Origin of the sequence: Streptomyces sp. NPDC051172, assembly GCF_040682555.1 — a bacterium.
Classification (GTDB): domain Bacteria; phylum Actinomycetota; class Actinomycetes; order Streptomycetales; family Streptomycetaceae; genus Streptomyces.
In genome coordinates this window covers 1-55,933 of the sequence record NZ_JBFBBE010000017.1, presented here as the reverse complement: position 1 = coordinate 55,933, position 55,933 = coordinate 1, and the positions used below count along the sequence as shown (strand labels likewise).

Here is a 55,933-nt window from a genome sequence, read left to right as displayed (position 1 = left end):
GTGGGCGTCCGCGGATTCGAACTCCCCTCCCCCGTACGGGAGTCGTCGTCCGGGCTCTCTGCCGGACCGGTCGCCGAGGCAGGCACAGGGAAGGCGTCGGCAAGCAACTCCTTCAGATCCCGCGCCTGGACACCGGCAGCCCGACGAGGCGCACCGCCGCGACTTCCGCCACCCGCCGACGCCGCCCGCCGCGACCGACGGCCGGGCTCTCCTGCGGCCCGCTCGGCATCCTCCCGGGCCTGACGCATCTCCGCCCGTGCGGCGCGCAACGCCTCACGCGCGACATCAGCGGGCCGCGCACCTGCGCGGGGCCCCGCACCCGCAGGGTCGGCTCCCCCGCCCTGAGACCTCACGCCGGCGCCCGGCAGCCCAGACCTCGGCGCCTCACTCGGTGCCTCGCCCTGGCCCTCGGCGGTCGCTGCCGTGTCACCGCCTGGTGTGTCCCTGTGCGCCGTCCCGGCCGCGGCGTCGTCAGGCGGAGGGCCGGGAGCGACTCCGTCCGTGGTGCGGCCTGGAGCACCTCCGCCAACGCCGGCCCGGGGCGGCCCTGCCGCCGGAGCGAGCCCATCCCCGTCCGCTTCCGCACCGGAGGCAACGCCCGAGGCGTCTGCGCCCGAGCCTCCGGCCCCGGCACCGGACACCACCGCGTCCGTGCCCCGACCCCCACCACCGCCGGCGGCCCGCCGTGCAGAGACCGCAGCCCCGACAGACCCGCCCGCGTCGACATGCTCACCCGGCCCCACGCCCGAACCGTCAGCGCCCGAACCCTTCCGCCCCGCGCCGGCCACCGCCCCGTCCGTTACCCCGCCACCACCAGCGCCGGCGCCCCGCCATGACGAGACCGCCGCCCCAGCAGGCCCATCCGCATTCTCATCGGACGGCATCCCCGATGTATCCGCTACGGCGGCCCCCGACAGCGACTCCGCCGAGGCAGGTTCGGCGTCCGTGGTGCGGCCCGCGGTGTCCGCGTCGCGTCTGGCGGAGATCGCTCGGCGCAGTGCCGCGCGGGCGGCGTCGGCGGGCCTTGCCTCGCCGCTCTGCGGGGCCTGCTCCGGCCCCGGGGGCTCCTGTGCCGTGGGCCGCGGGGTCGGCTCCTGGTCCGCATCCTGCCCGGATGCCGGTTCGTGGCTCGCAGCCCTCCCCGGCCCCGGTCCCCCGGGCCCGGGCTTCTCCCGTTGCCGTGCATCCCTCAGTGCCCGGCGGGCCTCGTCGGCCGGGCCCGGGGTCATGTCGGCCTCCGGAGGGTGACCAGGTCGGTGAGTTCGCGGTCGGACAGTTCGGTGAGGGCCGACTCGCCGGAGCCGAGGATCGCGTCGGCCAACGCCCGCTTGGACTCCAGCATTTCGGCGATGCGGTCCTCGACCGTGCCTTCCGTGATGAGGCGGTGGACCTGGACCGGCTGGGTCTGGCCGATGCGATAGGCGCGGTCGGTGGCCTGTTCCTCGACCGCCGGGTTCCACCAGCGGTCGAAGTGGATGACATGGCCCGCACGGGTCAGGTTCAGGCCGGTGCCGGCCGCCTTCAGCGACAGCACCAGGACCGGGGTCGAACCGCTCTGGAAGCGGTCCACCATCCGTTCGCGCTCCGGGACCGGCGTGCCGCCGTGGAGCAGGTCCACCGGGACCGCCCGGGAGGCCAGGTGCGCGGTGATCAGGCGGGCCATCCCCACGTACTGGGTGAACACGAGCGCCGAGCCGTCCTCGGCAAGCAGCGTGTCCAACAGCTCGTCCAGGAGAGCGAGTTTGCCGGAACGCGCGAGCAGCCGTTCGCCCTGGACGGCCTCCTCCTTGAGATACAGCGCGGGGTGGTTGCAGATCTGCTTCAGCGCGCCGAGCAGCTTGAGCACCAGGCCCCGGCGTGCGATCCCGTCCGAGGTCTCGATGGCCAGCATGGACTCCCGTACCACCGCCTCGTAGAGGGCGGCCTGTTCGCGGGTGAGCGGCACCGGATGGTCGGTCTCCGTCTTGGGCGGCAGCTCCGGGACGATGCCGGGATCCGACTTCTTGCGGCGCAACAGGAAGGGTCGGACCAGACGGGCCAGGCGGGTCACCGCCTCCTCGTCCTCGCCGTTCTCCACGGCGCGCGCGTGCCGGGCGCGGAAGGATTTCAGGGGGCCGAGGAGTCCGGGTGTCGTCCAGTCGAGCAGGGCCCAGAGTTCGGAGAGGTTGTTCTCCACGGGTGTGCCGGTGAGCGCCACCCGCGCCGGGGACGGGATGGTGCGCAGGGCCTTCGCCGTCGCCGAGTACGGGTTCTTGACGTGCTGCGCCTCGTCCGCGACGACCATGCCCCAGTGCTGCTCGGCCAGTCGCGGTGCCGTCGTCCGCATCGTGCCGTAGGTGGTGAGGACGAAGCCGTCGGTCAGGTCGTCCAGGGTGCGGTCCGGGCCGTGGAAGCGGCGGACGGGGACGGCGGGCGCGAACCGGGTGATCTCCCGCTGCCAGTTGCCGAGCAGGGAGGCCGGGCAGACGACCAGGGTCGGCTCGCGGCGGGCGCGCTTGAGGTGCAGCGCGATGAGCGTGATCGTCTTGCCGAGCCCCATGTCGTCGGCGAGGCAGCCGCCCAGGCCGAGGGAGGTCATGAGGTCCAGCCAGGCCAGGCCCCGGAGTTGGTAGTCGCGGAGGGTGGCGCGCAGCTCCGGGGGCGGTTCGGCGGGGCGCACCCCGGCCGTCAGACGGTCGCGCAGGGCCGCCAGGGCGCCGACCGGTACCGCCTCGACCGTCTCGCCGTCCACCTCCGCACTGCCGCTGAGCGCGACCGAGAGCGCGTCCACCGGATCGAGCAGGCCCAGTTCGCGTTTGCGGGCCTTGCGGACCAGGGCGGGGTCGACCAGGACCCAGCGGTCCCGCAGCCGCACCACCGGGCGGTGGGCCTCGGCGAGGGCGTCCATCTCGGCCTCGCTGAGCGGGTCGCCGCCGATCGCCAACTGCCAGCGGAACTGCAGGAGTTCCTCACTCTCGAAGAATCCGGTGCCGTCGGTCGCGGAGCCCGGCGCGGGCCGGACCACCGCGGCCGCGCTGAGGTCCTGGGCGAGGTCCCGGGGCCAGTGCACGGCGACCCCGGCGGCCGCGAGCCTCGTTGCCGCCACCCCGAGCAGCTCGCCCAGCTCCTCGTCGTACAGCGGCAGGACGTCGGGCACGTCCTGCTCGGAGAGCCGGTCCAGCGGCGGCCAGATGCGGGCCGCGCGCCGCACGGCGAGGGCCGCGTCCACGCGTGCGCGCGGGCCGAACGCCGCGTCCGCCTCACCCGCCCACAGGGCCGCCGCGTCGGCGATCAGCGTGGGGTCGGCGAGGCTGTGCACCTGGACGATCGCGGCACCCGCGGTGCGCACTCCCTCGTCCCGGTCGAACAGCTCGTACGCCGACAGGTCGAGGCGGAGCGAGATCCGCACGCCCGCGTCCATGCCGGCGGCGACCTCAGCTGCCCAGTCGTGGGCTTCGGGCAGGCGCTGCGGGCGGCGGTCGGCGAAGGGCCTGCCCGAGGCGTGCGGTGCGGCGGGGGTGCGCGGGAGGGTGTCGGCGACCGCGTCCAGGAAGGAGCGCATCAGCGCCTCCGGCTCGGGCAGCCGCAGCGGGCCCGGTCCGGGCAGCGGGACCGCATGGCCCTCGTACGGCAGGGCCGCGGCGACCGACCGGATGTGCGCGATGTCGTCCGGGTCCAGGGGACCGGCCCGCCAGGCGTCGTGCCCGGTGGGCGTCAGGCCGGGCAGCAGGCGTCCGCGCGCGATGAGCCGCAGTGCGTGCAGTGCGGCTGCGCCCCAGCAGGCGGTGGCGGGGTGGGCGGCCGGGTCGCGCCGGGCGCGGACGAGGTGGGGCAGTGCCTCGCCGACCGGGAGGGAGAGCGCGGGGGCGGTCCTGCGCCGTACTCCCGCGCCGTGCGGCCGTACGACCGTGAGCTCGGTGTCCCCGGCGGTCAGTGGGCCGCCCTCCGGGTCCCAGAAGGCGATCCGGCCGTCCCGCGGCAGCGGAGCGGGCAGGAAGACGGCCGCAAGCCGGACGGGTACGGGCTCCCCCGGGCCCTGCTCCCGCTCCCCCGCTCGCGCGGCCACCGCACCCGTGTCGCCCATACGACCTGTCACCTCCCGTCCCGTGAGTCGGATCAGATGTCTTCGACTCTACGGGCGGGGTCTGACAATCGGCTCCGGCGGCCGCGCCGCGGCCCACCGCGTCACGGAACCGTGCGGGAGACGACGTAGAAGAACGGGTTGCGCCTGTTCCCGAGGCTCATCATGACGTACTGGGTGGGCTTGGGTGCCTTCTGCTCGTGGACCAGGCCGTACCAGGGGCCCGGACTGTGGAAGTTCCAGCCGGTGATCTTCTGGTCGCGGGCGCTGATGGTGATGTTGCCCCGCTTCAGATCGGCGCGGGTGACGCCCATGTCGTGGAGGAAGACGTCGAGGTTGCGCAGGGGGGTCTGGAACTGTACGTAGAGGCGACTGGTCTTCCAGTTGTTCGTCTCGTAGCTCGCGACCTTGCCCGAGGGGTGCGGCATCGGCACCTGGTAGAGGCGGCGCTGCACCTGCGACGGCCAGCCCTTGGTCAGACCGGTCGCCGCGTACTTGGCCTCCTTGTCCTTGCCGCTGTCGCGGCTCTGGTTGGCGGAGATCACCAGATAGCCGGCCGGCACGCCGATGAGCAGCACGATGATGAGCAGGGTGAGCGCCCTGCGGCGGATCTTGTGCCGGCGGTCCTCGGCCGGCCGGGGCGGCTCGTGCGGGGGCAGGGTCTGACGCGGCAGCGAGGCGTTCATGCGCTGTCCCGGGCGGAGCGGCGGGTCTCCAGGTACCGCTCGTAGCGCTCGTGCCGCTCGACCCTGCGTCGGTTGGCGCGGCGGAAGCGGCGGGCCACCAGGCGGGCGAGGTCGGCGGCGCCCACCATGCCGGCCTCGGGGCCGAGCTGGGCGCGCGCGATACGGGCCTCGGGGCGGTAGCCGCGGCCGGTGAGCTGACGCTTGAAGGCGTCCCGGGCGGGCCCGATCAGCAGGTCGTCGGCGGCCGAGACGCCACCGCCGATCACGAAGCAGGACGGGTCCAGGGCGGCCGCCAGGTTCGCGATGCCGACGCCGAGCCACTGCCCGATGTCCTGCAGCAGCTCGATGCACATCGCGTCGCCCTCGCGGGCCAGCTCGGTGATCATCGGGCCGGTGATGTCGGCGATGTTGCCCTTGACGTGCTCGATGATCCCGTACGCCACCGGGGAGTCGGCGGCGGCCAGTTCCTTGGCCTCGCGGACCAGCGCGTTGCCCGAGCTGTACTGCTCCCAGCAGCCGCGGTTGCCGCACGGGCAGCGGTGGCCGCCGGGCACGACCTGCATATGACCGAACTCACCCGCGACGCCGTACTTGCCGCGCTTGACCTGGCCGTCCTCCAGGATCGCTCCACCGATGCCGGTGCCCAGCGTGATCATGACGAGGTGGTCCTCGCCACGGCCGGCGCCGAAGCGCCACTCGGCCCAGGCGGCGGAGTTCGCGTCGTTGTCGACCAGGACCGGTACGGCCAGGCGGCCGGCGAGGCGGTCGCGCAGCGGCTCGTTGCGCCAGGACAGGTGGGGGGCGAACAGGATGCGGTTGCGGTCGGCGTCGACCCAGCCGGCCGCGCCGATGCCCACCGCGTGCACGTCGTGCCGGTCGGAGAGGTCCAGGACCAGTTCGACGATGGTGTCCTCGACGACCTTGGGGCTCTTGGACTTGTCCGGGGTCTCCGCGCGGAGCTTCTCCAGGATGTTGCCGTCGGCGTCGACGACGCCCGCCATCACTTTTGTGCCGCCGATGTCGATGCCCACCGTCGGCACACGGGGTGCGGTCAGGTGGGAGCGGCGCTCCCGGGTGCCTACCGTTCTCAGGGCGGGGGCACGGCGGGAACCTATGGGGGCGGTGAAGTTGCCGTAGGTGCTCATCAAGGCCCGATTCTGCCTCACCGTGGGTAAGGGTGCTGTGCGGGGGAGCGCAGCCAGGTGTGCGAGGTGTGCCGGGTGCGAGTTTGTCCTGACATTGCGACGAACCGAGTTCCGCCCTCGCAGATTCTCAGGACCGTACGAGCAGCTGGAACTCGAAGGAGTAACGCGTCGGGCGGTATGTGTGGGTGCCGTATTCGACCGCTCGGCCCGTGTCGTCGAAGGTGACGCGCTGCATGGTGAGCAGTGGGGCGCCCTCGGTCTCGGCGAGGCGGTCTGCCTCGGCGGCCGTGGCGGCGCGGGCGCCGATCGTCTGGCGGGCGCTGTGCAGCGTGATCCCGGCGGCGCGCATCATGCGGTACAGGCCGGTGGCCTCCAGCTGTGCGGTGTCCAGGTCGAGCAGGCCCGGCGGGATGAAGTTGCACAGGTACGCCATGGGCTCACCGTGGGCGAGACGCAGGCGCTCCACGCGGTGGACGTCGCTGTCCTCGGCCACGTTGAGAGCCGCGGCGACCTCGGCGGTCGCCGGGACGACCGTGTTGACGAGCACCTTGGTGGCGGGGCGCTGGCCGGCCGCCTCCAGGTCGTCGTAGAGGCTGGAGAGCTCCAGGGGGCGCTTGACCTGGCTGTGCACGACCTGCGTGCCCACGCCGCGACGGCGGACCAGGAGGCCCTTCTCGACGAGCGACTGGATGGCCTGGCGGACGGTGGGCCGGGACAGGCCGAGCCGGGCGGCCAGCTCGATCTCGTTGCCCAGCAGGCTGCCGGGGGTGAGCGCTCCGTGCTCGATCGCCGCTTCGAGCTGCTGGGACAGCTGGAAGTACAACGGCACCGGAGAGCTCCGGTCCACACTGAGCTGGAGCGACGCGGTCGGGTCCACTTCTGGTTTCGGCACGGGCCGAGCGTAGCTCCACGAGTTGTTGACGGGAAGTTGTGTAGTTCGATTGTCCGGACATACGCATTGACAGCGTACGCACTGAACCCTCACTTTGTTTTCATGCGCATCGGGGTCATCGGTACGGGCCGCATCGGCACCATTCATGCGAACACGCTCAGCCGCAACCGCGACGTGGGGTCGCTGATCCTCACGGATGTGGATCCGGCGCGGGCCCAGGAGCTCGCGCTCCGCCTCGGGGAGACGGCGGCGCCGGGAGTGGACGAGATCTTCAAGTGGGGCGTGGACGCCGTGGTGATCACGACGGCGACGTCGGCCCACGCCGAACTGATCGGTCGGGCAGCACGCTCGGGACTCCCGGTGTTCTGCGAGAAGCCCATAGCACTTGATCTGCCCGGCACCCTGCATGCCATCGGCGAGGTCGAGGCGGCCGGGACGATTCTGCAGATGGGGTTCCAGCGGCGCTTCGACGCGGGCTACACGGGCGCACGCAGCGCGGTGCTCGCGGGTCGGCTCGGGCGGCTGCACACCGTTCGGGCGGTGACGTCCGACCAGGTTCCTCCCGCGCCCGGGTGGCTGCGGCTGTCCGGCGGGCTCTACCGGGACGCTCTGATCCACGACTTCGACGCGCTGCGCTGGGTGACGGGCCACGAGGTCGTCGAGGTGTACGCGGCCGGGTCCGACGCAGGGCCGCCGATGTTCCGGGAGGCGGGTGACGTGGACACGGGGGCCGCGCTGCTCACGCTCGACGACGGCACCCTCGCCACGGCCACGGCGACGCGGCTGAACGGCGCCGGCTACGACGTCCGCATGGAGCTGGCCGGCGAGCTCGACCAGATCGTCGTCGGCCTGGACGACCGTACGCCGATCGCCTCCACGGAGCCGACCGGCCCGCCGGCCGCGGACAAGCCGTGGTCGGGCTTCCTGGAGCGCTTCGGGCCTGCCTACGAGGCCGAGCTGGCCGCGTTCGTCGAGGTGGTCCTCGGCCGGCGGCCCAACCCCTGCGACGGCCGCGAGGCCCTGCAGGCCCTGCGGATCGCCGAGGCCTGCGAGGTCTCCCGACGGGAACGCAGACAGGTGGCACTCGCGGAGATTCCCGGCCGGGCCGAGTCCGCCTTCAGGTGAGCCGCCGTGGCGCGTGGCCCGGCCACCAGCACACCCCGCACATCAGCACGACGGGCGGCCCGCCCACGGCCGGACCAGGGCCGGCGGCCCAACCCCCGCGACCACCGCAAGACCCTGCAAGCACCACGGACCGCCGAAGCGCGCCAGGTCTCCCGACGGGAACACAGACACGTGGCGCCCGCCGAGATTTTGGGCCGCCTACCGTGGCGCAGCCCGGCTACCAGCGCACCGGCAGGCTGCGCACCCCGCGCATCAGCATGCCGGGGAGCCAGTCGCCGGGTGGCCCGTCGAGGGCCAGGCCGGGGGCGCGCTGCAGGAGGGTGCGAATGGCTGTGCGGGCTTCGAGGCGTGCCAGGGGGGCACCGAGGCAGTAGTGGATGCCGTGGCCGAAGGCCAGGTGGCCGCGGGTGTCGCGGTGGATGTCGAAGCGGTCCGGGGTGGGGTAGCGCAGTGCGTCGCGGTCGGCGGCGGAGAGGCCGACCATGACGAAGTCGCCCTTCTCGACCTGGGTGCCGCCGATCTCCAGGGGTTCGGCCGCGAACCGGAACGTGGCGTTCTCCACCGGCCCCTCGTAGCGCAGCGTCTCCTCGACCACGCCGTCGACAAGGCTCAAGTCGGCTCGTAGGGCGGTGAGTTGGTCGGGATGGGTGAGCAGGGCGTGGACTGCGTTACTGATCAGGTTGACCGTCGTCTCGTGCCCGGCGATGAGCAGGATGAAGGCCATGCCACGCAGTTCGCCCGGGGAGAGCCGGTCGCCGTCCTCGGCGGTGGTGCGGATCAGGTCGCTGAGCAGGTCGCCGCTCGGTCCGGACCGCCGCTTGTCCTCGATCAGTTCGGTGAGGTACTCGGCGAGCCGCACGAACGCGTTGTTTTCGAGGTCCGCGTCGGTCGGCGCAACGGCCTCCGACGACATCTTGCGGAACTCGCCACGGTCCAACTCCGGTACGCCGAGCAGCTCACAGATGACGGTGATCGGCAGCGGATACGCCAAGGAGTCCACGAGGTCGGCGCGGTCGTGCGGCAGCATCGCGTCGAGCAGTTCGTCGGTGATCTCCTGGATCCTGGGCCGCAGTTCCTCCACGCGGCGCATGGTGAAGGCCCGCGAGACCAGGCCCCGCAGGCGCGCGTGCTGGGGCGGGTCGGAAGCGAGCAGGTGCTTCCCGATCAGCTCCTCGTCGAGGAACACCATGCCGATCCTGCTGCCGTCCTTGGCCAGCCGCGGGTCGGCGAGCGCCGTGCGCGCCTCCTCGTGGCCGACGACGAGCCACGTCTCGTGGTGCTGGTCGGGAGGTGGCAGCCGGACCCGGTGCACCGGTCCGCGCTCGCGCAGTCGCGCATACACGGAATGGGGATCGTCGCGGAATCCGTCGCCGAACTCCCCCAGGTCGATCAAGTCCGCCATGTTCTCCCCGTCCTGCCCCGTCCCGCGCCGGTTTTCCCCCGGTGCTTCGACAACGCACGGCGGGCGGCATCAGTGCCCGTCCGCCGGACAGATCCTGCGTGGTCGCGCGAAGTCCGCAGCGGCTCGACCGCGCCCTGAAGGAGCGCGGGCCCGTACCGGTTTGCGGCTCCGCCGCGGAGCGCGACAAGCCACGACGGCGACGCAGACGATCGACCGGCGCATTCCGCGGAGCGCTCAGTGCCCGGTCCCCTCCGATTCCTCCAAAAGGCCCGCGTCGTACGCCAACAGGGCGATCTGCACACGGTTGTTGAGGTCGAGCTTGGCCAGGATGCGGGAGACATGGGTCTTGACCGTGGCGACACTCATGAAGAGCGTGGCGGCGATCTCCGCGTTGGACAGGCCGCGGCCGACCGCGACGGCGACCTCGCGTTCGCGGTCGTTGAGGCCGTCGATGCGCACGCGCGCGTGCGTGCGCCTGGTGTCGGCTCCGGAGCCCGCGGCGTGCTCCATCAACTGCCGCGTGACGGTGGGCGACAGCACGGGATCGCCCACCGCGACCCGGCGCACGGCATCGACGATCTCGGCGGGCGGGGTGTCCTTGAGGACGAACCCGGCGGCACCCGCGCGCAGGGCGCGCAGCACCTGTTCGTCGGCGTGGAAGGTGGTGAGGACCACGACCTGCGGAGCGTCCTTGCGGTCCCGCAGCCGCTCGGTGGCCGTGAGGCCGTCCACCGACGGCATCCGGATGTCCATGAGGACCACGTCCGGGCGGGTGCGGTCGACGAGTTCCTCGACCTCGGCGCCGTCGGCGGCCTCGCCGACGATCTCGATGTCCTCGGCGCCGCCCATCATCAGGGACAGCCCGGCCCGCACCAGGGGGTCGTCGTCGACGAGGAGCAGTCTGATCGCAGTCATGGGCCTTACGTAATCACGGTGGGCGGGGCCGCCGCGCCCGGGTCGCGTCATCCCCAGGGCAGCCAGGCCCGCACCCGGAACCCGCCGTCGGGCTCCGGCCCGTGCTCGAGCCGGCCGCCGGTCAGGGTGGCACGTTCCGTCAGCCCGATCAGCCCCTGTCCGGAGCCGGGCACGGCGGGCACCTCCCCCTCCGGGGCGGGATTGCGTACGTCCACGACGAGGCCCTCGCCCGGGGCTCCGGTGACGGAGACGGTGACCTCGGTGCCGGGCGCGTGTTTGCGGGCGTTGGTGAGGGCCTCCTGGGCGATGCGGTACGCGGTGCGGCCGACGGAGGACGGGACGGCGGCGGGGTCGGTGACGCGGCTTGCGAGGGTGACCTTCATGCCGGCCTCCCGGCACTCGGCGACCAGCCCGTCCAGCGCGGCGAGCGTCGGCTGCGGGCGGCCCGCGTCGTCGGGCTCGCCCGCCCGCAGCACGCCGATGATCTCCCGCAGGTCCTGGAGCGCCTCGTGCGCACTCTCGCGGATGACGCCGGCCGCCCGCGCGACCTCCTCCCGGGGTGCGTCGGGCCGGAACTCCAGGGCGCCCGCGTGCACGCTCAGCAGGGTCAGCCGGTGCGCGAGGACGTCGTGCATCTCGCGGGCGATGGCCTCGCGGGCGAGCCGCTGCGCCTGCTCGGCGCGCAGCTTCGCCTCCGTCTCGGCACGCCGGGCGCGGTCGCGCAGGCTCACCATGAGCTGGCGCTTGGACCGTACGAACATGCCCCAGCCGATGACGGTGAGGGTGAGCAGCTCGGCGAACGCGACCGCCCCCGCGTACTGCAGGTCGGGGTCCGGGCGCAGCCAGAAGAACGGCGGGATCAGCGCGAGGGAGATGCCACCGATCCAGGCGACGTACCGGAAGGGCCGGTGCACGGCGAGGGTGAAGACGGCGATCATGCCGGCGCCGCCCGCCGTGTTCGACAGGAGGCCGACGGGGATCATCGCGACGGCGAGGGCGAGCGGTCGGCGGCGGCGCGCCCACACCGCGGCGCAGGACAGCGCACCGAGCAGCTGGTCGACGACGGCGAGGGCGTGCGGGGTGTGCGTGTCGTGGTGCAGGGTGTCCGCGGCCGCCAGACCGATGGCCACGGCGAGCAGGAAGCAGGTGAAGTCGACGACCCAGTCCCGCGCGGTGCGCCGGGGTCGCCCGGACCGCCCGGCGTCGGGGTCGATCTCGTTCAGTAGTGCCGACGGGAACAGCCATCTGCGGCCGATGACCCCCGCGGCCGGTGTCGGCTTGTCATCGCTCACGGTCGACAAATCTACGCAGTGAGCCGCGCCGTCACCCCTCCACACGGAGGATCCACGACCAAAGTCGCACCCTTGGAGACTTTCGGCGCGCGCCGCCGCCGGACGGTGGACTTCCGTCGGGCGCGACTCGCCCCGCGGCCGATGTCCGTGGGGGGTCCGCGGGGCGAGGGTCGGAGCATGAAGCGGCTGCTGGAGGTACTCGGATTCATCGCCCTGGTGCAGGGCGTGCTGGGCCTGGTGCACGAGTTCACCCACTGGCATGTGGGCCTCGTGCAACGGCTCGGCTTCCTCGACGGCTACGGGGTCTACGCGAGCGTCGTCCTGGTGGTGCTGGCGTTCGCGCTGTTCGCCGCCGCGGAGAGCCGGAAGTCCGGATGAGCGCCGACCGGACCTCCGGCGCACCGTTCCCTCGGAACGACCGAGCGGGGGAAGTCGCTCAGCAGCCGAAGTCGATCAGGTTGAACGTGGCGTAGTGGTCCGAGGTGTAGTAGTCCTCCTGGCTCTGCTCACCGGTCACGATGCGGCGAGCGCCGCGCGTGGACGAGCCGGGAGTGATGACCGTGTACTCGTGGTAGTACCCGGAGGACTGGCTCGGCAGGACGCCTTCACGGTTCGAGAAGACGGTGCCGTCCTGCGAGTACGGGAACGGCCCGCCCTGGTTGATCAGGTCGAGGGTGTCGTGCGCCTGCGAGGGCAGGGAGTTGTAGCAGATGCTGCCGACGGAGTCGGCGGCGGCGTCCGCGGTGGTGGCGGTGACGGCGCCGCCCACGAGGAGGGCGGACAGCAGGACGGCTGCGGCGCCGATGCGAGTGGTGCGTGTGGGGGATGTCATGACCTCATGATGACGCGCGTAGACAGTGGCATGTCAATGTCAAGTCCGTGGATTTTCCCGTCAAGTCCGATGAGTTTTCCGCGCGTTAACCTGCGGCCCTGCGCCCCCACGCGGTCCCCACAAGAACCAGCGCACCGCCCGCCACTCCGAGGGCCCCGAGCCTTTCCCCGCCGAGCGCGATGCCGGCCGCGGCGGCCCACAGGGGCTCGGTGCCGAGCAGCAGGCTGACGCGCGACGGGGAGGTCCGGCGCACGGCCCACATCTGCACGAAGAACGCGAACAGCGTGCAGCACACGGACAGGAACAGCAGCCGGGCCCACTCGCGCACCCCGAACCCGGCCGCCGTGTCCCACGGCGTGGCGTCGGCGCCGACGGACAGGACCGCGAACACCGCGACGGCGGCGCCCAGTTGGACCGTCGTGAGCGACAGCGCGTCGGCGCCCCGGACGGCCTTGATACGCGACATGGCGAGGACGTGCACGGTGCGGGCGAGGGCGGCGAGCAGCATCAGCAGGTCACCGAGGGAGGGGCGGGTGAAGCCGCCGCCCTGGGTGAGCAGGACGACGCCGAGCACGGAGAGGCCGGCCGCCGCGAGGAACGCCCGCGGGGGCCGGACGCGCGTGACGGCGGCCTCGGCGAGCGGAGTGAAGATCATGGTGAGGCTGATGATGAGGCCGGCGTTGGTCGCCGAGGTGTGGACGACGCCGTACGTCTCCAGCAGGAAGATCCCGCCGAGGATCAGCCCGAGCAGAGCGGCACCGCGCCACCGGGCGCCGGTGAGGGCGCGCAGGGAGCGCCGCGCGACGACGGCGAGCACCGGCAGGACCACCGCGAAGCGCAGCACCAGGACGGTGAGCACCGTCCGGGCGGTGGTGATGTCCTTGGCGGCGAGATAACTCGCGCCCCACACGACCGCGACGAGCAGCACGGGCAGATCGGTGAGCCAGGCTCTGCGGGGCGCCAGCGGGCGCGGTACGGCGATCGACGACATGGGGGGGGCGGCTCTCCCGGTCTCCGGCGGGTGTGCGGAGACGTCGGCGGCTCCCACGGGGAGCGATCACCGTACCGGCGCGGCTGAGCTCCGGCTAGGGCCTGTCGTTTGGATCAGGTCGGCCATAGCTGACGGTGCTTCCCGGCTGCCCCGAGCGGGGTCTGGTGCGTGCAGCTGCAAGGCGGAGGAGGGAGTCGACGCGAAGCGTCGGCGAGTGACGACAACGCCGCAGATGTGCGTGCCAGACCCCGCGACGCCGGGCTGATCCCAAACGACAGGCTCTAGCTAGGCGTTTTCCGGGAGCTCGTACGAGCCGTAGTCGGGCCGGCCGGCCACGTCGTACGACTGGATGGAGACCCCGGCGGCGGTGACACGGCCGCCCGTGTGGCGGAACTTGGTCGGTACGGCGCCCTCCCTGAAGAGCCGGAGGCCGGTGCCGAGCACCACCGGGAACGTCAGCAGGTGGACGGTGTCGAGGAGGCCGAGGTCCAGCAGGGACTGGACGAGGGCGCCGCTGCCGTGCACCTGGAGCTCGCCGTCGGTGCGCTCCTTGAGGGCGGTGACCTCCTTGGCGAGGTCGCCGCCGATCACCGTCGTGCCGGACCAGGCGGGGTCGCCGAGGGTGGCCGACGGGACGTATTTCGGCAGCGCGTTCAGCTGCGCGGCGATGCGGTTGGCGGGGTCGGTCACCTTCGGCCAGTACGCGGCGAAGATGTCGTACGTACGGCGGCCGAGGAGGAACGCGGCGGGGCGCTCGAAGACCTCGCCGACGAACCGGCCGAAGTCCTCGTCGCCGTACACGAAACTCCAGCCGCCGTGCTCGAAGCCGCCCCGGGTGTCCTCCTGCGGGCCGCCCGGGGCCTGGTAGACGCCGTCGAGGGTGACGAAGATCGTGGAGACGAGCTTGCCCATGGTGGGTGCCTGCTTCCTGGTGTGGGGTCTGCTGTCATCAGCTCAGACCCCACCGGCGCCCGCAACTCATCGGTCGGTCCTGCGGCACCTCGCCGGCGTCCGTCATCCGGCGTTGGTGGAGAACAGGCCGCCCGTCGGGCCCTGCTTGTCGCCGCCCTGGGCCTTCTTCAGGGCGTTCGCCAGGCTCTCGATGGTGAGGGACTGCAGGATCACCCGGCCGTTGCCCTCCAGGGTCGCCAGGGACAGGCCCTCGCCGCCGAAGACGGCGTTCATGATGCCCTGGCGGTTGAGGCCGCCGACGCGCTGGACGCCGTACTGGATGCCCTCCTCGAAGGCGACGACGCAGCCCGTGTCGACCTCGATGCGGCCGCCGAAGTCGGCCGGGTTCAGGTCGATGAAGTTGCCGGCGCCCGCGATGATCACCGTGCCGTACCCGGTGAACTTCTCCAGGACGAAGCCCTCGCCGCCGCTCATGCCGGTGCGGCCGCCCTGGAAGGCGATGCCGAAGTCGACGGTGGACTCGGCGGCCACGAAGGCGTCCTTCTCGGCGAACCACGCGCGTGTGCCGTCCAGTTCCAGCGCGCGCATCTCGCCCGGGAGCACGCCCGCGAAGCCGACGGTGCCCTCGCCGCCCTGCGCGCTGAAGTACTGGAACGCCATCGACTCGCCCGCGAGCATGCGCTGGCCGACCTGCATGGCCGTGCCCATGGCCTGGCGCAGCATGCCGCCCATGCCGCCGCCTGAGCCGCCCTGGGACTGCCCGCCGTTGTTCGACGGACCGGAGAGGCGGGTCTCCATGGTCACGTTTGTCGTCTTGAACAGGAACTTCCCCGCCTCGCAGTAGACGGTCTGGCCGGGGCTCAGGTTGACGACCGCCATCTGCATGGCGTTGCCGACGATCTCTTGCTGAAGTGTCACGTGGGGGGAACGTCGAGGGTGGAGGAAAGAGTTCCGGCCACTTGATCCGGTCACTCCGTCCAGTCACCCCGTCCCGACACTCGATCTCGGTGTCCGTTCGCCGCCAGCACCATGGTGCAGTCGGCGCTGGGATGGGCCCATGACAACGACTTACGGAACTCTCGACGGCAAGGTGGCCCTGATCACCGGCGGCAGCCGCGGCATCGGTGCGGCGACGGCGCTGCGGCTCGCCCGGGACGGTGCGGACGTGGCCGTGACGTATGTGAACGGCAAGGAGGCGGCCGCGGACGTCGTACGGCGGATCGAGGCGCTCGGGCGGCGGGCGGTGGCCCTGCGGGCGGATGCCGCGGATGCGGAGGAGGCGGTGGGGGCGGTGGAGCGCTCCACCGAGGCGCTGGGTGGGCTGGACGTGCTCGTGAACAACGCGGGCGTGGGTGTGCTGGGGCCGTTGGACGGTCTGGCGCTCGCCGATGTCGACCGGGTGCTCGCCGTGAACGTCCGGGGGGTGTTTCTGACCTCGCAGGCGGCGGCCGCGCGGATGTCGTCCGGGGGACGGATCATCACGATCGGTACGTGTATGACTCAGCGGGTGCCGGGGGCCGGTGGGACGTTGTACGCCACGAGCAAGGCGGCGCTGGTGGGGCTGACGAAGGCGCTCGCGCGGGAGTTGGGTGGGCGGGGGATCGCGGCGAACATCGTGCATCCCGGGCCGATCGACACCGATATGAATCCGGCGGACGGGCCGTATGCAGCGGATCAGGCCGCGATGACTGCGATCGGTCGCTACGGGACGGCGGAGGAGGTGGCGGGGATGGTGGCGTACCTGGCGGGAGCCGAGTACGTCACCGGGGCGGAGTTCGCGGTGGACGGCGGGTTCGCGGCGTGACGCCGTCGAAGGTTTTCGCGCCCGCCGCCCCTACCCGTCCCGTCCCGGGGGCCGGCCCCCGGACCCCCGTTCCTCAAACGCCGGAGGGGTTGAATCCGGAGCGGGGGTCCGGGGCCGGAGCCCCCAGCGTGTGTCAGCCGCCCAGTTCCTGGTGACGGGCCGCCAGCGCCGTGGCACCGGCTTCCGTCAGGGAGCCGTACAGCCGCAGGCGCGAGATGCCGCCGTCCGGGAAGATGTCCACGCGCGCGTGGGTGCCGACCGCCGGGTTCGGCAGGACGAAGCGGTGGTTGGTGTCGGGCTGCAGGCGGGTGCGCGGCAGGATCTCGCGCCAGTCGCCGTCCTCGCCGTCCTGCACCGACACCGAGGCCCAGCCCGCGCTGTTCCCCTTCAGATACGCCGTGTCGATCTCGATCGCACGGATCTGGGACTGGGCCGCCAGACGGTAGCGGATCCAGTCGTTGCCCTGGTCGCGGCGGCGGCGCGTCTCCCAGCCGTCGTCCATCTTGCGGGAGCGGCCCGGCTGGATGGTGTTCGTGGCCGGGGAGTAGAAGAGGTTGGAGGCGTCCTCGGCCTGGCCGCCGTTCTCCAGCGCGACGACGTCGAAGGTGCCCAGGGTCGCCAGCCACTCCGGGTCCGGGACGACCTCGCCGTACACGCGCAGGCGCGCGATGCCGCCGTCGGGGTGCTGGTTGACCCGCAGGTGCGTGAAGCGCTGCTCGGCCGAGACGGAGAAACCATTCGCCGCGTGGCCGCCCACCGGGGTGCGCGGGACGAGGACCGTCCACTTCACGTCGTCGCCCAGGAGCTCCTCCGGGGACGGGGAGCCGGGTACCGAGGTGCCCTCGACCGAGACCGCCTGCGGGTAGTTGCCGCGGAAGTGGGCCGTGTCGATCACGATCCCCCGTACGACGCCCGGGGCTCCCAGCCTGACCAGCGCCCAGTCGTGGTCCTCGGCCGTGGGCCACGGGTGGTCGGCCGAGGCGCCACGGCGGCGACGCGTCTCCCAGCCGTCCATGATCTTGCCCTTGTGCCCGAAGTGCTCGGGGTCGAACTCGGCCCGCTCGGGCACCAGCAGGTTCTCGCGCTGGGCGAAGAACTCGTCGTTGGCGGCGATCACGCCGGCCCCGAGGCGCCGGTCGGCGAGGTTGGCGTACTGGGTGAAGGGGAAGTCGGCGGTGCGGTAGTCGGCGTACGGGTCACCGCCTCCGTACGGGTTCGCGTCGCCGGTGAAACTGGCCAAACGGGATGGATGCTGCGCCGTCACGGTGATCAGATCGTCCTTTCGGGGTCGGCCGCTGCGGGTGCGGGAGGGTCGTTCAGTGGTCGCGGGTGAGCAGCTGCCCCTTCGGCTCGGTGAACTCGCCGTCCGCGACGATGCGTTCGCCGCGCAGCCAGGTCGACCTCACGACGCCGTACAGGGTCTTGCCCGCGTACGCCGTCACGCGGTTGCGGTGCTGGAGGGCCGCCGGGTCCACGGTGAACGTCTCGTCGGGTGCGAGGACCGCGAAGTCGGCGTCGCGGCCGGCCTCGATGGCGCCCTTGCGGCTGTCCAGGCCCACCAGTTCCGCCGTGCGCGAGGACATCCAGCGGACCACGTCCTCCAGGCCGTGTCCGCGCCTGCGCGCCTCCGTCCACACCGCCGCCAGGCTCAGCTGGAGGCCGGAGATGCCGCCCCAGGCGGTCGCGAAGTCGTCCGTCTTGAGGTCGGCCGTGGACGGGGAGTGGTCGGTGACCACGCAGTCGATGGTGCCGTCCGCCAGCGCCTGCCACAGCAGGTCCTGGTTGGCGGCCTCGCGAATGGGCGGGCAGCACTTGAACTCGCTTGCCCCGTCCGGGACTTCCTCGGCCGTCAACGTCAGATAGTGGGGGCAGGTCTCGACCGTGATGTGCACGCCCTCGGCCTTCGCCTCGGCGATCAGCGGCAGCGCGTCGCTCGAGGACAGGTGCAGGACGTGCACGCGCGCGCCCAGCCGTTTCGCCTGGCTGATGAGCTGGGCGATCGCTGTGTCCTCGGCGTCGCGCGGGCGGGAGGCGAGGAAGTCGGCGTACTTGGGGCCGCCGTGCTGCGGGGCCGCGTCCAGGTGGTGCGGATCCTCGGCGTGCACGATCAGCAGGCCGCCGAAGGAGGCGATCTCGGCCAGGGACTGGGCCAGCTGGTCGTGGTCGAGGTGCGGGAACTCGTCCACCCCGGACGGCGACAGGAACGCCTTGAAGCCGAAGACGCCCAACTCGTGCAGCGGGCGCAGGTCCTTGACGTTGTCGGGCAGGGCGCCGCCCCAGAAGCCGACGTCGATGTGCGCCTTGTCGGCGGCGACGTCCTGCTTCGTACGGAGGTTGTCGACCGTCGTGGTCGGCGGGAGGGAGTTGAGCGGCATGTCGACGAGGGTGGTGATGCCGCCGGCCGCCGCCGCGCGGGTGGCGGTCCAGAAGCCCTCCCACTCGGTGCGGCCGGGGTCGTTGACGTGCACGTGCGTGTCGACCAGGCCGGGCAGCAGGACGTCGTCGCCGAAGTCCTCCAGGCGGGCGCCCGCGGGCACGGCGGCCTCGTACGGGAGCACGGCCGTGATCCTGCCGCCGGCGACCGTGACCGTGGCGGGACGCGTCCCCTCGGGTGTGATGACGCGCGTCGAGCGCAGCACCAGTTCTGTGTCGGACACCCGGACCCCTCTCAGCCGCCGCGATTTACTTCCACGTAACGGAATTCAACTTTCTGTTGAAGGAGTCTTCACTCCCGCTTCCTCGCCGTCAAGGGCACACTTCTCCACAGTGCATCCGCTGCGCCCACTCTGGACGTTTCCACAAAGCGGAATTACAATTCCGACAAGCAGAACGTAGCTATGCACAAGCAGGGAGTCAACCGACCGGCGGGTAGGCTTCTGCCCTTCCCGCCGGTCCCGAAAGGAACGCGCCGTGCCGACGTCCAGCGCCAGCGACGCCCCCGCAGTAGACGCCGCCGCCAAGTCCAACGGCGGTGGCGTCCAGTCCCTCGAGCGCGCCTTCGATCTGCTGGAACGGATGGCGGACGCGGGCGGCGAGGTCGGGCTCAGCGAGCTCTCCGCGAGCAGCGGACTGCCGCTGCCCACCATTCACCGGCTGATGCGCACGCTCGTTGCCTGCGGATACGTCCGCCAGCAGGCCAACCGCCGGTATGCGCTCGGGCCGCGCCTGATCCGTCTCGGCGAGTCCGCCGCCCGGCTGCTCGGCACCTGGGCGCGCCCCTATCTGGCCCGCCTGGTGGAGGAGACCGGCGAGACGGCGAACATGGCACTGCTCGACGGCGACGAGATCGTCTACGTGGCCCAGGTGCCGTCCAAGCACTCGATGCGGATGTTCACCGAGGTCGGACGCCGGGTGCTCCCGCACTCCACGGGCGTCGGCAAGGCGCTGCTCGCGAACACCCCGGACGACGAGGTGCGCGCCCTGCTCTCCCGTACCGGCATGCCCGCCGCGACGGACAGGACGATCACCACGCCGGAGGGCTTCCTGGCCGCCCTTGAGGACGTGCGCCGGGACGGCTACGCGGTCGACGACAACGAGCAGGAGATGGGGGTGCGCTGCCTCGCCGTCTCCGTGCCGAACTCCCCCACCGCGGCCGCCATTTCGATCTCGGGCCCGGCGGGCCGGGTCACGGAGGCGGCGACGGACAAGATCGTGCCGGTGCTGCAGCAGGTGGCGGTGGAGCTGTCGGAGGCACTTGCGAGCTCGGGGCCCGTCGCCCAGCACTGAGCGGCCCGGACCGGCGGCTCAGCGGCGCGGTGGTTCCCCGAACAGGTCCACCGCGCTGCGTACGTCCGACAAGCCCCTGGCCAGCGCGCTCACGGACCCGATCGCGCCGGCGATCAGCAGCAGCGACCGGCGCAGTCGGGGGATTTCGGGGGAGCCGTCGATCGTCATCGCGGCGAGGGCGGCGAGTTCGTCCTCGGCTATGCCGCGGTCGGGGAACTCGGCGGGGTGCGCGGCGAGTTCGCGGCGCAGCCGGGACACCGCGGTCCGCAGTTCCGCCACTCTCGGATCCTCGTCGCTGCCGGTCACTGGCCTCTGCCCCAAGCTCCGCAACACAGCTCTCCCCCTCGCACGCGCGCGTGCGCAGTCTCCTCGTGCTCCCAGTGCAGCCCCGTGGCGGTGGTCGGGCGCCGGGGGACGCGGGTCAGTAAACGCCACCCGATGCCCCGTGCGCCACTGCGCGGACCGAAATTCAGCCCCTGGAAACCGGGCACTCGCCCCGGCGTCAGGTATGCAGGACGCATGACGGAGAACCAACAGCAGGTGGCCGGGCTGGTCCTCGCCGCCGGCGGCGGCCGGCGGCTCGGCGGGCGCCCCAAGGCGCTGCTTCAGCACCATGGACGGCCGCTCGTCGAGCACGCGGTCGGCGTGCTGCGCGCGGCCGGCTGCACCCGCGTCCACGTGGTCCTGGGGGCGCGGGCCGACGCCGTACGGGAGCGGGCCGAGCTGGAGGGATGCGTGCTCGTGGAGAACCCGGAGTGGGAACAGGGCATGGGCACCTCACTGCGGGCCGGGCTGGACTCGCTCGCCGGGACGGGGGCCCGGGCCGCACTCGTCTCGCTCGTCGACCAGCCGGGGATCGGCCCGGAGGCGGCAGGGCGGGTACTGGCCGGGTACCGGGACGAGAGCTCCCTCGTGTCGGCCGCCTACGACGGTGTACGCGGCCATCCCGTCCTCTTCGGCAGCGCACACTGGGCGGGCATCGCCGAGACCGCGACCGGGGACCGCGGGGCCCGCGCCTACCTCAGGGCGCACGAGCCGGCGATCACGCTCGTCGAGTGCGGGGACGTGGCGCGGCCGTACGACATCGACACCGAAGCCGATCTGGTCCACCTCGAGTGAATCTTGAACCTTGAGTGACCGGGGTGGCACCGAGCGCCACCTTCCCTCGACCCGGAGAATCTCGATATCAACAAACCATTGAACTTCCACAATGAGGAAACTAGTATCCACTGTTCAGAAGCGCCCTGCCGCTCCAAGGGCGCCGCTAGCCGTACCCGGTTCGACTGGCACCCGGTGCCACCGCTGAAGGAAGTGACAGCTCATGTCCGCACCAGCGCCGTCCCCGCTGGCCATCGTCGACGCCGAGCCGCTGCCGCGGCAGGAGGAGGTCCTCACGGAGGCGGCCCTGGCCTTCGTGGCCGAGCTGCACCGGCGGTTCACGCCCCGGCGTGACGAACTCCTCGCCCGCCGCGCGGAGCGCCGCGCCGAGATCGCCCGCACCTCCACGCTCGACTTCCTGCCGGAGACGGCCGCGATCCGTGCGGACGACTCCTGGAAGGTCGCCCCCTCCCCCGCCGCCCTGAACGACCGCCGGGTGGAGATCACCGGCCCCACCGACCGCAAGATGACCATCAACGCCCTCAACTCGGGCGCCAAGGTCTGGCTCGCGGACTTCGAGGACGCCTCCGCGCCGACCTGGGAGAACGTGGTCCTCGGTCAGGTCAACCTGGCCGACGCCTACACCCGCAACATCGACTTCACCGACCCGGCGAGCGGCAAGTCGTACGCCCTGCGCCCGAACGAGGAGCTGGCGACGGTCGTCATGCGCCCGCGCGGCTGGCACCTGAACGAGCGCCACCTCGTCGACGCCGACGGCAAGCAGGTCCCGGGCGCCTTCGTCGACTTCGGTCTGTACTTCTTCCACAACGCCCGGCGTCTGCTCGACCTCGGCAAGGGCCCGTACTTCTACCTCCCGAAGACCGAGTCGCACCTCGAAGCCCGCCTGTGGAACGAGGTGTTCGTCTTCGCGCAGGACTACGTCGGCATCCCGCAGGGCACCATCCGCGCGACCGTGCTGATCGAGACGATCACGGCGGCGTACGAGATGGAGGAGATCCTCTACGAACTGCGCGACCACGCCTCGGGGTTGAACGCGGGCCGCTGGGACTACCTGTTCTCCATCGTGAAGAACTTCCGTGACGGCGGCGCCAGGTTCGTCCTGCCGGACCGCAACGCGGTCACGATGACGGCCCCGTTCATGCGGGCGTACACCGAACTCCTCGTCCGCACCTGCCACAAGCGCGGGGCGCACGCGATCGGCGGCATGGCCGCGTTCATCCCCTCGCGCCGGGACGCCGAGGTCAACAAGGTCGCCTTCGAGAAGGTCCGCGCCGACAAGGACCGTGAGGCGGGCGACGGCTTCGACGGCTCCTGGGTCGCCCACCCGGACCTGGTCCCGATCGCCATGGAGTCCTTCGACAAGGTGCTCGGCGACCGGCCCAACCAGAAGGACCGGCTGCGCGAAGACGTCCACGTCGAGGCCGCCGACCTGATCGCCGTCGACTCCCTCGACGCGAAGCCGACGTACAACGGCCTGGTCAACGCCGTGCAGGTCGGCATCCGTTACATCGAGGCCTGGCTGCGCGGCCTCGGCGCGGTCGCCATCTTCAACCTCATGGAGGACGCGGCCACCGCCGAGATCTCCCGCTCGCAGATCTGGCAGTGGATCAACGCGGGCGTCGAGTTCGAGAACGGTGAGAAGGCCACCCCGGAGCTGGCCCGCAAGGTCGCCGCCGAGGAGCTGTCCAACATCCGTCAGGAGATCGGCGAGGAGGCCTTCGCGGCCGGTCACTGGCAGCAGGCCCATGACCTGCTGCTGCAGGTCTCCCTCGACGAGAACTACGCGGACTTCCTCACGCTGCCCGCGTACGAGCAGCTCAAGGGCTGACCTACTCCTGCGAGACCTTGTCCGAGTGGCCCAGGGACCTTCCCGGGGCCACTCGGTCGCGTACGGCCTGCTTCACGGCCGTCGGCTCCGGGAAGCCCTGTTCGCGGCGGTCCCAGACCACCTCGCCGTCGACCCGGACGACGAAGACGCCGCCGGTGCCGGGCTTGAGCGACAGCTCGCCCAGTTCCGCCTCGAAGGTGGTGAGCAGCTCCTGTGCCAGCCAGGCCGCGCGGGGCAGCCAGCGGCACTGGGTGCAGTACTCGATCTGTACTACCGGTCCGACGGGGTTCATCCGAGGTGCACCGACCAATCCTGTTCCGCCGCCGGTTTGCCGTGCAGGTCGGGGACCCGCTTCAGCCAGTTCGGACGGCCTTGTTGTGTACGCGCCGTCCGCAGGGCCTCCTCGGCGGCGAGTTCCTCCCGGGTGGGGAAGTCGGTGGGGAGCCACTGCGCGGTGGTCTGCACGCGCGCGTGGAGGTAGTCCACGTACGCGGCCCGGATGTCGTCGGGGGTCGCGAAGCCCTCTTCTCCGGCCAGCCAGGCGTCGGGGACCTCCGCGGCGATGTCCCGCAGCAGCTCCCGTGTCACCTTCGGCGCCAGCTCCGCGTCGGCCGCCTGTACGTCGGGGGCGTAGTTGCCGAGGGCGTGGTGCCGGAAGTCGTACGCCTTGGTGGGGTCCGAGCTGTCCCAGCGGTGGTGGAAGACGAGAGCCGCCCCGTGGTCGATCAGCCACAGGCGCGGTGGCACGATACCGAGCGTCGGCCAGACCATCAGGTTCGAGCTGTGGACCGTGCGGTCCACGTTCACGGTCAGCGCGTCGAGCCAGACGATCCGGCCCGCTTCCAGCGGACCGACCGGGAACGACTTCGCGACCTCCGGGGTGAAGTCCCGCGCGCCGGGCAGGTAGTCCATGCCGAGGTTGATCCCCGCGCTGGCGCTGTGGAGCTCCCGTACCTCCTGGTGGGGCTCGCCGTCGGCGATCGCCGGGTCGAAGTGCACCAGCACCAGTTCGGGGAAGCGCAGCCCGAGCGCACGGGCCAGCTCACCGACGATCACCTCGGCGACCAGCGCCTTGCGCCCCTGCGCGGACCCGGTGAACTTCACCACGTACGTCCCCAGGTCGTCGGCCTCGACGACTCCGGGGACGGAGCCGCCGGACCTCAAGGGCTCGATGTAGTTGGTGGCGGTAACCTCTCTCAGCATTTTCCAAGGCCCCGCAGCTTATTCACCTTATATTCCACGGCACGCTCCAATGCGGTCCACCTCGGGGATTACCCCCCGATCAGCCCTGGGCCTCCGGCATGAAGTGAGCATAGTAACCAAGCGTGACAGCCGGGGACGAGTGCCCGAGCCATCGCGCCGGCGTCACCCACGGACTCCCCGCCTCCAGCATGATCGAGGTGTAGGTGTGGCGCAGCACGTGGAAGCCGTCCTTCGGCGCCGCCTCCCACTGCCGCCTCGGACATGGTCGAGCGGGCGGCCGGCTCCGCCCGGTCCGCGTACACCGGTGAGCCGCAGTCCAGACGGCGCAGGCGCGCGAAGAAGCCCTCCTCGTCGAGGAGTCTTTCGAATCCCAGGGCGCGGTATTGGGCACGGAGTCCCGGGACGCGCCGGCACCGCCTCGGACGCCCGGATGTCATGCCGGAGAAAGGCCCGAAAGGCCCAAGTGGAAGGGGATGCGGTCCGCAGGGTCGGCCGGGATCAGGCCACGCCGAGGAAGCTCAGTACGGCGAGCACCCGGCGGTGGTCGGCGTCCGCCTTCGGCAGGTCGAGCTTGGCGAAAATGTTGTTGATGTGTTTGGCCACCGCGCTCTCGCTGACCACGAGTTGCCCCGCTATCCCGGCGTTGGACCGGCCGCCCGCCATCAGCTCCAGGACCTCGCGTTCCCGCGGGGTGAGCCGGTCCAGCGGGCCGCTGTGGCGGCGCACCAGAAGCTGCGAGACGACCTGCGGGTCCAACGCCGTCCCGCCGGCCGCGACCCGGCGCAACGCATCCACGAACTCCTCCACGTCCGCGACGCGTTGCTTGAGCAGATAGCCGATGCTGGAGGTGTTGGCGGACAGCAGATCGGCTGCGTACCGCTCCTCCACATACTGCGAGAGCAGCAACACCGCGGTCTTTGGCCACTGTTGCCTGATGACCAGCGCGGCGCGCACTCCCTCGTCGGTGAAACCGGGGGGCATGCGGACGTCCACCACGGCGATGTCCGGCCGGTGTTCCTCCACGGCTGCCAACAGCGCCTCGCCGTCGCCGACTTCGGCGACCACCTCGAACCCGGCCATCTCCAGGACCTTGACCACCCCGACCCTGAGCAGTACGGAATCCTCGGCGATCACGGCACGCACGGCAGCTCCACGGTGATGACGGTCGGCCCCCCGACGGGGCTGTCGACCGACAGGGTGCCATCGACCGAGGCGACCCGCTTGGCCAACCCCGCAAGGCCGGTACCGCCGGTGGGTTCCGCGCCGCCCACGCCGTCGTCGCTGATGACGACCAGCAGCGTCTTCCCGAAGCGCTCCACGGTGACCTCGGCGCTGGACGCCTCCGCGTGCTTCACCACGTTCGCCAGCGCTTCGGAGACGACGAAGTAGGCGACCGCCTCGATCGTGGGCGACGGCCGCGACGGCAGATCCACCTTCACCCGTACCGGGAGGGGGGCCCGGGCGGCGATGCCGGACAGCGCGGCGTCCAGGCCGCGGTCCTCCAGAACGGCCGGGTGCAGCCCGCGCACCAGGCCGCTCAGCTCCTCGATTGCCTCCTTCGCCTCCCGGTGCGCCTCGCCGATCACCTGGCGGGCCTCCTCGGGCAGGTCGGTGAGCGTGGCCTTGGCCAGGCCGAGGTTGACCGCAAGGGAGACCAGCCGCTGCTGGGCACCGTCGTGCAGGTCCCGTTCGATCCGCCGCCGTTCGGCATCGACCGCGTCCACCAGGCCGGCCCGGCTCTCGGCCAGGTCCTCGACCCGGCGGGCCAACTGCTCCTCGCGGCTGGGCCCGAGCAGGACGGTGGCGGTGCGGGTGTCGAGCCGGGAGAGGGCGTCGGTCGACAACCGCGCGATGTGGAGCAGGGCGAGCCCCGCCGCGGTGAGGTACGCCGCCCAGGTGTAGTAGCCGGGATGGTCGACGCGCCAGTCCAGCGGCACGAGCCAGATCCACAGGTAGATCGAGGCGGCGGTGACGGCCACGGCCCATGCCAGAAGGGTGAAGGACCCCGCGAGAGCGAGCAGCGGCCCGTCCAGCAGGTGGTACCTGAGCTGCCGGTGCCCCGCCCGGGATCGCAGCCACTCCGGCAGCCGGGGCCGCTGTCCCCCGTAAGGCGAGGGGATGGCCACGTCGAGCCGGGTGCGGAAGCGGCGCCGCTGCACCTCGGTCAGCAGCGGCCCGGCGAGCACGACGGCCGTGAACGGGATGAACACCGCGAGGAGCAGTTGGCCCGCCGGGTCGAGGACCGGGAGGAGGAGCAGCCACGGCAGGGACCCGACGAAGAGGACGCCGAGCTGGACGAGGACGCCCGTGACGAGGAACGAGACCGGTCGTCCGGCTCCCTGGAACGAGAACAGAAGTAGGCGCCGCAGGCGGGCGGTTGTGCGCATGGGGAAACGGTAGGTGTCCGGGCCGGGGGCGGGCCATGGCAAGAGCATCCGCTTCGGGGTGTAGCTGGTGCCACCCCCACAACGGACATTCGCGTTACTGACCGTGAGCGCCTGGCGGGCGAGGCTGGAGGCCATGAAGGAGCACCGGGAACGCGAGGAGACCGATCCGATGAGCACGCTGAGCGTCTGCCGACTTCAGGACGAGGCCCGCGGCTCGGCCGGCCGGCGCACGCGTCGCCGGTACCGCCTGGAACACGTCCTGGTCGGCTGCGGGCTGGCCCTGCTGCCGTGGCTGGTCGTGCTGGCCAACGGCCTGCCGGGGACCGCCATCGCCTCGAACTGGTGCACCGCCTGGATCGGCCTGGACGCCTTGGAGGCGCTGGGGCTGATCGCCACGGGGCTGCTGGCTGCACGCAGCCACCAGCTGCACGCCCCGACGGCCACCGCCACCGCGACGCTGCTGCTGGTCGACGCCTGGTTCGACACGATGACCGCGGCACCGGGCGCGGATCAGGTCTCGGCGATAGCGATGGCGCTCGGCGCGGAACTGCCGCTGGCGGTGGTGTGTGTCGTGTCGGCGGTACGGGGGTCTGCCCGCCAGACAGCCTGACCCTCGCTCCCGGCCCCGTCTCCTTCCCGCATGCCACCATCCCCTCCCGAGGAGAGATCCATGTCCCACACCGTCCTGGCCAAGCCCGCCGTCCGCTGGGCGATCGCCGCCGGTGCCGTCGCCGCCGGCGCCCTGTGGTTCGGCGACAAGGCCCCTTACCCGTACACCCAACACAAGCTGCTGGACCTGCCGTTGCCGTATCTGACCGCGAACCGCCTGGACGCCGTGCTGCGGCCCAGGCCAGGTGAGCGGGTGCTGGAGGTCGGTCCCGGCACCGGCCTCCAGTCGCTGCACGTCGCTCCCCAACTCGGCCCGGACGGACGGCTGGACGTCCTGGACATCCAGCCGGAGATGCTCGACCACGTGATGCGCCGCGCGGAACGGCACGGCGTCGCCAACATCACGCCCACCCGAGGTGACGCTCGTGAACTCCCCTTCCCTGACCACACGTTCGACGCCATGTACCTGGTGACCGCACTGGGCGAGGTACCGGAGCCGGAGCGGGTGCTGGCCGAGGCGGTCCGGGTGCTCACCCCCGGCGGCCGACTGGTGGTCGGCGAGTTCTTCGACCGCCACTGGATCCCCTTCGGCACCTTGCACCGCCTCGCCGACGACTCCGGCCTGCACCTGGCCGCACACCGTGGCTCCACCCTCGCCTACCTGGCCCGCTTCCGCCCCTGCACCGCGGCAGCGTAGGGACGGGCCGGGTGTACTGCCCCGGGAGGCCGGGGACGCGGCCGGGCGGCTGGTTCTTCACCCGCGGAGCTGACGGATCCCGGCGGCCGGACCGTACCTCCTGCCGTACAAGCCGCTCGCGTCTGGAGGCAGCGTGTGGGAGATGGGTTCGTGACCGGTGCACCTCCAGCGCGGCGAGCAACCCGACCGCGGCACTGAACGCGGACGGCCGCATCTCGGTCTTCCACAACGGAACCGACCGGCCCTGTGGCACGTCTACCGGCCCAGCGTGTCCTTCCGGCACCACCGGCCACCACGCCCTCCAGCCCGCCGGCTACGGCATCACCTGCCTCACCCGAGGTGGGCAGAGTTTCGACTTCCTCGGCTTCCACCGCCGGAAGGGGGAATCCTGGAACGGCGAGGCAACGGGAACTCCGGGCGGAAGTTCAACGCGGTCGACGGCTACGTCCACGAACGGCTGGCCATCTTCGCCCGCCGGAACCACAGACTCCGAGGCCGGAACTGGATCACCTGATTCACCTACGGATGGATCTGTGCCGACGCGCGCGAACTACTCGAGCGTGCCCGTGCGCATTTCGCCGGGCGCGCCCCCGGTCCGCATGCCACGCCTGTCCGCTCCGTCGTGAGGAGCGGCCACTCGTCGGTGAGGGTCTCGGCTGCTGCGCGCACCTGGGCTTCGCTGTGCTGGGCCGTGACCAGGAACCGCAGGCGGGACTGGTTTCTTTCCACCACGGGAGACACGAAGGGGTAGACGCTGACCCCGCGCCGGAACATGCGATCGGCAAGGCGCAGGGCGGCATCGTCGTCTCCGACGATGACCGGCACGATGCACGAGTGGTCGCTGCTGCGGCCCGTGTCCCAGCCCGCCTCGCGGGCGAGCCGCCGCAACAGGCCCGCGCGTTCGAGGGCCGTGGCCGCCAGATCAGAGCGCGGACCCGCGTGATGTCGGCTTCGGCGCAGAAACGGTCGAAGGCGTCCACCCACACCTCCTCGGCTTCCCACCGCTCGTGGCCGATCCGCCAGGCCACGGCGTCGGGCGCAGGCAGCCTTGCCGTCTCGCCGGGCTCGGGGAGCGTGAAGGCGGGCAGACCGTACAGCTCCTCAAGGTGCTCGTCCTGGGTTCTCATGCGGGTTGCTCCTGCTTTACGACGTGTCAGGGGGTGATCCGTGCACGGGTTCTACCAGTGGAGACTGACAACGCGCCGGTGGGCGGCGCGGGTGAGTGAGCCGGCCGACCAGCGTCCTGAGTTTCACCGGGCCCGCGGCGGTGCCTGAGTCCGCCGCCGCCCTGCCGATGGCGTGCCTTTCGGCTGCCGACCACAGTATGCGCAGCCAAAAGCCCACCTCGACCGTGCCGCCGGCCTCCCGGACAGCGGCCGGTCGTAGCTCGCAGGACGCCGCGAATCGGATCGCCGGCGTCCTCGGAACATGGCCGGCGGGCGGCCCAGGACAAGACGCTCATCCGCGAGACGGTGGCCCGGCTGCGCTTCATCGACGTCGGCGGTCTGTGTCCATCGTCGGCGTGCGACAGGAAGTGTCAGGAGATCGTCCTGGCCAAGCCACCCACGCTCGCCTCGGATGCCTCCTCCGTCAAGGCTTCCTCACCCGGCCCGGACGAGGCCGCTACCCGAAACGGACTTGACGTCCGCTCAGGCTGGTCACGTCGGTTCTCTCCGGGGAGAGTCCGAAATGTTCCTGTGCGAACCGTCGCGGTCCCCGCGTATAAGGATCGAAACCCACCACGAGGAGCAACTCATGGCTCTGCTGGGCAAGTTGTTGAAGAACAAGCGGGCAGGGGACGAGCGCCTCGCCTGGAACGCGCCGAACCTGGCCGGCCCGAACACGCTGGAGATGAGCAGTCCCGACTTCGCGCACGAAACGACGATCCCGACCCCGCACGCCGGCAAGCGCCTCGGTGGAAAGGATCTCTCACCGGCCCTGACCTGGGGTACCGCCCCTGCCGGAACGGCCCAGTTGCTGCTGGTCATCGAGGACCCCGACGCACCGACGACCTACCCGTACAACCACGGCATCGCCCTGCTCGACCCGTCCCTGACCGGTCTCCCCCAGGGCGGCCTCGAGGCCGGGACCCCCGCGGACGGAGTACGGCTGCTGGGTTCGGGCTCGCGCCGCGGCTACCTCGGACCGGCGCCGATCAAGGGCCACGGACCGCACCGTTACGTCTTCCAGCTGTTCGCCCTGGGCAAGCCGCTGACGATCGGCAGGAGCGACACCGTGCCGGACACCGCCAGGCCGCGGGCCGTGCTGGCCGCCGCGGGGAACGTACTCGCGCGCGGCCGCCTCGACGGCTTCTACGAACGGGTCTGACCTGCGGCCAGCGGATTCGGCAGCGGTAGATAGCGGGCGTCCGCGCCGTCCGCGCCCGTCCACCGCAGGAGGAGGTTCGTCTTGCCGGGGAGGGTCGGGGAGGTGAGCAGGGCGGCGGTCTCGGGGAGGTCGTGCCGGGCGAGTTCGCGGCGGGCGGCGGGCCAGGGGTCGAGGCCTGGATGGCGTTCGGCCAGGGTGGCGGCGACCTCGGTGAGGTGGTTGACGACCAGGCAGTACACCAGCCGTTCCCAGCCGGCCGCGCGCGACACCTCCGGCAGCAGCTTCACGCCCTCGGCGTCCCGGAACAGCGCCTGCACCGGGTTACCGTCCGGGTCGACGGCGACCAGCGTGTTCTGCAGATGTGCTTCGAGTACGACGCCGTGGTCGGCGAAGGCTGCCAGCGCCGGGGGTACGACGGCCCTCAGGTACGCCTCCCACCAGGCCTCCGGGTCGTGGGCCCCGTCGAGCGGGCTGCCCTCGAAGCCCTCCACCAGGCCCGCGGCGAGCAGCGGGGTCGCGCCGGGCAGCACGTGGCCGTGCAGTCCGTCGCGGACCAGGACGGCGAGTTCCTCGAAGGCGAAGTCCGCGGTGCGGTAGCCGCGGTCGCCGAGCCAGGCCGCCGGGCCGTCCACGGCGGCGAAGGCGGTGGCCGCCGCCTCGTCCGTGCGGCGGAGTTTCAGCAGGTCGTGGCGCCACAGCCGGCGGATGTCGTTGGTGATGCGGACGTCGAGGCTGAACTTCAGGAAGAGGTCGTGCCCGGGGGCGTAGAGGGTGCGGATCGCGGCCGTGGGCCAGGTCTCGAAGGCGGTCGTGGCCAGCCGGATCAGGCGGCCGTCGGCGAAAGGCGACGCGAGGTCCACGAGGTCGAGCTGCCAGGGGTGGGCCGGCAGCAGCCGGTAGCCGGGCGGGGCCTCGCCGAGGGCGTCCAGCGCCGAGGTGTCGCCCTCCTCGACGACCAGGTCCTCGCGCACGCCGAGCAGCACCAGCGGGAACCGGGCGTGGGCCTCGGGGGCGTACGGCAGCCAGCCCGCGACCGGGCCGCCGCCGCGTGCCTTGGGGGCCGGGTGGTAGGGGTGGCCGGTGATCAGGGACTGCTCGGAGCGCTGGTACGGGTCCTCGGGCGCCGTCACCCCGGCGCGGGCGGCCAGCAGTGCGGCCACGGCGTCCCGGCTGTCGATCATCTCGGCGGGGAGTTCGTGGTTGGACAGGCCCGTGTGGCGGCGCAGCTCCTCCGCGACGAGCTTGACGAGTTCGGTGTGCCCGATGTGGTGCCAGTGACCCGACGCATGCACCTCGGGATCGGCGGGCCGCCGTTCGCCGCGGACGCGCAACAGCCGGTCGACACCGGGCAGCCGGTACGTGCGGTGCTCGCCGTCCCGCCCGACCGGCTCCGCCACCTCGCGCAGCAGACAGTTGAGGAGCGGTGCGGCCGCGTATGCGTCGGCACGGCCGGCGGGGTCGTCACCGGCGTACGGGGTGATGAGATCCACGCGATCCACTCGTTCCCTGAGGTCCATTCGGGCGGAGACGATCAGTATGTATGCCGTCACCCCGGTTCGTGACGCCCCACTCGTACCCGAGGAGCCCGCCCGTGCACCGTCCCCACCCCGCGGAGGCCGAGGTCGCCGACGAGCTGACCGCCGTACGCCCCGCGCTTCTGTCACGGTACGCGGCCGAGCTGCCGGGTGCCCGGGCGGCCGTGCTGACCCGGCTGTGGCGGGCGCTCGCCCATGAGCCGCTGCCGTGGATCACCGCCCGGGACCCGGACCGGGAGGGTCTCACGCTGCGCCTTCGTGACGGGCGCCGGCTGCACGGGCCGGCCGCGGATCCGTACGCCACCGCCGCCTACGTCACCGCCGTACACCTCGACAGCGTGGCGTACGACCATCCGGCGCGGCTGATGACCGACCTCGCGGTGCCGCACTGCGTCGACTTCGCGGCCGAACTCGGGCACAGCGTGGCGTCGTTGGCGCTGTCGCGGGCCGATCAGGAGCGCCACACGGACGAGTGGCCCGCGCAGGACTGGGAGTGGGAGCAGCGGGTGGTGGACGGGCATCCCTTCCATCCGGGGTGCCGTTCCCGGCCCGGTTTCTCGGTGGCCGAGCAGCTGGCCTACGGGCCCGAGCACCGGCCGCGGGTCGAGCTGGGGATGCTGCCGGTCCGGGCCGACGAGTGCCTGGTGACGGGCGTGTGGCCGGACGACATGCGGGACGGGGAACGGCTGTTGCTGCCGGTGCACCCGTGGCAGGCGGCGCATGTGCTGAAGCGGACCTGCGAGGAGAAGCTCACCGCGCACCCTCTGATGTCCCTGCGCACCCTCGCGGTGCCCGGCGGGCCGCATGTCAAGACCGCGCTGAGCGCCCGGCTGACGTCCTCGGTGCGGGACATCTCGCGCTACTCGATCGCGCTGTCGGCGACGTTGTCCGCCTTCGCGCAGTCACTGGCGGCGCGCGCCGACGGCCTTCTGCATGTCACGCGCACCTGGGGTGCGGCCACGGCCGAGTCCACGGACCTCGCCGCCGTGCTGCGGGAGCCGCCGCACACATACGCCTCGACGGCCCGTGGCGAGCGGGTCGTGCCGGTGGCCGCGCTGGCCACCACCGCGCTGCCCGAATCCCCCGCCTGGCTCGCCGGCTTCACCCGCCTCACCCTCACCGTCGGCCTGCGCCTGCTGGAGCTGGGAGTGGCCCTTGAGGCGCATGGCCAGAACCTGCTGGTCGTCCTCTCGGCGACGGGTGCCCCGCTGCGGCTGGTCTACCGCGACCTCGCCGACATCCGCGTCAGCCCGGCACGGCTGTCCCGGCACGGCATCCCGGTCCCCGACCTCCTGTCCGGACGGCTCGTCACGGACGATGTGACGACGCTGCGGCGCAAACTGTTCGGGTCGCTGGTGGCGGGCGCCCTGGCCGGTACGGCGGGTTCGGCGCAGGCGCTCGGGACGGCGCTGGAGACGGCCGCACGGGATCTGCCGCCCACCCCCGACCTGGCCGCGCTGTTCGAAGAGACACTGCCCACGAAGGCGCTGACGCTGATGCGGATGTCGCCCGGGACGCCCGGCGACCAGTGGGCCGAACTGCCCAGTCCCCTGCACCCCGGGGCCCGCTGACGCTCGTTTTGGAGCCCGGCACATCTGATCAATAAGATCCGCCGATGATCAGAAGACAACGGCTGGCGGCAGGAGTGTGCGCCCTGCTCGCCGCCCTGGCGGCCGGGATGGCGTTCCCGGCCGCGGCGACCGCCGGCGAACCCACGGGCGAGGCCACCGCGAAGGTCGATCTCGTCCTCGACGTCAGTGGCTCCATGCGGACCCGGGACATCGACGGCGGTACCCGGATGGCCGCGGCGAAGCAGGCGTTCAACGAGGTGCTCGACGCGACGCCCCAGGAGGTCCAGCTCGGCATCCGCACCCTCGGCGCCAACTACCCGGGCAACGACCGGAAGACGGGCTGCAAGGACACCGCGCAGCTCTACCCGGTCAGCACCCTGGACCGCACCGAGGCGAAGACGGCGGTCGCGACCCTCTCGCCCACCGGCTGGACCCCGATCGGCCCGGCCCTCCTCAAGGCGGCCGGCGACCTGGAGGCCGGCGAGGGCTCCAAGCGGATCGTGCTGATCACCGACGGCGAGGACACCTGCGCCCCGCTGGACCCGTGCGAGGTGGCCCGCGAGATCGCCGCCAAGGGCATCGGCATGACCATCGACACCCTCGGCCTGGTCCCCGACACCAAGCTGAACAAGCAGCTCAGCTGTATCGCCGAGGCGACCGGCGGCACCTACACCTCGGTCGAGCACACCGACGAACTCACCGACAAGGTCAACCAGTTGGTGGACCGGGCGGCAAACCCCGTGGTGACTCCGGTCGCCACCGAGGGCGCCGCACAGTGCACGGACGCGCCGACCCTGAAGTCCGGTCTGTACACGGACCGTGAGGAGTTCGGGCAGCAGCGCTGGTACCGCGTGGAGGTCATGGCGGGCCAGGAGCTGCGCGCCTCGGTGAGCGTGGCGGCCGACCGGGCCGTCGGCCCGGACTACGGGGCACTGCTGCGGGCCGTCACCGTGCACGGCCGCGAGATCGTGCGCGGGGAGGCCGCGGGCAACGGTCGAACGGACGTCATCTCCACCGGCCTGCGCTACCCCAGGCCCGAACGGGACGACGACAGCGACAAGCCCGCCCCGGAGACCGTGTGCCTTCAGGTCACCAACTCCTTCTCGGCGGCCTCCGGCGTGAAGACCACGCCCGGTCTGCCGCTGGAGCTGACCGTGGACGTGGTCGACGGCCCGTCCCACGCCGGCGACGTGGCCTCCTTCGGTCTCGGCCGCGGCTGGTGGCTGCTCGGCGTACTGGTGCTGGCCGGCTTCCTGGCCGGTCTGATCTGGGGCTGGCTGTCACGCTGGCGGGTCGCGGTCTGGAGGACCAACTGATGCGGATCACACGTGTGTTGAGCGCGGCCCTGCTGACACTGGGGCTGGCGGCCGCTCCCGCGGCGGCCGATTCCTCGCCGTCGCCCAGCGCCTCCGGCGGCAGCTCGGCGCCGACCTCGGCGGGTACGTCCTTCCGTACGGCGACCGAGTTCGAGCAGGGGCAGCAGGCCACGGCGGTCGGCTCCACGGGTGACTACCTGTACTGGTCGTTCCCCGCGGACGCCGGCCGGCGCCCCACCGTCGAGGCGACGGTGAAGCTGCCGGACTCGCATGCCGCGCAGACCTGGCAGATCGACGTCTACGACGGACTGCGGCGCCGCCAGGCCTGCCAGTACGGCGCGCAGACACGCACCGCGGCGCAGGGCGCGGCCGCGGTCGACCTGGCCTGCACGCTGCGTACCGTGCGCGCCTGGTCGGAGCCGTGGGCCGACGACCCGCTGCTGGGGACGTACTACATACGGCTGACGGTGGTCGACCTGGCGACGGCCGACCTCGGCCAGCCGGTCCGCGCCTCGGTCCGGGTGGGCTCCAAGGACATCGGCGGCTCGGCGGCGGTGGACGGCTCGCTGGCGAAGCCGCTGGTGCCGGGGATCGCGGTGGCCTCCAAGTCCGGGGAGAGCGACGGCAGTTCGAAGAAGGCCGCCGTGCTGTCGAGCGTCGAGCCCGAGGACGGCTGGGCGTCCGGCTGGTGGTCGGACCGGTGGGTGTGGACCGCGATCGGCGGCGCGCTGGCCGCGCTCGCGGGCGTCGGCGGATATGCGCTGACCCGCGGCTCGGGACGGCCCTCGCGGGTGCCACCGGGCGCCTGACGCCCCCACAGAAGGCCCGCGTCCGGCGGGCCTTCTGCCACCTGAGGCCTCGCACACCACCCTCACCAGGCGCCCCGCCCCGGCCGGCCGACACGCATCCGGAACAGCCCTCACACCTCCCACCGGACACCTGACACCCCGCCGGAATCCCGACACCCGCCGGGCCTTCTGCCACCTCAGCCCTCGCGCAGCACCTTCGCCAGGGTGCCCTCGCCGGTCACGGCGACCCGCCCCTGCCGCACCGCGTCGGTCAAACTCAGCTCGCCCCGGGCGAGGGCCGCGCCCGTCTCGGCGTCCAGGGCCAGGCGCGCGTCGGGCTCCCCGGGGGCGCGCCCGTCGCCGTACAACGGGCCGTCCTCGGCACCGACGTACAGATGGAAGTCCCCCTCCTCCAGCCGGACCTCGACCAGACCCTCCCCCTCCAGCGAGCGCAATAGGGGCAGCGCGAACCAGTGGGCGCGCAGGGCGTCCGTGGGCCGGCGCTCACCCAGCTCGCCCTGGCCCCACATGCTCAGCGCCTGCAGCACCGGCAGCAACTCCCGTCCGCGCGGGGTGAGTTCGTAGACGTAGGCCGCGCCCGGCGGCGGCAGCCGGCGGCGCGTGCCGAGCCCGTCCCGCTCCATGTCCTTCAGCCGTGAGGCGAGTACGTCCGTGCTCACGCCGGGCAGGTCCGCGTGCAGGTCCGTGTAGCGGCGAGGGCCGGCCAGCAGCTCCCGGACGATCAGCAGGGTCCAGCGGTCGCCGACGAGATCGAGGGCGCGGGCGGCGGAACAGTACTGGTCGTAGCTTCGGCGTCGTGACATGCGACGCAGTCTAGACATGTTGTTGGACTTTCCAAGCTCGAACTTGGTAAAACCAAGCAACACACGAAACCGGAGGGGCGAGCGAGCATGGAGTTCCGGCAGTCGAACAAGCTCAGCGAGGTCTGTTACGAGATCCGCGGCCCGGTGATCGAGCACGCCAACGCACTGGAGGAGGCGGGCCACAGCGTGCTGCGCCTGAACACCGGCAACCCCGCGGTGTTCGGCTTCGAGGCGCCGGAGGAGATCCTCCAGGACATGATCCGGATGCTCCCGCAGGCGCACGGCTACACGGACTCGCGCGGCGTCCTCTCCGCCCGCCGGGCGGTCGCCCAGCGCTACCAGACCCTGGGCCTGGAGGTCGACGTCGACGACGTCTTCCTCGGCAACGGCGTCTCCGAACTGGTCTCGATGGCCGTTCAGGCGCTGGTCGAGGACGGCGACGAGATCCTGATCCCGGCCCCGGACTTCCCGCTGTGGACGGCGGTCACAACGCTCGCCGGCGGCAAGGCGGTTCACTACCTCTGCGACGAACAGGCCGACTGGTACCCGGACCTGGACGACATGGCCTCGAAGATCACCGACCGCACCAAGGCCGTCGTCATCATCAACCCGAACAACCCCACCGGCGCGGTCTACCCCAAGGAGATCATCGAGGGCATCCTCGACCTCGCCCGCCGCCACGGCCTGATGGTCTTCGCCGACGAGATCTACGACCAGATCCTCTACGACGACGCCGTGCACCACTCGGCCGCCGCGCTCGCCCCCGACCTGGTGGTCCTCACCTTCTGCGGTCTGTCGAAGACGTACCGGGTGGCCGGCTTCCGCTCGGGCTGGCTGGTGGTCACCGGCCCGAGGCAGCACGCGAAGAACTATCTGGAGGGCCTGACGATGCTGGCCTCCATGCGGCTGTGCGCCAACGCGCCCGCCCAGTACGCCATCCAGGCCGCGCTCGGCGGCCGCCAGTCGATCCGCGACCTGACCGCGCCGGGCGGCCGCCTGCACGAACAGCGCAACGTCGCCTGGGAGAAACTGAACGAGATCCCGGGTGTGTCCTGCGTGAAGCCGAAGGGCGCCCTGTACGCGTTCCCGCGCATCGACCCCAAGGTGCACAGGATCCACGACGACGAGAAGTTCGTCCTGGACCTGCTGCTGCGGGAGAAGATCCAGGTGGTGCAGGGCACCGGCTTCAACTGGCCGACACCGGACCACTTCCGGATCCTGACGCTTCCCTACGCGGACGATCTGGAGGCGGCGATCGGGCGGATCGGGCGGTTCCTGAGCGGATACCGCCAGTAGCGGGAATGCCGTGCCACGGCCCTCTGTTGGTGGATTCCGTATCCGATCACCGAACAGGGGGCTTTGCATGTCGCACGACGTACAGGGAACGGTGTCCGAGGGATTCGAGGGCGTGCGCGAGGAGTTCGCCGCCTTCCTCGCCGGGGAGCGGCACGAGCCCGGCGCGCAGCTGGTGGCGTACCACAACGGGCGGCGGGTGGTGGACCTGTGGGCCGGGCAGGGAACCGACGGGGATTCCCTGACCAGTCTGTTCTCCATCACCAAGGGCGCGGCGCACCTGGTCGTCGCGCTGCTGGTGCAGGACGGCGTACTGGATCTGGACCGTGAAGTGGCGGCGTACTGGCCCGAGTTCGGGGTGGAGGGCAAGGAGCGGCTGACGCTGCGCGAGCTGCTGGAGCACCGGGCCGGGCTGGTCGGCATCCCCGACGGCGGTTTCAGCGCACGGGAGTTGGCCGACGACCGGCTCATGGCGGCACGCCTGGCCGGGCAGAAGCCGCTGTGGGACCCGCAGAGCGGATACGGCTACCACGGGCTCGTCATCGGCGCGCTCACCGGCGAGGTGGTGCGCCGGGCCACCGGGAAGTCGATCCAGGAACTGTACGAGGAGCGCATCCGGGCGCCCTACGGCCTCGACTTCCACCTCGGCCAGCCCGAGGCGCTGGAGCCACGGTGGCGGGAGGCGCAGCCGCTCGTCCCCACTCCCGAGGAGGCCGCCGCGCTGGCGGCACGGGCGGCCGCCCCCGGCAGCATCCGCCACATCGCCTTCAACCTGAACGCCCCCGAGCCCACCGACCTGCTCGCCTTCGCGAACGACCGCCACACGCGGGCCCTGGGCCCGGCGTCCTCGGGCGGTGTGGGCAACGCGCGCGGGGCGGCCGGCATGTACGCCGCCGCGATCAGCACGGTGGACGGCAGGGCGCCCCTGCTCACCCCTGAGACGGTGGCCCTGTTCGGCGGGTTGCGGACGCCCGGCCCCGACCTGGTGACCGGCGGCGACGACCACTTCGCAGTGGGCTTCGAGTACCTGGCCGGGCGCTACCCGCTCCTCGGCGAGGACTCCTTCGGGCACAGCGGCGCCACGGGCTCGCTGGCCTTCGCCGACCCGGCGAGCGGGGTGGCCTACGCCTACACACGGCGCCGCTTCGCCTTCCCCTCGGGCGTCGGCGCGTCCCCCGAGAACGGCCGTCTGGCCGATGCCGTACTGCGGGCGGCCTCGGCCTCGTGACACGGTGGGGCCAAGGCCTGCACGGCCGTGTCCGGCGGGTCCGAACGGGAAGGGTACGCGGCATGGGCGACGTGTTTCTCGTGCGGCACGGTGAGACCGAGTGGTCGCGGTCCGGGCGCCACACCGGCTGGACGGACGTGCCGCTGACCGAGCGCGGCCGTGCGGAGGCCCGGCAGCTGGTGCCGCTGATCCGCTCGCACCGGATCGGGGCCGCGTTCGTCAGTCCGCTGCAGCGGGCACGGGAGACGGCGGAGCTGATCGGGCTGCAGGACGTGCGGGTCGACCGGGATCTGCGGGAGTGGGACTACGGCGGCTACGAGGGGATCACGACCGTCGAGATCCAGCGCACCCGGCCGGACTGGTTCCTGTTCCGGGACGGGGTGGCGCCCGGGCCGCCGGACCACCCGGGGGAGACCCCCGAGCAGGTCGGCGAGCGCGCGGACCGCGTGCTCGCCAAGGTGGACGCGGCACTCGCCGACACCGAGGGCTGTGTGGTCCTGGTGGCGCACGGCCACTTTCTACGGGTGCTCACGGCCCGGCGGCTGGGGCTGCCGTCGTCGGGCGGGGCCCTGTTCCAGCTGGCCACGGGGACGGTGTGCCGGCTGGGGACCGAACACGGGCGGCCGGTGATCGCGGGGTGGAACGTGCGGCCCGGGGCGTGAGCGCCGGTCACCGGCCGCACCGGTGTTGTCAGACCCGCGTCGTAGCCTCTCAGGAGGTGGGAGAGGGGACCCGGTGACGGGAAGGAGCATGCCGTGACACGACCGCCGACCGCCGCTCAGCGGCGTGTGATCGATGCCGCCGATCCGGTGACCGGGCGGCTGAGGGGTACGGAGGCGCAGCTGGCGGCGCTGGTGAAGTGGGGGTTCGCCTTCCGGCACCCGCGGCCGCCGCACGACCACTTCCTGACGCCGGCCGGGCATCGAATACGGGAGGCCGGGGAGCCCGGGACGCCTGTACCCGAGCCGGAGCTGCCCGCCACCACCGGTGTGTTCGCCGCGCGGGTCGGCGGTGAGGAGGAGCCGCCGGAGGCCGGTCCGGCCCGCGCGCGCGAGGTGCGCAGCGCCTGGCAGGGCTTGCTGGAGCTGCGGCGGATGACCAATCCGGACGGGGCCATGGAGCGGCCGTGCCGCTGGGAGCGCACGCATCTGGTGCGGGCAGCCGCGCTCGCCCTGGAGGCGGCGGGCCATCGCCCCGCGGGCGCGGACCTGGTCGGATACCGGGTGCGGGCCACCCCGCAGCCGGAGGCGGTCGCGGTGCACGAGCCGGATCCGGCGGCGCTGCGGGCCTGCGCGGCCACGCTGGAGGCGGCGGGCTGGCAGGTCGGCGAACACAACGACCCCCGTTCCAGGGCGCGTTATCTGCTGGCGTCACCGCGCCGCGCATAGCGAGGCATGCCAAGATCGGTCGGTCACATCGTCCATCAGTACGAGCTGTACTGCGAGCTGTACGAGGAGAGAAGGCAGTGACCGAACCGTTTTCCGTCCCGGTGACCGTGCGCGGGTACGAGACCGATGTGCTGGGGCACCTCAACCAGGCCGTTTACCTCAACTACGCGGAGCACGCCCGCTGGTCCTTACTGCATGCGGCCGGGGTGACCCAGGCGACCCTGGTGGCCAAGGGCGTGGGCCCGGCGGCCCTGGAGACCACCCTGCGCTTCAGGCGTGAGCTGGTCGCAGGCGACGAGGTCGAGGTGACCTGCGCCTTCGAGTGGGGCGGCGGCAAGACCTTCCACATCGAGCAGACGATACGGAAGGCCGACGGCACGGTGGCGGCGGAGGTCACCGCGGTCGTCGGCCTGATGGACCTGAAGCAGCGACGGCTGGTGCCCAACCCGCGGGAGTTCTTCAAGGAACTGTCCACGGATCCGGCGCTGTTCGGGCTGTGAGGCCCCGCGGCCCACGCCCCTCGTCTCAGGCCTCCCCGAACGCCCCCTTGTGGTCCTCGGCCCACTCCCGGTAGGTCCGCGCCCGTCGCCCCAGGACCTCCCGTACGTCCTCGGTGACGACGTCGTTGCCTCCCTCCTGGATGAACCGGGCGGCGGCCATGAGGCTGTCCGCGTAGGTCTCGCCCAGACCGGCCGCGAGCGCCTGTTCACGGCGTTCGGCGGGCGAGAGGTCGTGGAGCGGCACCGGGCGGCCGAGCACCTCACCGAGGACGGCGGCCTGCTCGTGGGCGCTGAGGGTCTCGGGACCGGTGAGGGTGTACGTGCGCCCCGCGTGGCCGGGGTCGAGCAGTGCGGTCACCGCGATCTCGGCCACGTCCCGCGGGTCCACGACACCCTGCTTGCCGCCGCCCAGCATGTTCGGTGCGGCAGTGCCCTCGCGGATGGCCGCGGCCCAGGTCAGGGTGTTGGAGGCGAAGGAGGAGGGGCGCAGGACCGTCCACTGCAGTCCGCTGTCCCGTACGGCCTGCTCGCCGGGCATGTGCCAGGTCGCGAACACTCCCAGGTCGGGGTCGCCGGTGCCGATCGAGGAGAGCTTCACGATGCGCCGTACTCCCGCTGCCCGCGCCGCCGCCACCAGTCCGCGGTCGTGCTCGGCGTCGTCCGGCCCGAACACCCCCACCAGGAAGGCGGCTTCCGCACCCGCCATCGCGGCCTCGACCGAGGCACGGTCGCGGTGGTGGCCCGGCGCGGTCTCCACTCCGGACGGGACCCGCGCCTGCGCCGGCTCCCGGGTCAGGGCGCGGACCTTCTCGCCGCGTGCCGCGAGCTGTCGTACGACTTCACTGCCGATGGTGCCCGTGGCACCCGTCACAAGGATCATGTCCACCACGGTGGGCCGTGGTCGGCCCGGAACTCTTGGAAATTCCGGCACGGTTGCGGAGCCCGGACGGCCGTGGGGTGCGCTTACGGTGGAGGGGTGACCAACATCGTGTCCCGAGAGGTCCTGCCGACGCCCGAGGTACTGCGCCCGTGGGTCGCGGGCATCGGATCCGTGACGGTCGGCGACGTGCCGACGGAACCCTTCGTCCACCTCCCGGAGGCCACCACCAAGGTGGTCGTGCGCACCGGGGAACACGGCGTCCGCAGCGCACTGGTCGTGGGCCCGCGTGCCCGTGCCTCCTACCACCGGGGCAAGCGTCGCGTGTCCTGCGTGGAGCTGCGGCTGGCGCCCGGCACCGTGCGCCCCCTGCTCGGCGTTCCGGCCGTCGACCTCGTCGGCCGTGCGGTGCGGCTGGCTGAGCTTCCCAGCCCGTATGTCCGGCAACTCGCCGACGCGCTGCAACGGTTGGAGCCCGACGAGGCGGTGGCCCATCTCACGGAGGTGCTCCCGGAGCTGCTCGCCGCCGCGGACCGTTCCCGCACCGAGCTGGTGCGCGCCGGGGTCGACGCGATGTCGGTCCGCACCGGTCGCACCCCCGCCCCGGTGGGTGACGTGGCGCGCGAACTCGCCGTCAGCGAGCGGCAGTTGCGCAACCTGTTCACCGAGGGCGTCGGCCTCTCCCCCAAGCACTACGCCCGTATCAACCGGGTGCGCACGGTACTGGACTTCGCCGGCACCTGCTCGTGGGCCGAGCTGGCGGCCGCCATCGGTTACTACGACCAGTCCCACATGACGACCGACTTCCGCACCCTGATGGGCGTACCGCCCCGCTCGTACTTCACCGGCCGCCTGCCCGACGCCACGCCCTGCCAGGCGATCCGCCGGGCCTGAATTCGGATGCGGGCACCCCCGTCCGCCTGCGATGCTCCACCGTCATGGCCGCACGACGTATCAGACCCAGCCGCTACATCTCCGTCGACATCGAGGCCGACGGCCCCATCCCCGGCCCGTACTCGATGCTGAGCTTCGGCGCGTCGGTCGCGGGGACGCAGGATGCCGACGGGTTCACGGCCGCCGACCCGCAGCGGCAGACCTTCTACCGCGAACTGCGCCCGATCAGCGAGGAGTTCGTCCCGGAGGCACTTGCGGTGAGCGGGCTCGACCGGGAGCGCCTGACGAGCGAGGGCGCCGAACCTGCCGTCGCACTGGGCGAGTTCAGCGACTGGGTGCGCGAGGTGAGCGCGGGCGCACAGCCCGTGATGTGCGGTTATCCGGCCTCCTACGACTGGACGTTCCTGTACTGGTACCTGATCCGCTTCACCGGGGCGAGCCCCTTCGGCCCCTCCGGCTGCCTGGACATGAAGACGCTGTACGCGACGAAAGCGGGGCTGCCGCTGCGCGCGGTGGCCAAGGGCAGCATGCCTCGCCACCTGCTGTCCCGGCGACGGCATACGCACCATGCACTGGACGACGCGATCGAGCAGGCCGAGTTGCTGGCCAACCTCATGAACTGGCCGGGGCCTCACGCGTCGGCACCGGTACCTGGTTGAACGCGTAGTACAGGGCGATCAGGCCGTGGGCCGCCAGAGTCAGCGGGGCCGAGACGAAGGCGAGGCCCACCGTCACCGGGTAGGCCAGGGAGCCCAGCGCGAAGCGTGCGCGGGTCGCGCGCGCCGCAGGGACGTCGACACGTGAGTCGAAGAGGTGGCCGGTGCGGGTCAGATGCCACCACAGGGCCTGGAAGGTGAGTGCCATCAGGACCATGACCAGGCTGTAGACGGCCGCCGCCACATGCGAGGCCGCGTCCTCGCGCAGATACTCCGCGAGCATCGCGGTCGGCCACGGCACCGCGGCCACCACCATCAGCACCAGCAGGTTCAGGAACATCAGCGTACGGTCGACGCGGGCGACGTAGCTGAACAGCTGGTGGTGGTTGATCCACATGATGCCGATGACCAGGAAACTCACCACATAGGCGGCGTACGAGGGCCACTGGGCGCCCAGCGCGTGCCACAGCCCGTGTTCGCCGACCTCGGGGACCTTGATCTCCAGGATGAGCAGGGTGATGGCGATGGCGAACACGCCGTCGCTGAAGGCCTCGACACGGCCGGACTCGTTCATGGGAGACAGACTGCCCCATCGCCGGTGCGGGGCACGGCCACTATCGTGCCCCGCACCGGCGGGATCAGTGGGCGGCGGCGATCTGCTCGCCGGGCTCCATGGGATGGGTGACGTCCTGGTCGTCCCGGTTCCTGCCGAGATGGTTGAAGACCAGGTTCAGCAGGACCGCCGCCACGCAGCCCGTGGAGATGCCCGAGTCGAGCACGATCTTCGCGGTCTCGGGGAAGGCGTGGTAGAAGTCCGGCGCGGTGATCGGGATCATGCCGACGGCCAGCGACACGGCGACGATCAGGACGTTGTTGTCCTTGTCCAGGCCGGCCTTGACGAGGGTCTGGATTCCGCTGGCCGCCACCGAGCCGAACAGGACGACGCCCGCGCCGCCGAGCACCGGGCGCGGTACGACGGCGATGAGCGAGGCGGCCATCGGGCACAGGCCCATCAGGACCAGGAAGCCGCCGCCGGTGGCGACGACGTAGCGGCTGCGGATCCTCGTCATCGCGACCAGGCCGATGTTCTGGGCGAAGGCGCTGCACATGAAGCCGTTGAACAGCGGGCTCAGCGCCGAGCCGAGGGTGTCGGCGCGCAGGCCCGCGGCGATGGTCCGCTCGTCCGCCGGGCGTTCGACGATCTCGCCGAGCGCCAGCATGTCCGCGGTGGATTCGGTCATCGAGACCACCATCACCACGCACAGGGAGAGGATCGCGGCGAGCTGGAACCGGGGCGCCCCGAAGTGGAACGGGGTGGGGAAGCCGATGACGGCCGCGTCCGTGACGGGCCCGAAGTCCGTGGCGCCGAAGGGGATCGCGAGCAGGGTGCCGGCGATCAGGCCGAGCAGCACGGCGATCTGTTTGACGAAGCCTCGGGTGAAGCGGCGAAGCACCAGCACGATCAGGAGCGTCGCGGCGGCCAGGCCGAGGTTGGTCGTGGAGCCGTAGTCGCCGGCGGTGGGGTTGGGTCCCTGCGCCCAGCCGAAGGCGACCGGCAGCAGGGACACGCCTATGAGGGTGATGACGGTGCCGGTGACGACCGGCGGGAAGAAGCGGACCGCCCTGCTGAAGAACGGGGCGGCGAGGAAACCGAGCAGTCCGGCGACCATGACCGCGCCGAAGATGATCGGCAGGGCGTCGGACTTGTCCTTGGTGGAGGCGACCACCGCGGTCATGGGAGCGACGCCCGCGAAGGTGACGCCGTTGACGAAGGGCAGCCGGGCGCCGATCTTCCAGATGCCGAGGGTCTGCAGGAAGGTGGCGAGGCCCGCGGTGAAGAGGCAGGCGCCGGTGAGGAAGGTGAGTTCGGTGCCGGTCAGGCCGATGGCCGCGCCGACGATCAGGGGCGGGGCGACGACTCCCGCGTACATGGCGGCCACGTGCTGCAGGCCGGTGGTGGCCATTTTGAGTGCGGGGAGCTTTTCGTCGACGGGGTGGGCGGTCACGGCGGTTCCTCCGGGTCAGCTAACACGTCGGCTCTGACGTGGGTTTCTTGGAGGTGGTGCGCGGTCGTGCGGGACCGCCTGTAAGGAAGGTGACGGTGACCGTTCCGGGGCGCGCACGTCCATGCGCGCCCCGGAGACGGCCGCCATGGAACCACTGGGGTCCACGGCTACCGGTCGAGGGCCGTCCCCCTCGACCGGAGATCTTCGACCGCTCAGGCCTGCTCGGCGATCTGCGCCAGGCGCCGGGCCTCGGCCCGTGTGGAGCGGGCGATGGCGTCCTCGTCGACGTGCAGCAGGCGGCCCGCCTCGACGATCTGCCGGCCGTTCACGAAGGAGGCGGTGACCGGGGCGGCCGCGCCGAAGACCAGTGCGGTGACCGGATCGGCGATGGAGGCGTGGGCGAGGGTGTCCAGCTTCCACAGCACCAGGTCGGCGAGCTTGCCGGGCTCCAGGGAGCCGATCTCGGCGCTGCGACCGAGGACCTGGGCGCCGCCGTACGTACCGAGGCGCAGTGCCTGGCGGGCGTTCAGGGCGGCCTCGCGGTGGGCGCCGAGACGGTTGATGAGCAGGGCGTTGCGCAGCTCGGTGTGGAGTTCGCCGGACTCGTTGGACGCCGTACCGTCGACGCCGAGGCCGACCGGGACACCGGCCGCCAGCATGTCGGGGACCCGCGCGATACCGGCCGCGAGGCGGGCGTTGGAGGACGGGCAGTGGGCGACACCCGTCTTCGTACGGGCGAAGGCTGCGATGTCGGAGTCGTTCATGTGGACGCAGTGCGCCATCCACACGTCCTCGCCGAGCCAGCCGGTGGACTCGAAGTAGTCGGTCGGGCCCATGCCGAACAGTTCCTTGCAGAACTGCTCCTCCTCGACGGTCTCCGAGCCGTGGGTGTGCAGGCGCACACCGAGGCGGCGGGCCAACTGGGCGCCCTCACGCAGGAGTTCGGTGGAGACGGAGAACGGCGAGCAGGGCGCGACGGCCACCTGGGTCATCGCGTCGAAGGAGGCGTCGTGGTGCTCCTTGACGGTGGCCTCGGTCGCGGCGAGGGCTCCTTCGAGGGTCTCGACGGCGAAGTCCGGGGGCAGGCCGCCGTCCTTCTCGCTGCGGTCCATCGAGCCGCGGGCGAGGGTGAAGCGGACGCCCATTTCGCGGGCGGCGCGGATGATGGCGCCGGACAGGTCGCCGGAGTCCTTCGGGAAGACGTAGTGGTGGTCCATGGCGGTGGTCACGCCGCCGCGGGCCATCATCGCGAGGGACCCCTGGGCGGCCGCGTACACCATCGGCTCGTCGATGCGCGCCCAGGTCGGATACAGGGCGACCAGCCAGTTGAACAGGTTGTGGTCGGTGGCGAGGCCCCGGGTGATCCACTGGTAGAAGTGGTGATGGGTGTTGACCAGGCCGGGGGTCACCAGATGTCCGGAGGCGTCGATACGGCGTACGACGTTCTCCAGACCCTCGGGGGCCTTGCCCGCGCCCAGCGCCTCGATGCGGTTTCCGGCGATGACGACGTACCCGTTCGCATACTCGGTGTCGTTGGCGTCGACGGTTGCGATCGAACAGTTCTCGATGACGATGCGCTGGACTGCTGCCATGATTCGTCCTTTTCGCTCAGTGGACTTTTGTGGAGAGGGCACGGCAGGACCCTAGGAGTTTTGAGTGCCGTGACCGGGGAGGCGGGTTCCCCGGTCACGGGTGCCGAATATCGAGCTGCCCGGAAGGTGCTCAGAGGTTGGTGAGGTCCACCGGGATCTTCGGCTCGCAGCCGTCCCGCAGGATCGTCGCCTCGATCAGGCCGTAGGGGCGGTCGGCGGCGAAGTACACCTCGTTGTCGTTCTTCAGCCCGAAGGGCTCGAGGTCGACGAGGAAGTGGTGCTTGTTCGGCAGTGAGAAGCGGACCTCGTCGATCTCGCTGCGGTTGTTGATGATGCGCGAACCCATTTGGTAGAGGGTCTGCTGCAGGGAGAGCGAGTACGTCTCGGCGAAGGCCTGGAGCATGTGCTTCCTGGTCTGCTCGTAGGACTTCTCCCAGTTGGGCATCCGCTGCTCGTCGTCGGTCCAGTTGAACCGCCAGCGGGCCGACACCGACGTGGCCAGGATGCGGTCGTACGCCTCCTGCAGCGTCGTGTACTTGTCCTTGACGTAGCCCCAGAACTCGGAGTTCGTCGAGTTCATCACCGTCAGGTCCTTGAGACCGGAGACGACCTCCCACGACGAGCCGTCGTAGGTGATCTGGGTCAGCCGGGTCTCCTGGCCCTTGCGGACGAAGGAGTGCTTGACCTCGTCCGCGCCGATGAACCGGGAGTTCGCGTCGGAGGCGGCGATCCGCTCCCAGGCGTACTCCTCGATACGGATCCGGGCCGTCCTGATCGGCTCCTGGCTGGTCACGAAGTGCCTGGCCAGGTGGATGCCGAACTGCTCGGCCGACTCGATGCCGTGCTCCTTGGCGAACGCGTACACCGTGTTCTTGGTGGTGTCGGTCGGCAGCACGTTGGCGTTGGAGCCGGAGTAGTGGACCTCGTCCATGTCGCCGCTCAGCGCGACGGACACGTTCAGGTCCTTGATGTGGTGGGTGGCGCCGTCCCGCGTGATCTTTACGACTCGGTTCTCGGCCTTGCCGTACTGGTTCTGTCCCAGGATCACAGGGCGGGCAGGGCGGGAATTGTCGGTCATTTAGCTAGCTCCCTCGGTAAACGGAGTAGCCGAACGGGTTGAGCAGCAACGGTACGTGGTAGTGCTCCCCGGGCTTCACGGCGAAGGTGATCGCCACCTCGGGGAAGAACACGGCACCGCTGTCCCGATTCGCGGGGGCGTCCTGCTGCGCATCGGCTTGCTTCTTCTCGAAGTACGGTTCGACGGCGAAGTCGAGCCGTACGTGGGTCGTCCCTTCCGGCAGTGCCGGCAGGTCCTTGCACCGTCCGTCCGCGTCGGTCGCGGAACCGCCGAGCGCCTGCCATACGGCCTCTCGCCCGGCGCGGGCGGAGAGCTCGACGGCGACGCCCTCGGCGGGGCGGCCGATGCTGGTGTCCAGGATGTGCGTGGACACGGAGGCGGTGGTGCTGGTGCTCATGGTGTCAGGCTTCCTCTTCGACGAGTCGGGCCAGGCGGATGCGGTTGATCTTGCCCAGCTCGGCGCGGACGATCTCCCGCTCCTGCTCCGGCGAGTTGCCGATCCGCTCCTTGACCGCGTCCCGCATCTGCTCGCCGGTCCGGCCGGTGGCGCAGATCAGGAAGACATGGCCGAACCTGTCCTGGTAGGCCAGGTTCAGTTCGAGCATCTCCGACTTCAGTTCCTCGGAGGCGCCGGCCATGCCGCGCTGCTCCCGGGCCGAGGTGGGGTCCCCCGGCTTGGGGCGGCCGATCGGCGGGTGCCCGGCCATCGCCTCGGCCAGGTCCTCGGCGCTCAGCTCGGCCATGGCGGCGTCACTGGCGGCGAAGAGCTCCTCGGCGGTGGCGTACGGGCGGGCGGCGAGCAGCCGCCGCGCCCAGGTGGTGGAAGCACACGCCTCGTGGAGGGCGGCGAAGGCCGCGTGCTCCTCCAGTGCGTTGAACCGGGCCAGGCCCGGGGGCGTGGAAGTCGACGTCACGGGTGCCTCCGTGGCCGCGAGAACGGCCTTCGTGCTGAACGGGCTGCCGTTAGCTAACGCCCCCGCGCAACGTCACGTCAACACTTTGTTGAAAATTCGGGGTAACAAACCCGGCCGGACGGTGACCCCAGGAGGCCCCTCAGCCCTCCTTCTCACGGTTCAGATAGTTGTAGACCGTGAACCGGCTGACGCCGAGTGCGCCCGCGACGGTCTCCACTCCGTGCCGTACGGAGAAGGCGCCGCGCGCCTCGAGTATCCGTACGACCTCCTGCTTGGCCTTGCGGTCCAGGTCGGCCAGGGGCTTGCCCTGCTTGCGCTCCATGGCGGCGAGGATGTGGTCGAGGGAGTCGGCGAGCTGGGGCAGGCGTACGGCGACCACGTCGGCGCCCTCCCAGGCGAGCACGACGTCGTCGGGGCCGGCCTCGTCGGGCGGGAGCAGCTCGCCGCCCATGGCGTCGACCAGCGGTTTCACGGCCGTGATGAACGGCTCGTCCCCGGTGCCGGTCATTCCGTGCCCTCCCCGGCCGCGCCGGCTGCGTCTACAACGTTGACCTGCAGCGAGACCCGGGTGGCCCCGGCCTGGAGCGTCCGGCGGAGCAGCGCGTCCACGGCACTCAGCACGGCGTCGGCGGCGCCCTCCGCCGTGTTGCCGAACGGGCCGACGTCCACCTCGTCCAGCTCGGCAGCCTCGATGACCTGGCGGGCGACCACCGCGTGCGCGGGCGCCTCGTCGAGGTCGAAGGGCTCGGTCGTGAACTCCACTCTCAATCGCACAGTACCCCCAGACAGCCTTCCGACCTGCACTTTTACCCCCGACCACCCACCGAGAGGGCACATCAGGGCACACCGGGGGCACAGTGAAGGCTGCACCACAGTCGCGATCTGTCGCAGGCCGGTCAAGTTCACGCGACGGAGCCGGTTCGTCCGCCACGAGGCGACCCTAACCGACCAGGGCAACGGAACGCCGCGTGGCCGCCCTGCCGTTCCGCCTGGCCGGCCGGCCGCGCGAAGTCGAAGCCGATCATCGACGCCGATTCCGCGCGCACCGTGCACCGTACACAGCAGGATCAGCAGGATCAGCAGGATCAGCAGCCACATCGGCGCCCGGCCGGACGGGTGGGCCGGCGTCGCCGCCCACACCGCCGCCGCGTGGTCACCCCACGTCGAACCGGTCGATCACCAGATAGGTGCCTCCTGTCTTGGTCAGGGTGAGGGTGTGGCGCCCGAGGGGCAGGCCGCTGACGGAGTACACGGTCTGCTGGGCCTGGCGGCTCGCGGAGGATGCGTTGACGGCGCCCTTGGAGGCGCCGTCGAGGGAGACCGCGATGGTGCCTTCGTCGGAGTTGGTCTCGGTGACGAGGCTGATCGCGGTGCCGGTGAAGGTGACGGTGGCCGAGTCCCCGTTCGTGGTGGCGGCGTGGACGTCGTCCTGGTGGTCGCCCAGACCCCGGTTGGCGTAGTAGTGCCAGGACCCGCCGGTGTAGGCGATGGAGGCGGCGGTGTCGTTGGCGACGCGGGCCGTCTCGAAGCCGTCCAGGGTGGCCCAGGTGCCGCTGCGCTTGACGAACTGGACGGTGTGGCTGCCCGCGCTCAGTCCGCTGGTGCTGTAGATGACCACCTGGGCCCGGCGGGTGGTGGCGTCGGTGTCGACCAGGCCCTTGGAGGTTCCGTCGATGAGGACCTCGACCTGTCCCTGGTCGGTGTTCTTCTCGCCGATGACCGAGACACCGGTGCCGGTGAACGTCAGCGAGGCGGTGTCGCCGTTGGTCTTCGTGGCGTGTACGGCGTCCTCGTAGTCGCCCGCGCCGCGGTTGCCGTTCGCCGTCCAGCTGCCGGTGTAGGAGATCGCGGTGTCGTCGTCGTCGATCCAGCCGCTCAGCGGCTGGTGCGCGGCGTCGGGGCCGGCGGCCGCGATGATGTCCCGGGCGGCGGAGGGCCAGGCGCCGCCGGAGACGATCGTGGCCTGGTTGAAGGTGATGTCGGTGCCGCTGTTCCGGTAGTTGGTGGTGTCGGAGTAGTTGTCGTGGATGTTGATGTCGTGGATGGTCGGCGTCCACATTCCGATCCAGTTGCCGCCGACGATGCGGGAGACGTTGTCGTGGGTGTTCCAGTACGAGCTGCCCTCGTCCTGGTACAGCATGTTGTTGGTGTGGTTGCCGACCTCGACGAGGTTGCCCGCGAGCACCGACGCGGTGGAACCGTCGCCGTTGCCCTGGCCGCCGTTGGTGTAGACGGGGCCGCCGTCGTAGAGGACGTTCATCACGTCGTGGACGTGGTTGTTCAGGACCTGGTTGCCGCCGGCGTAGATGGTGCCGTGTGCGCAGGTGTGCAGGCCCTGGGCGGACTGCATGGAGCACGGTGAGGCGTAGCCCCAGCCCCAGCCGACCGACATGCCGGAGTAGGAGGTGTGGCCGATGTCGTTGTGCGAGACGGTGAGGTCGCGCGTGTAGCCGGCCCAGATGCCGACCGCGTCGGAGTAGTCCCGGCCGACGTCGGAGATCCAGTTCTGGGTGACGGTGTCGCCGGTGGTCATGCGGTGGGTGTCGGTGAGGTAGTAGTCGTCCACCTCGCCCACGGAGACACCGCCACCGGAGGTGTCGTGGATGAAGTTCCCGGTGATCGTGGAGGCCTGGGTGCCGTCGGCGAGGTCGATGCCGGTGCCGCCGGTGTGGGTGATCTCGTTGCCGGTGAAGGTGATGTTCGAGCCGCGGTGGACCTGGACAGCGGCGGGGATGCGGATGGGGGCGTTGCTGCTGCCGGGGTCCCACAGCACGCCGGCCTGGTTGTCGATGTAGCCGGCCGTGGAGGGCAGGGTCCAGGTGGTGCAGGCGAAGGTCAGGCCCTGGAAGGCGATGTCGTGCGCGGGTGTGATGGTGTCCGGCACCACGGTGAAGCCGTCCAGGAGCATGGATGTCCCGCCGGTCTTGACCAGCTTGATGGTGTGCCGGCCCTTGGCGAGGCCGCTGACGGAGGCGACGACCTGCTGGGCGAGCCGCGATGAGCCGGAGGCGGACACGCTCTGGACCCTGGCGCCGTCGATGGAGACGTCGATGCCGCCCTCGTCGCTGTTGGTCTCCGAGAGCACGTCGATCCCGGTACCGGTGAAGGTGTAGCTCACCGAGTCGCCGTTGGTCGTGGTGGCGTGCACGTCGTTGTAGAGGTCACCCAGGTTGCGCCCGCTGGAGGAGCTCCAGGAGCCGGTGTAGGTGATGGCCGGGTCCGTGTCGTTGACCGGGGCGAGGTGGCCGGGAGTGCCACTGACGTTCAGCAGCGTTTCGGTGGTGGGCAGTTCCACGTCGGCGGTGCTGAGGTCCTCACCGCTGCGCGGCTTGTAGTACAGGAAGCCCGCCGAACTGTCGAGGTAGAACTCGCCCGGGGCGTCGAGCAGTTGGTAGGCGTTCTCCACATAGGTGATGGAGCTCAGCTTCGGCAGTCCGGCGCCGTTGAAGGGGAAGCCCCGGTTGGGAACGGACGTGTTGTTGTTCCGGAAGCAGGCCGGGTCGACGTTGAGGCTGGACCCGCCGCCACTGGGCGCGGTGATGCTCGCCAGCGGGCAGCGCATCTGCTTCCAGGCGTTGTTGTTCACGATCTCCACGGAGGAGGCGTTGGTGAACGACGTGTAGGAGGAGTCGCTGGTGGTGAAGCCGGCCCCGGAGAGGGTGAAACCCGAGGGGTTCAGCGGACCGCGTGCGCGCTGGGCGCGTACTCCGTCGACGAACAGCTGCCTGCTCTGCGTGCCGGCCGGCACGGCGGCGCGGTAGATGTTCTTGCCGCTGTCGAAGAGGGAGAACCCGCTGACCTTCGTCGCCCCGCTGAGGACGGGCTTCTCACCCTGGTAGGCGGCGTAGACCACCGTGTGGCCGTTGCGCCCCGAGTCGGACGGGCCCAGGGCGAACGCCTGGGACCGGCGGTAGGTACCGCCGCGCAGATAGACGTCGATGTCGGCGGCCATGCCAGGGGCGAGGCCCGCCACTTTGCTCTTGGCGCCGTCCAGGCTGCAGGGCGCGCTCAGTGAGCAGGTGCTGCCGGACCCGGAGGGCGACGCGTACAGCACGGTCGGCGTGGCGGCGTACGCCGGGCTGGGCACGGTGATCACGGCGCATATGAGCGCTGCCAGTGTGCCGAGCACGCCGGAGAGGCCGGCGGCTCTGGGACGGAACAACGACATTGATGCTCCTTCGAGGAGGTGTGAGGACACCCGGGGATGCGGACCCCGCCGCCGCAAGGGCGGCGACCGCCTGCCAGCCGAGCCCGCGATTGCCTCCGGGAGGGATGGATAGATCCGATGTCCCTTTACGACTTTTCGATGAAAGCTGGAGTGGCCAACGGAACAGGGGAAGTTGACCTATGAGACATCGGATCTATGGCCTGGGAGGAGGCTACGGCGACGACCCGCCACGGGCAATAGAGAGGAACCGGGGAGTTGAGTCCTTGCCGGGGGCGCGCGTTGGCCGACCGAAAGCGCTGACGGTGAGGCCGAATGAAGCCGGGACCACGTGTGCACTGCTGACGGGCGGACGCCCCGTCACCGGGCCGCAGTCGTGGCGGACTTGTGGAGAACGCCTGCGGCTGGGCCCATGGCGTGTGTGTCGCGCGATGCCGGGTCCCACTCTGCGTGCTGGAGACCTGCCGCCTCGGGCGGCTGCGCGAGGCGGGCCTGCCGACCTCCGCCGACGCACGGAAGGGGTGCCCCCCGAGAAGCCGGAGGGCACCCCTCTCACCATGCGGTCGTGCGTCAGTCGCAGTCGCGCACCTTGATGGTGTAGATGCCGCGGCCGTGGGTGGCCGCGTACAGGGTGCTGCCGTCGGGGCCCAGCTTCAGCTGGAGCACGGCGACGGCCGGCAGGTCTCCGACGCGCTGCCACTTGGTGTGGCCCGGGGCGCGGTAGACGACGCCCAGGTCGGTGGCGACGGCGAGACCGCCGTTCGGCGTGACGATGGCGGAGTCGGTCGGCACGTCGGGCAGGTTCGCGGAGATGTCCTTCCAGGTGGTGCCGCCGTCGGTGGACTCGAAGACATGGCCCACGCCGGCGCCGGGGCCCTCCGTCCAGTGCCGGGAGAAGCCGTTGACGGCGAGGAAGACGTGGTCGGCGTTCTTCGGGTCGATGGCGAAGCCGCTGAGGTAGCGGTTCGGCACGGTCCCGTCGGCGGGCAGGGTGATGTCGTGCCAGCCGGTGCCGTCCGCGTTGCCGACGGAGATGCCACGCGCGAAGCCCTGGTTGTTGCAGGGGCCGCACCAGGCCGCGTACACCTTGCCGCCGGATGCCGCCACGGCGGTCGCCGTGCGGCCGGCGCCGAGGTCGTACACGCTCGTCCACTCCTTGCCGCTGCGGATGGCGTAGCCATGGGTCTGCACCCACACGTGCCGGCCGCCCGCGATCCACGTCGAAGAGCTCTTCAGGTCGGTCGCGAGCGGGGCGATGAAGCGGGCCTCGCTGGTGGCGTTGTCGGCCGGGGCGACGTTGTACGACGTGGCCTTGGTGGCATCGGTGGACCAACTGCCGTCATTCACCGCGCAGTTCTGGGTGATCTGGATGGCGAGGTAGACGTACTCCTCGGCGATGTTGCAGCCGTTGGCGGGGTCGGTGAGCGTGTCGCCGCCGTCGCCGCCGAAGTTGGAGCCCATCACCTTGTCGTTGCTGCGCAGCACGGACTGGCCGTTGTCCTGGAGGCCGCCGGTGACCGAGACGCCGCCGTAGGCCAGGTCCTTGCCGATGCCCACCGAGTAGTACTGGAGGGTGTCGATGGTGCCGTCGTTGAGGGAGGTCCAGTCGGTGGCGTGGCCGGAGGCGTCCTGCGAGCCGTCGATCGGGCGCCTGTAGACGCCGCCGTCGTTGCCGACGTACACGAAGCTCTTGCCGTGGTAGCTGCCGATCGCGACGCCGTGCTGGTCGGAGTGGGTGGTCTGGTTGCAGTCACCGGTCTGCTTGGCCGGGTCGATGGACCAGCAGGAGAAGGTGAAGTTCCAGTAGGGGCCCACGGTCGACCAGGTGCTGCCGCCGTCCTTGGTCTCGTAGACCTCCTCCAGGCCCGCGTAGACGTGCTTGGGGTCGTTCGGGTCCACGGTCAGGAACTGGTTGTACCAGGCCTGTACGCCGGGCATGTAGCCGCTGGTGGTCAGCGCGGAGCCGTCGGCGGCCAGACCCTTGTAGTCGGCGATCTTCGTCCACGGTCCGAACGGCGAGGCGGCGCTGTAGATGCCCTCCAGGCCGCTGTCCGGATTGGTGTTCAGCTGCTCGGGGGACTGGTCGATGGCGTAGTAGCGCGAGCCGTCGGCGGAGCGGGCGAAGGTGACGTTGCCGACGTTGTCCGCGTCGGTCGGCAGGTCGCCGAAGCCGCTGGTGATCCGCGTCCAGGCGCCCTTGGAGTCCTTGGTGAAGAAGCCGTTGTAGTCGTCACCGCTGCGCCAGCCGACCGCCAGGATCACCTTGGACGGGTCCTTGGGGTCGATGGCGATGTCGTTGGCGATGTTCTTGTAGGCGGCCGACGGGTCGCTCGCCTTCGCACCACCGGGGAGGTAGTCGGGGTTGGGCGCGTACTCCAGCTTCCAGGCGCCCTTCAGCGTCTTCGTGGAGTGGCTCCACACGCCCTTGCTGGTCGCGGCCCACACCTTGCCGCCGCCGAAGCGCAGTTCGTGGATGGTGCTGGACTCCAGCTCGTCGCCGCCGACCCGGCTGCGGGCGGAGAAGGTGCCGTGGTGCGGGTGGGACAGGACGTAGACGCCGCTGCCGAGAAGGGCGTCCGCGTTGGTGGTGGCCTCGCCGGTGCCCAGCCACAGTCGGCCGCCGCCGTCCAGCGCGAGCGCGCCGGTGGACTGCGAGGGCAGCTTGTCGCTGATGGGCTTCCAGTTCCCGCCGCCCCGCTTGGACCGCCAGACGCCGCCGCCCGCGCTGCCCGCGTACACATACCCGTCGTCATCGGCGGCGAGCGCGGCCATCCGGCCGGTGACATTGCCCGAGCCGCCACTGGAGTTGGAGTCGATGTCGCGGTAGCGCGAGTCGTCGGAGTTGTACGGCAGGTCGGTGATGTTGCGCCAACTGCCGCCGGTGCTCGGCAGGTTGGTCAGGCTTGTCCAGGCGGCGCCGTAGGCGCCGGGGGCGACGATGCCGGGTGAGGTGCGGGCCTCGGCGTACTGGTCCGCGCCCTCGGCTATCTCGTCCGCCTCATTGCCGCCGTCGCCGTCCTCGCCCTTCAGCCGCGGGCTCATGGTGCCGACCGACTGCGTGCGCTCGGCGGCCAGCTGAGCGAGGGTGCGGGCGCCGAACGGAGCCTTCGTCCTGCCGGACGCGGCGCCTGCGGGTGTCGCGACGAGTGCGGCGGATGCGGTGATGGCACAGATCGTGAACCATCGTCTCTTACGGGTTGGTGCTGACACCAGATCCTCCCGAACGGGGGTCGTACAGCCGTCGCAGGAGACCCGATCATGAGCCAAGGCCGGGAAGTTAAGGCTGGCTGGGGCGCTGTCCAGGCGCGGGTGGGCGTGCTGGCCCTGCGGTGAATGACGAACGGGACCGCTGGTA

General features: G+C 71.3%; 52 protein-coding genes and 1 pseudogene (1 of these 53 cut by a window edge). 19 read left to right on the top strand and 34 right to left on the bottom strand.

Going from position 1 to position 55,933, the window contains the following annotated elements; translation table 11 throughout:
* The 5 genes from AB0N07_RS13160 to AB0N07_RS13140 form a co-directional block, all read right to left on the bottom strand.
* On the bottom strand, positions 1-884 hold the start of the coding sequence (locus AB0N07_RS13160; protein WP_365834386.1) for an SWIM zinc finger family protein. Its footprint begins 1,435 nt before the window's first position; only the first 884 of its 2,319 coding nucleotides appear in the window; the start codon lies at positions 882-884; its stop codon lies off the left edge, out of view.
* Between the two features lie 341 nt (positions 885-1,225).
* Complete coding sequence (locus tag AB0N07_RS13155) at positions 1,226-4,063, bottom strand: DEAD/DEAH box helicase (RefSeq protein ID WP_365834327.1); 2,838 nt, start codon at positions 4,061-4,063, stop codon at positions 1,226-1,228.
* Positions 4,064-4,164: 101 nt separating this feature from the next.
* Positions 4,165-4,746, bottom strand: coding sequence for a sugar kinase (locus AB0N07_RS13150; protein ID WP_365834326.1), 582 nt, complete (start codon positions 4,744-4,746; stop codon positions 4,165-4,167).
* On the bottom strand, positions 4,743-5,891 hold the full coding sequence (locus tag AB0N07_RS13145; RefSeq protein WP_365834325.1) for an ROK family glucokinase: 1,149 nt from the start codon (positions 5,889-5,891) through the stop codon (positions 4,743-4,745). The genes AB0N07_RS13150 and AB0N07_RS13145 overlap by 4 nt, the downstream gene beginning before the upstream one ends.
* A gap of 127 nt (positions 5,892-6,018) precedes the next feature.
* Positions 6,019-6,768: a GntR family transcriptional regulator gene (locus AB0N07_RS13140; protein ID WP_365834385.1), complete on the bottom strand. Its 750-nt coding sequence runs from the start codon at positions 6,766-6,768 to the stop codon at positions 6,019-6,021.
* A 117-nt stretch (positions 6,769-6,885) separates the two neighbouring features.
* Between AB0N07_RS13140 and AB0N07_RS13135 the strand changes: the two genes are divergently transcribed.
* A complete protein-coding gene (locus AB0N07_RS13135) occupies positions 6,886-7,908 on the top strand; it encodes a Gfo/Idh/MocA family oxidoreductase (protein ID WP_365834324.1) in 1,023 nt (340 codons plus the stop codon).
* Positions 7,909-8,125: 217 nt separating this feature from the next.
* Here AB0N07_RS13135 and AB0N07_RS13130 read toward each other — a convergent pair whose 3' ends face one another.
* The 3 genes from AB0N07_RS13130 to AB0N07_RS13120 all read right to left on the bottom strand — a co-directional run bounded on the left by AB0N07_RS13130 (position 8,126) and on the right by AB0N07_RS13120 (position 11,517).
* Positions 8,126-9,310 carry a cytochrome P450 gene (locus tag AB0N07_RS13130; protein WP_365834323.1) on the bottom strand — a complete coding sequence of 395 codons (1,185 nt, stop codon included), beginning with the start codon at positions 9,308-9,310 and terminating at the stop codon, positions 8,126-8,128.
* 234 nt (positions 9,311-9,544) lie between these two features.
* On the bottom strand, positions 9,545-10,225 hold the full coding sequence (locus AB0N07_RS13125; protein ID WP_365834322.1) for a response regulator transcription factor: 681 nt from the start codon (positions 10,223-10,225) through the stop codon (positions 9,545-9,547).
* Between the two features lie 47 nt (positions 10,226-10,272).
* Positions 10,273-11,517: a histidine kinase gene (locus AB0N07_RS13120; RefSeq protein WP_365834321.1), complete on the bottom strand. Its 1,245-nt coding sequence runs from the start codon at positions 11,515-11,517 to the stop codon at positions 10,273-10,275.
* Between the two features lie 177 nt (positions 11,518-11,694).
* Here AB0N07_RS13120 and AB0N07_RS13115 point away from each other — a divergent pair, with 177 nt between their 5' ends.
* Positions 11,695-11,895 (top strand): hypothetical protein, encoded by a 201-nt coding sequence (locus tag AB0N07_RS13115; RefSeq protein WP_365834320.1) that lies wholly within the window; start codon positions 11,695-11,697, stop codon positions 11,893-11,895.
* A gap of 58 nt (positions 11,896-11,953) precedes the next feature.
* Here the strand turns inward: AB0N07_RS13115 and AB0N07_RS13110 are convergent, their stop codons facing one another.
* The 4 genes from AB0N07_RS13110 to AB0N07_RS13095 all read right to left on the bottom strand — a co-directional run bounded on the left by AB0N07_RS13110 (position 11,954) and on the right by AB0N07_RS13095 (position 15,170).
* A complete protein-coding gene (locus tag AB0N07_RS13110) occupies positions 11,954-12,349 on the bottom strand; it encodes a ribonuclease domain-containing protein (protein WP_365834319.1) in 396 nt (131 codons plus the stop codon).
* A gap of 85 nt (positions 12,350-12,434) precedes the next feature.
* Positions 12,435-13,340, bottom strand: a complete 906-nt coding sequence (locus tag AB0N07_RS13105; RefSeq protein ID WP_365834318.1) for a DMT family transporter — start codon at positions 13,338-13,340, stop codon at positions 12,435-12,437.
* A gap of 285 nt (positions 13,341-13,625) precedes the next feature.
* Positions 13,626-14,252: a dihydrofolate reductase family protein gene (locus tag AB0N07_RS13100; protein WP_365834317.1), complete on the bottom strand. Its 627-nt coding sequence runs from the start codon at positions 14,250-14,252 to the stop codon at positions 13,626-13,628.
* 102 nt (positions 14,253-14,354) lie between these two features.
* Positions 14,355-15,170, bottom strand: a complete 816-nt coding sequence (locus AB0N07_RS13095; protein WP_365834316.1) for an AIM24 family protein — start codon at positions 15,168-15,170, stop codon at positions 14,355-14,357.
* A gap of 139 nt (positions 15,171-15,309) precedes the next feature.
* Here AB0N07_RS13095 and AB0N07_RS13090 point away from each other — a divergent pair, with 139 nt between their 5' ends.
* The gene (locus tag AB0N07_RS13090) at positions 15,310-16,056 is read left to right on the top strand and encodes an SDR family oxidoreductase (protein ID WP_365834315.1); all 747 of its coding nucleotides are present in this window, start codon (positions 15,310-15,312) and stop codon (positions 16,054-16,056) included.
* Between the two features lie 133 nt (positions 16,057-16,189).
* On the opposite strand, the gene alc is transcribed toward AB0N07_RS13090, so the two are convergent.
* Entirely contained in the window at positions 16,190-17,320 is a 1,131-nt protein-coding gene (gene alc / locus AB0N07_RS13085) for an allantoicase (protein WP_365834314.1), read from the bottom strand.
* A gap of 52 nt (positions 17,321-17,372) precedes the next feature.
* Positions 17,373-18,713: an allantoinase AllB gene (gene allB / locus AB0N07_RS13080; RefSeq protein WP_365834313.1), complete on the bottom strand. Its 1,341-nt coding sequence runs from the start codon at positions 18,711-18,713 to the stop codon at positions 17,373-17,375.
* Between the two features lie 253 nt (positions 18,714-18,966).
* Here allB and AB0N07_RS13075 point away from each other — a divergent pair, with 253 nt between their 5' ends.
* Positions 18,967-19,782, top strand: a complete 816-nt coding sequence (locus AB0N07_RS13075; protein ID WP_365834312.1) for an IclR family transcriptional regulator — start codon at positions 18,967-18,969, stop codon at positions 19,780-19,782.
* A gap of 18 nt (positions 19,783-19,800) precedes the next feature.
* On the opposite strand, the gene AB0N07_RS13070 is transcribed toward AB0N07_RS13075, so the two are convergent.
* Positions 19,801-20,088, bottom strand: coding sequence for a DUF5955 family protein (locus AB0N07_RS13070; protein ID WP_365834311.1), 288 nt, complete (start codon positions 20,086-20,088; stop codon positions 19,801-19,803).
* A 213-nt stretch (positions 20,089-20,301) separates the two neighbouring features.
* Here AB0N07_RS13070 and AB0N07_RS13065 point away from each other — a divergent pair, with 213 nt between their 5' ends.
* Together AB0N07_RS13065 and aceB are read left to right on the top strand one after the other, a co-directional pair.
* Positions 20,302-20,901 carry a nucleotidyltransferase family protein gene (locus tag AB0N07_RS13065; RefSeq protein WP_365834310.1) on the top strand — a complete coding sequence of 200 codons (600 nt, stop codon included), beginning with the start codon at positions 20,302-20,304 and terminating at the stop codon, positions 20,899-20,901.
* Positions 20,902-21,103: 202 nt separating this feature from the next.
* Positions 21,104-22,729: a malate synthase A gene (gene aceB / locus AB0N07_RS13060; protein WP_365834309.1), complete on the top strand. Its 1,626-nt coding sequence runs from the start codon at positions 21,104-21,106 to the stop codon at positions 22,727-22,729.
* Position 22,730: 1 nt separating this feature from the next.
* Here aceB and AB0N07_RS13055 read toward each other — a convergent pair whose 3' ends face one another.
* The 5 genes and pseudogenes from AB0N07_RS13055 to AB0N07_RS13035 form a co-directional block, all read right to left on the bottom strand.
* The gene (locus tag AB0N07_RS13055; RefSeq protein WP_365834308.1) at positions 22,731-23,021 is read right to left on the bottom strand and encodes a SelT/SelW/SelH family protein; all 291 of its coding nucleotides are present in this window, start codon (positions 23,019-23,021) and stop codon (positions 22,731-22,733) included.
* Positions 23,018-23,932 (bottom strand): HipA family kinase, encoded by a 915-nt coding sequence (locus tag AB0N07_RS13050; protein ID WP_365834307.1) that lies wholly within the window; start codon positions 23,930-23,932, stop codon positions 23,018-23,020. Before AB0N07_RS13050 ends, AB0N07_RS13055 begins: the two co-directional genes overlap by 4 nt.
* Before the next feature lie 79 nt (positions 23,933-24,011).
* A pseudogene (locus tag AB0N07_RS13045) lies at positions 24,012-24,182 on the bottom strand (tyrosine-type recombinase/integrase); the annotation flags it as partial.
* Positions 24,183-24,430: 248 nt separating this feature from the next.
* On the bottom strand, positions 24,431-25,075 hold the full coding sequence (locus AB0N07_RS13040; protein ID WP_266636909.1) for a response regulator transcription factor: 645 nt from the start codon (positions 25,073-25,075) through the stop codon (positions 24,431-24,433).
* Positions 25,063-26,319, bottom strand: a complete 1,257-nt coding sequence (locus AB0N07_RS13035) for a sensor histidine kinase (protein WP_365834306.1) — start codon at positions 26,317-26,319, stop codon at positions 25,063-25,065. The genes AB0N07_RS13040 and AB0N07_RS13035 overlap by 13 nt, the downstream gene beginning before the upstream one ends.
* A gap of 133 nt (positions 26,320-26,452) precedes the next feature.
* Here AB0N07_RS13035 and AB0N07_RS13030 point away from each other — a divergent pair, with 133 nt between their 5' ends.
* Positions 26,453-26,929, top strand: coding sequence for a hypothetical protein (locus tag AB0N07_RS13030; RefSeq protein ID WP_365834305.1), 477 nt, complete (start codon positions 26,453-26,455; stop codon positions 26,927-26,929).
* A gap of 60 nt (positions 26,930-26,989) precedes the next feature.
* Complete coding sequence (locus AB0N07_RS13025; RefSeq protein ID WP_365834304.1) at positions 26,990-27,625, top strand: methyltransferase domain-containing protein; 636 nt, start codon at positions 26,990-26,992, stop codon at positions 27,623-27,625.
* A gap of 519 nt (positions 27,626-28,144) precedes the next feature.
* Here the strand turns inward: AB0N07_RS13025 and AB0N07_RS13020 are convergent.
* The gene (locus AB0N07_RS13020; protein ID WP_365834303.1) at positions 28,145-28,609 is read right to left on the bottom strand and encodes a hypothetical protein; all 465 of its coding nucleotides are present in this window, start codon (positions 28,607-28,609) and stop codon (positions 28,145-28,147) included.
* 771 nt (positions 28,610-29,380) lie between these two features.
* Here AB0N07_RS13020 and AB0N07_RS13015 point away from each other — a divergent pair.
* Positions 29,381-29,953, top strand: coding sequence for a YbhB/YbcL family Raf kinase inhibitor-like protein (locus AB0N07_RS13015; protein ID WP_365834302.1), 573 nt, complete (start codon positions 29,381-29,383; stop codon positions 29,951-29,953).
* Here AB0N07_RS13015 and AB0N07_RS13010 read toward each other — a convergent pair.
* Positions 29,938-31,470: an IucA/IucC family protein gene (locus tag AB0N07_RS13010; RefSeq protein WP_365834384.1), complete on the bottom strand. Its 1,533-nt coding sequence runs from the start codon at positions 31,468-31,470 to the stop codon at positions 29,938-29,940. The genes AB0N07_RS13015 and AB0N07_RS13010 overlap by 16 nt on opposite strands.
* Positions 31,471-31,544: 74 nt before the next feature.
* On the opposite strand from AB0N07_RS13010, the gene AB0N07_RS13005 reads away from it, so the two are divergent.
* From AB0N07_RS13005 to AB0N07_RS12995, 3 genes are read left to right on the top strand one after another with little or no spacing between them, the layout of a single operon-like run.
* The gene (locus AB0N07_RS13005) at positions 31,545-33,059 is read left to right on the top strand and encodes an IucA/IucC family protein (RefSeq protein ID WP_365834301.1); all 1,515 of its coding nucleotides are present in this window, start codon (positions 31,545-31,547) and stop codon (positions 33,057-33,059) included.
* Positions 33,060-33,103: 44 nt separating this feature from the next.
* Positions 33,104-34,375: a VWA domain-containing protein gene (locus tag AB0N07_RS13000; protein ID WP_365834300.1), complete on the top strand. Its 1,272-nt coding sequence runs from the start codon at positions 33,104-33,106 to the stop codon at positions 34,373-34,375.
* Positions 34,375-35,184, top strand: coding sequence for a hypothetical protein (locus AB0N07_RS12995; RefSeq protein ID WP_365834299.1), 810 nt, complete (start codon positions 34,375-34,377; stop codon positions 35,182-35,184). The genes AB0N07_RS13000 and AB0N07_RS12995 overlap by 1 nt, the downstream gene beginning before the upstream one ends.
* 176 nt (positions 35,185-35,360) lie before the next feature.
* Here the strand turns inward: AB0N07_RS12995 and AB0N07_RS12990 are convergent, their stop codons facing one another.
* Positions 35,361-35,987: a winged helix-turn-helix transcriptional regulator gene (locus AB0N07_RS12990; RefSeq protein WP_365834298.1), complete on the bottom strand. Its 627-nt coding sequence runs from the start codon at positions 35,985-35,987 to the stop codon at positions 35,361-35,363.
* A gap of 87 nt (positions 35,988-36,074) precedes the next feature.
* On the opposite strand from AB0N07_RS12990, the gene AB0N07_RS12985 reads away from it, so the two are divergent.
* The 5 genes from AB0N07_RS12985 to AB0N07_RS12965 all read left to right on the top strand — a co-directional run bounded on the left by AB0N07_RS12985 (position 36,075) and on the right by AB0N07_RS12965 (position 40,396).
* A complete protein-coding gene (locus AB0N07_RS12985) occupies positions 36,075-37,283 on the top strand; it encodes a pyridoxal phosphate-dependent aminotransferase (protein ID WP_365834297.1) in 1,209 nt (402 codons plus the stop codon).
* 67 nt (positions 37,284-37,350) lie between these two features.
* Complete coding sequence (locus tag AB0N07_RS12980; protein ID WP_365834296.1) at positions 37,351-38,508, top strand: serine hydrolase domain-containing protein; 1,158 nt, start codon at positions 37,351-37,353, stop codon at positions 38,506-38,508.
* A gap of 62 nt (positions 38,509-38,570) precedes the next feature.
* A complete protein-coding gene (locus AB0N07_RS12975; RefSeq protein ID WP_365834295.1) occupies positions 38,571-39,170 on the top strand; it encodes a histidine phosphatase family protein in 600 nt (199 codons plus the stop codon).
* Positions 39,171-39,263: 93 nt separating this feature from the next.
* The gene (locus tag AB0N07_RS12970; protein ID WP_365834294.1) at positions 39,264-39,896 is read left to right on the top strand and encodes a hypothetical protein; all 633 of its coding nucleotides are present in this window, start codon (positions 39,264-39,266) and stop codon (positions 39,894-39,896) included.
* 77 nt (positions 39,897-39,973) lie between these two features.
* Positions 39,974-40,396, top strand: coding sequence for an acyl-CoA thioesterase (locus AB0N07_RS12965; RefSeq protein WP_365834293.1), 423 nt, complete (start codon positions 39,974-39,976; stop codon positions 40,394-40,396).
* A 25-nt stretch (positions 40,397-40,421) separates the two neighbouring features.
* Here AB0N07_RS12965 and AB0N07_RS12960 read toward each other — a convergent pair whose 3' ends face one another.
* The gene (locus AB0N07_RS12960; protein WP_365834292.1) at positions 40,422-41,276 is read right to left on the bottom strand and encodes an NAD(P)H-binding protein; all 855 of its coding nucleotides are present in this window, start codon (positions 41,274-41,276) and stop codon (positions 40,422-40,424) included.
* A 96-nt stretch (positions 41,277-41,372) separates the two neighbouring features.
* On the opposite strand from AB0N07_RS12960, the gene AB0N07_RS12955 reads away from it, so the two are divergent.
* Together AB0N07_RS12955 and AB0N07_RS12950 are read left to right on the top strand one after the other, a co-directional pair.
* Positions 41,373-42,167, top strand: coding sequence for a helix-turn-helix domain-containing protein (locus AB0N07_RS12955; protein WP_365834291.1), 795 nt, complete (start codon positions 41,373-41,375; stop codon positions 42,165-42,167).
* A 44-nt stretch (positions 42,168-42,211) separates the two neighbouring features.
* Complete coding sequence (locus AB0N07_RS12950; RefSeq protein ID WP_365834290.1) at positions 42,212-42,826, top strand: exonuclease; 615 nt, start codon at positions 42,212-42,214, stop codon at positions 42,824-42,826.
* Here the strand turns inward: AB0N07_RS12950 and AB0N07_RS12945 are convergent.
* The 10 genes from AB0N07_RS12945 to AB0N07_RS12900 all read right to left on the bottom strand — a co-directional run bounded on the left by AB0N07_RS12945 (position 42,780) and on the right by AB0N07_RS12900 (position 55,788).
* On the bottom strand, positions 42,780-43,397 hold the full coding sequence (locus AB0N07_RS12945) for a TMEM175 family protein (protein WP_365834289.1): 618 nt from the start codon (positions 43,395-43,397) through the stop codon (positions 42,780-42,782). The two genes, AB0N07_RS12950 and AB0N07_RS12945, sit on opposite strands and share 47 nt — an antisense overlap.
* Before the next feature lie 64 nt (positions 43,398-43,461).
* Entirely contained in the window at positions 43,462-44,829 is a 1,368-nt protein-coding gene (locus AB0N07_RS12940) for a nucleobase:cation symporter-2 family protein (RefSeq protein ID WP_365834288.1), read from the bottom strand.
* A 212-nt stretch (positions 44,830-45,041) separates the two neighbouring features.
* On the bottom strand, positions 45,042-46,421 hold the full coding sequence (locus AB0N07_RS12935) for an 8-oxoguanine deaminase (RefSeq protein ID WP_365834287.1): 1,380 nt from the start codon (positions 46,419-46,421) through the stop codon (positions 45,042-45,044).
* A 130-nt stretch (positions 46,422-46,551) separates the two neighbouring features.
* A complete protein-coding gene (pucL, locus tag AB0N07_RS12930; RefSeq protein WP_365834286.1) occupies positions 46,552-47,499 on the bottom strand; it encodes a factor-independent urate hydroxylase in 948 nt (315 codons plus the stop codon).
* Positions 47,500-47,503: 4 nt separating this feature from the next.
* The gene (uraH, locus tag AB0N07_RS12925) at positions 47,504-47,896 is read right to left on the bottom strand and encodes a hydroxyisourate hydrolase (RefSeq protein ID WP_365834285.1); all 393 of its coding nucleotides are present in this window, start codon (positions 47,894-47,896) and stop codon (positions 47,504-47,506) included.
* Between the two features lie 4 nt (positions 47,897-47,900).
* Positions 47,901-48,413: a 2-oxo-4-hydroxy-4-carboxy-5-ureidoimidazoline decarboxylase gene (gene uraD, locus AB0N07_RS12920; protein WP_365834284.1), complete on the bottom strand. Its 513-nt coding sequence runs from the start codon at positions 48,411-48,413 to the stop codon at positions 47,901-47,903.
* A gap of 139 nt (positions 48,414-48,552) precedes the next feature.
* Positions 48,553-48,921: a helix-turn-helix domain-containing protein gene (locus AB0N07_RS12915; RefSeq protein WP_030940519.1), complete on the bottom strand. Its 369-nt coding sequence runs from the start codon at positions 48,919-48,921 to the stop codon at positions 48,553-48,555.
* Positions 48,918-49,187: a thiamine-binding protein gene (locus tag AB0N07_RS12910; protein WP_365834283.1), complete on the bottom strand. Its 270-nt coding sequence runs from the start codon at positions 49,185-49,187 to the stop codon at positions 48,918-48,920. Before AB0N07_RS12910 ends, AB0N07_RS12915 begins: the two co-directional genes overlap by 4 nt.
* Before the next feature lie 379 nt (positions 49,188-49,566).
* Entirely contained in the window at positions 49,567-52,581 is a 3,015-nt protein-coding gene (locus tag AB0N07_RS12905; protein ID WP_365834282.1) for a hypothetical protein, read from the bottom strand.
* Positions 52,582-53,148: 567 nt separating this feature from the next.
* Entirely contained in the window at positions 53,149-55,788 is a 2,640-nt protein-coding gene (locus tag AB0N07_RS12900; RefSeq protein WP_365834281.1) for a glycosyl hydrolase, read from the bottom strand.
* Positions 55,789-55,933 lie beyond the last annotated feature (145 nt).

Excerpts from the sequence above, each read along its gene's own strand:
- AB0N07_RS13035 (WP_365834306.1), bottom strand. The coding sequence starts at position 26,319 with ATGCGCACAACCGCCCGCCTGCGGCGCCTACTTCTGTTCTCGTTCCAG.
- AB0N07_RS13015 (WP_365834302.1), top strand. The coding sequence starts at position 29,381 with ATGGCTCTGCTGGGCAAGTTGTTGAAGAACAAGCGGGCAGGGGACGAG.
- AB0N07_RS12995 (WP_365834299.1), top strand. The coding sequence starts at position 34,375 with ATGCGGATCACACGTGTGTTGAGCGCGGCCCTGCTGACACTGGGGCTG.
- AB0N07_RS13055 (WP_365834308.1), bottom strand. The coding sequence starts at position 23,021 with ATGAACCCCGTCGGACCGGTAGTACAGATCGAGTACTGCACCCAGTGC.
- AB0N07_RS13110 (WP_365834319.1), bottom strand. The coding sequence starts at position 12,349 with ATGACATCCCCCACACGCACCACTCGCATCGGCGCCGCAGCCGTCCTG.
- AB0N07_RS13115 (WP_365834320.1), top strand. The coding sequence starts at position 11,695 with ATGAAGCGGCTGCTGGAGGTACTCGGATTCATCGCCCTGGTGCAGGGC.
- AB0N07_RS13090 (WP_365834315.1), top strand. The coding sequence starts at position 15,310 with ATGACAACGACTTACGGAACTCTCGACGGCAAGGTGGCCCTGATCACC.
- aceB (WP_365834309.1), top strand. The coding sequence starts at position 21,104 with ATGTCCGCACCAGCGCCGTCCCCGCTGGCCATCGTCGACGCCGAGCCG.
- AB0N07_RS13010 (WP_365834384.1), bottom strand. The coding sequence starts at position 31,470 with ATGGACCTCAGGGAACGAGTGGATCGCGTGGATCTCATCACCCCGTAC.
- AB0N07_RS13125 (WP_365834322.1), bottom strand. The coding sequence starts at position 10,225 with ATGACTGCGATCAGACTGCTCCTCGTCGACGACGACCCCCTGGTGCGG.
- pucL (WP_365834286.1), bottom strand. The coding sequence starts at position 47,499 with ATGACCGACAATTCCCGCCCTGCCCGCCCTGTGATCCTGGGACAGAAC.
- AB0N07_RS13130 (WP_365834323.1), bottom strand. The coding sequence starts at position 9,310 with ATGGCGGACTTGATCGACCTGGGGGAGTTCGGCGACGGATTCCGCGAC.
- AB0N07_RS13000 (WP_365834300.1), top strand. The coding sequence starts at position 33,104 with ATGATCAGAAGACAACGGCTGGCGGCAGGAGTGTGCGCCCTGCTCGCC.
- AB0N07_RS13025 (WP_365834304.1), top strand. The coding sequence starts at position 26,990 with ATGTCCCACACCGTCCTGGCCAAGCCCGCCGTCCGCTGGGCGATCGCC.
- AB0N07_RS13135 (WP_365834324.1), top strand. The coding sequence starts at position 6,886 with ATGCGCATCGGGGTCATCGGTACGGGCCGCATCGGCACCATTCATGCG.
- AB0N07_RS12960 (WP_365834292.1), bottom strand. The coding sequence starts at position 41,276 with ATGATCCTTGTGACGGGTGCCACGGGCACCATCGGCAGTGAAGTCGTA.
- AB0N07_RS12950 (WP_365834290.1), top strand. The coding sequence starts at position 42,212 with ATGGCCGCACGACGTATCAGACCCAGCCGCTACATCTCCGTCGACATC.
- AB0N07_RS12985 (WP_365834297.1), top strand. The coding sequence starts at position 36,075 with ATGGAGTTCCGGCAGTCGAACAAGCTCAGCGAGGTCTGTTACGAGATC.
- AB0N07_RS13155 (WP_365834327.1), bottom strand. The coding sequence starts at position 4,063 with ATGGGCGACACGGGTGCGGTGGCCGCGCGAGCGGGGGAGCGGGAGCAG.
- AB0N07_RS12990 (WP_365834298.1), bottom strand. The coding sequence starts at position 35,987 with ATGTCACGACGCCGAAGCTACGACCAGTACTGTTCCGCCGCCCGCGCC.
- AB0N07_RS12935 (WP_365834287.1), bottom strand. The coding sequence starts at position 46,421 with ATGGCAGCAGTCCAGCGCATCGTCATCGAGAACTGTTCGATCGCAACC.
- uraH (WP_365834285.1), bottom strand. The coding sequence starts at position 47,896 with ATGAGCACCAGCACCACCGCCTCCGTGTCCACGCACATCCTGGACACC.
- AB0N07_RS12975 (WP_365834295.1), top strand. The coding sequence starts at position 38,571 with ATGGGCGACGTGTTTCTCGTGCGGCACGGTGAGACCGAGTGGTCGCGG.
- AB0N07_RS12945 (WP_365834289.1), bottom strand. The coding sequence starts at position 43,397 with ATGAACGAGTCCGGCCGTGTCGAGGCCTTCAGCGACGGCGTGTTCGCC.
- AB0N07_RS13065 (WP_365834310.1), top strand. The coding sequence starts at position 20,302 with ATGACGGAGAACCAACAGCAGGTGGCCGGGCTGGTCCTCGCCGCCGGC.
- AB0N07_RS13150 (WP_365834326.1), bottom strand. The coding sequence starts at position 4,746 with ATGAACGCCTCGCTGCCGCGTCAGACCCTGCCCCCGCACGAGCCGCCC.
- AB0N07_RS12980 (WP_365834296.1), top strand. The coding sequence starts at position 37,351 with ATGTCGCACGACGTACAGGGAACGGTGTCCGAGGGATTCGAGGGCGTG.
- AB0N07_RS12915 (WP_030940519.1), bottom strand. The coding sequence starts at position 48,921 with ATGACCGGCACCGGGGACGAGCCGTTCATCACGGCCGTGAAACCGCTG.
- AB0N07_RS13105 (WP_365834318.1), bottom strand. The coding sequence starts at position 13,340 with ATGTCGTCGATCGCCGTACCGCGCCCGCTGGCGCCCCGCAGAGCCTGG.
- AB0N07_RS13145 (WP_365834325.1), bottom strand. The coding sequence starts at position 5,891 with ATGAGCACCTACGGCAACTTCACCGCCCCCATAGGTTCCCGCCGTGCC.
- AB0N07_RS13050 (WP_365834307.1), bottom strand. The coding sequence starts at position 23,932 with ATGCTGAGAGAGGTTACCGCCACCAACTACATCGAGCCCTTGAGGTCC.
- AB0N07_RS13100 (WP_365834317.1), bottom strand. The coding sequence starts at position 14,252 with ATGGGCAAGCTCGTCTCCACGATCTTCGTCACCCTCGACGGCGTCTAC.
- AB0N07_RS13030 (WP_365834305.1), top strand. The coding sequence starts at position 26,453 with ATGAAGGAGCACCGGGAACGCGAGGAGACCGATCCGATGAGCACGCTG.
- AB0N07_RS12905 (WP_365834282.1), bottom strand. The coding sequence starts at position 52,581 with ATGTCGTTGTTCCGTCCCAGAGCCGCCGGCCTCTCCGGCGTGCTCGGC.